Genomic DNA, 57671 nt, shown 5'->3' with positions numbered 1-57671 from the left:
GTTGCCGTTGCTGTTGGTACCATGCTTATCGCTTTCGTGAGTGTTATCGCGATGGTGAACACGGGGCTAGAAAACTTGGGTGAGATACTTGGTTTCTCTGGCGTAACGCTACAAGCGATTTTTGGTTATTTGTTTGCACCTCTAGCGTGGTTGATTGGTGTGCCAAGCCACGAAATTCTAGCTGCGGGTTCATACATTGGTCAGAAAGTGGTGATGAATGAGTTTGTTGCGTTTATCGATTTTGTGCAGCACAAAGCGACACTGTCTGAGCATACTCAAATTATTATCACTTTTGCGTTGTGTGGTTTTGCGAACATTGGCTCAATTGCGATTCAGTTGGGTTCTATCGGCGTGATGGCACCTGAGCGCCGCAAAGATGTTGCAAGTCTAGGCCTAAAAGCGGTTGCTGCTGGTACACTCGCTAACCTGATGAGTGCGTGCTTAGCGGGCATTTTTATCTCTCTCTAATTTAGATTGAAGATCCACACTCAAAACCCGCCTAAATGGCGGGTTTTGTTATTTCTAAGGCTTGGGCATTAAGCCGTAAGGTATCGATTTAAAAGCCTCTGGGTGCTCTTGATAAGTTGGCGCCTTATGTACCCCTTTCCAATCGAGCAGCATGATGGCTAGCACGTTACGGTGTTCGCCGTACTTGAGATCAAAGCTACCGTCGACCGACGGAATCATCCCTTTTTCTGCGTTGATTGCGTGACGAATGGCTTGGCGGGTTTTCTTTACGACCGGATCATGGTCCAAGCCTGCTAACAAAAACGAAATGCCGACTTCGGCAATCACGTCTTCTTTGGCGCGCAGTAGGATAGTGTCGATGTTGTTGCGAAAGTAATCATAAATCCATTGGTGTTTCTTTTCGCTTACTCGCTCCTGATAATACTGTGAATCGGCAAAGATGATGTGCGTCATACCATAGAGTTTGTTCCAATACTGCTGAGCTGAAAGCATCTTATCTTTATCGTCGGGGTAGGTGTTACGGAAGGTTTGAGTGAATTCCTCGACCACATCTTGCTCTCCTAGCTGACGAAGCCAGTAGACTTGGTTTGCAAGCTGCGCTGCCCATGCCTCTATCATCTCTTTGTCCGTAACGTAACGCGAGAAATCGTAGCGCCTAATAATTTTTCTCAGCGTTTTGTCTTGTTTATGTTGTAGGCCATATTCGTTTGCTCTTGCCATTGCGCCAAGCAAATCCACACCAAGATAAAGGTACTCAGGATGGTGTTTAGTCACGGTATAGCGTCGCTGACCTCGTTCGGTTTCTTTCTCTTGATACGTGGTCAGCCTTTGAGATGAATAGAGAATGATGTCTTCTGGTTCAACGACTTCATTAGCAAATTGGTTTAACCGGCTGGCTACTTGTGCCATGTCGGTCCAAATGGCAGCGTGATATTTCTCATCTAATGTTTGGCGGTACATGCGTAAGCCAAAATGGCCCTCTTTAAACGCCGGGAAAGTGAACAGTTCCTGTTCGTAGGTACTACGAATCAACTGCGCTGATTGAGTATTATCGAGAAGCGGTACCTCTTCCTGTGATGCCTGAGCTGCAAAGGTAAGTGAGCAAGAGAGTAAGACCGCTAAGCTAAGAGGTTTAATACGCATAAATCCATTCCCTATGAAGTCCTGAACCTAAACCTACCATCAATATTAATTGAGAATGTAAAAGCTGAGTCAATAGTTAAAAATTTGCCTAAAAGTCAGGTTGATACGTTCATCTTTGGTTTTCGCGGTTTTTGGTATGCAGTGCTTCCAGTGATGCTGTAGCTCGCCAGCCATAATCAGTAAGGAGCCGTGAGAAAGCTCATATTCAATCTCAGTTTTACAATGTAAATTTCTAAGCAAAAATCGACGTGTTTCACCTAAGTTCAAAGATGCGATAACAGGGTTTCTACCTAACTCTGGTTCATTATCTTGGTGCCAGCCCATTGAGTCTTGACCGTGTCGATATAAGTTAGCGAGAACAGAATTAAAAGTGACATCAGCAACTGATTCACAACGCACTTTGAGCTGAGTTAACTCAGGAGTCCAAGGGTGAGGCTGCATGGTTAAGCCTGAGTAAGTATATGCTGCATCACCGTGCCACGCTTGTAAGCGAGGTTGAAGTACTGACTTGCCGAACATAGTAATGTGTTCTTGGTGCCATGGCAGTGTCTTTCGAAGTTGGTCAAAGTAATTATCCGCCTCAAGATGGCTAAGAAAATGAGGATCATAATAAAGTTTTCCTCTTTCTACTTCTTGCCATAGATCGCCGCCAAATAAATCGCCTTGTTGATGCATCATCTCACACCTAAAACATAAAAGTTGTCAATCACTGTTACCTTTCTGATTATGATTGGTTATTCTTGTGATAATAAGAATTTTAACAATAAATAAAAAATCTCGTAGTTGTATACGAGTTGTGGGGAGAAAATGCGTTATTTACCCAGAAAGCGATGCTATTTTGCATTGTTCTTCCTCACCTTTTTCGCTTTGTGTATTGGGGTTATTGAGCTGTTAAATCGAAACCAGCAAGAGCTTCACAAAGAGCGAGTTCAAGTTGAGGCCAAAGAACAACTTTCCATTCTCCGTTCCAATTTGGAAGCGGTACTTATGGCGGATATCTACAAAGCCAGTACTTTAGCGACACTCATTACGTTACTTCCTAAAAATCAAGAAGAAGAATTGAGTATCGCCGCTCACCGAATCCTAAATAAAAGTAAACATATTACAATCATCGGTATCGCGAAAAATGATGTAATTAGTCATGTATTTCCACGCCAAGGTAATGAGCGCCTAATCGGCCTTGATTACCGCGCAGTGCCACAGCAGTGGGTACAGGTGCAAAAAGCCAAGGATGTACAAGAAATTTTCATCGCAGGGCCCGTTACATTGATCCAAGGTGGCCGAGGTTTGATCGTGCGTGTGCCTGTTTTTCTTGATCCTCCAATGAATCAGGACTACTGGGGAGTGATCAGTGCGGTGATTGATTTCGATGCTCTGATGAGAGAAACCGGCGTAATTGATTTCTCGTATCGTTACCCTTTAATGATCCGTGGTTACGATAGCGGTGGCTCATTTGGTGATGCTTTCTTTGGCGCGCAAAGTGTAAATAGCATGGTATATGCAAAAGAGATGGTTCATTTTCCTTATGGTGGGTGGAGTATGGTGGTTTTCTCTGGAGGCAAAGCTGATCGCCAAATCTCTTGGCATCAGTTGCATTTAGCTAGAGTAATCGGCTATCCCATTATATTCGCACTTAGCCTCGCGCTGTTCGCCATTTATCGACTGTATACCATTGCAGATGACAGAGCTTTACACGATGAACTCACGAATTTACCAAACCGTCGCTATTTTATGAAGTTTTACAAGCAGCAGTTCGAAATAGCGAAACGTTATAAAAAGCGTTATAGCTTCGCCTTAATTAATATTGACCTAGATAGGTTTAAACACATTAACGACACCTATGGTCACGACGCAGGTGACAAAGTTTTAATCGCTACGGCTGAAAGGGTAAAAAGCTCTCTGCGTAAATCAGACATCGTGGCCAGAATGGGCGGTGATGAGTTCTTAGTTGTAGTTCATCACCCAGGAACGGAAGAAAATGTTCAGTCCCTTCTACAAAAACTTCGATTAGCGCTATGCTCGACGCCCGTCATTTACGATGAAACGCTTATCTATTTGAAAGCCAGTATTGGGTACGCGATATTTGACCCGAAAATGTCATCTCCTGAGCAAATGATGAAAATAGCCGATGAGAGAATGTATCAACAAAAGCATGGCGGATGAGCCTGAACCCAGTTTCAATAAGGGGTTAGAGGAATGGTAAAGTTGGGAGCCCGAAATCTCATCATCATTGAGGTGCAAGAATATGTGACTTCATATGTTCACAGACACTTTGCTGAGAGAGTCGTTATTAGTAGTGCATTCAGTGGCATATTTGCATGATGTTGCATTTTGCAAATGCAGTTTGCGAAATTAATGGTTAATAAAGCAACGATATGCATCTGGATCTACTAAAAAACGGCTTTTTTAAAGTTGGCACGCATCGTGCTTTACTTAGAGTGACCCTTATTAAGCCGAGGGTCACCTAGCCAACTGACGTTGTTAGTGAATACAAATTGTTCACAAGTATATACCGCCAATCACGTTTATTGTGATTGGCGTTTTTTCTTTCTAAAGCCCGATGATATTCACGTAGCTGCCCGTCTCATCAGCTTCTCCGCACTTGCTGTAACAACTAGGTTGTCTTGGACAAACCGCCCCTCTGGAGCAGATCAACCTTGCTTGGGTTTGAATCCCGCGCTCTATCCAGTTGATGTTTAATATCTTAGCGATAGTCGTTAAGTCTTTTTTGATGTGGGGAGGAATAACACTACTTCCGCCGGAAGCGACACAAAGGGACTTAAGTTCTTCCGCTATGGAAACGGCATCGCCACCTTGTGCAGAAATAGCAGGGTTAAGATCAATACCGGCACATAGCACGCGATTATTTCCCGCAGGGTCAAATACGTTGACCGATTCGCAGCAGTAGATACGTGGCTCGTCGCCAACATTTAAAATCGAAATTTGCGCTGAACTGGTATCCAAAGGCTGGGAAAGGCGTCGGAATACCGCCCAGTGCTGGCAAGGGTCGTTTACTTTGCGCATGTTGCCCCAAGGCAATGGAATACCATTTCCTCGATACACTGCTTTTAACTTGCCGGGGCCATAGGCATCAAAATAGTGCCAATGAGGGTAAGGCGAGACCACCGTCATGCGACGCATTGCAACGGAAGGAGAAACGCCGGCCTTTTTGTGAACATCAATTTCGTAACCGGAGCGGTCAAGCAACTGACGAAATGGTACTTTGGGGCAAAGCAAGGCACCAGCAAAAAAGCTGGACTCAAAATCACGCCAAGCTTGCAGGATATCTTGCGAATTGAGTTCAGAGTTCGACACAGGGCTGTCCATTTGCTCCCAATTGTTTTGATGCCCGATAGATAAAACGTTATTCATTGCATCGCTGCTATGGAGCACTCGATGGCCGATATATACCGCCAAGTCATACTTCAATCGGGTTGGATAGTCACGCATTCGTTTATTGAGATAAATAGTCCCAGGTGGCTCCATGAAAGACGTAATCAACTGTTTGGCGCTGACGCCCAGTTCATCAATCACATCTTGTGGCGCTCGATCTACCCAGCGGATATCCAATCCCATACTCTTTGCAATGTCTACGAGATCTTCTACAGATAGATTCAGCCGCTTCAAGCCGACCTCTTCGGCGGCGCGCTCTAAATCAGGAAAATGGTTTTGATGGTTTTCTTGGTGTGCGCGGATCAGTAAGTGGGCAAACTGACGCCCCGTGATACCTGTTTGGGAGAGCATTTCTGGTATCGCGATTTGAAGAATATCATTGGAGAACAGAAAGCTCGGCTCCAACGCCATGCCACTAATCCCGCCACGATTTCCTTTGTTGGGTGTGATGGCTTCTAATTCGGGTTCATCATCTAAAAACCAAGCAGGATCTTTTTGAAAAACTTCCGCGATCACTTCGAGCATATCGATACTCGGTACGCGTTTTCCGCGCTCAATCATTGAAAGGTAAGAAACCGAAGGAGCGTACTCTGGATTAATTCTTACACAACGGGCAGACAAATCTTCCATCGTTAAATGGTTGTTTTTTCTTAGGTTACGAATTTTCGTACCAAGAAAATGAGACTGACGAATAAGGCTTTTTGACACAGACATTTTGTAAAATTCACATTGTAAAATTTTTGTTGTGAAATTGTAGTCAATATTTCGCTAGTCTACATAATGAGCAGGCAAGGAAATTAACCATCCACTTCACAGAATTGCCTGAAACTTAAATAAAGGATTTAAGTTTTTACTCTAGGACGAGTTTTTAAGTGCGAGGATATGACGATGAATATGCTGAACTTCGATAAAAAAGAGATGCAACAACAACAACGCCCATTTATCGCTGAAGCCGTATTTGCCGTCGAAGCGGTAAGTGCTGAGCAGCAGAGTGAGAAACAAGTAAAAGCGAAGCAACTGCTTGACCGCATGTTCCCATTGGAGAACGGGTCGCACCAAGACGTATCAAGTTACGTAATTGATTATCGCCATGTATTGGCTTACTTCAAAGACGGTACGCATAGCGGCCTGAAAAGCCCGAAACATTTTGTTGCGTACACTGGTGAAAAGGAAGATCCAAAGTCGATTTTGTTTAAAGATGATTCGGGCAATCATGTAGAAGTGCTGTTTGGCTGTCACAAAGGCACTGGTTGCGTGGAATTAGTGGACATTGACGATATTCAATTAGAAACTCGCACGACGTTTCATCCTGAACTAACTGGCAATGCACCAACCGCGATGCGCCATTGGATAAGTCTAATCAAAGGCGACAAAAAAGGTAAGCCGATGGCATGCAGTGAAGATAAAGAATATACCGCAAAAAATGGTGACGACTACATTCTAAGTTACTGTTACAGCGTCGATTAAGATACTCATGATTGGATACAAAAACCCCGCACTTTACAGCGCGGGGTTTTCTTTTTCATCGTAAAAGTCGTTTTCGCTTAGCCAGTTTATTTAAATTGGCATCACGCGGTTACGACCGAGTTGTTTTGCTTCATAAAGCTGTTTATCGGCTTTATTGATTAAGGCTTCAGGCGTATCACCCGGCTCAAATTCTGCTACCCCAAAAGAAGCGGTAATGCTGTGAACTTGTGTGCCTGAGCGCTTATCTCTGATACGTAGTTTTTCTATCATCCGGCGTAGTGTGTCTGCATATTGGCGAGCAATTCGCAGAGATTTGTTAGGTACAATTAACGCGAATTCTTCACCACCAAAACGGTACGCACATATCCCATCTCGACAGCTTTGTTGTAGCCGGCGGGCAATGGCTTTTAATACTGTATCGCCAAAAAGGTGCCCGTAATTATCGTTAAATGATTTGAAATGATCGATATCAAGCATGATTAAGGTCATTGCCTGATTTGATGCAATAAGTGAAGAGAGATCTTTGTCAAATGCTCGGCGGTTGTATAGGTTTGACAAACCATCGAACAACGCATCTTGCTGTACTTCAGCCAGTTGGTTTTTGAGGCGAGAAATTTCTTCACTCGCGTTGGTCAATTGGCTATTCAAAAACTTTGTTGAGTGACGAATTTCGTGTGACTCTGCGACAAGTTGACGAATCACCACCATCACTTCTTCAATGCTTAGGCTATTGTCCTCAACTTTTTCCAGTTTATTAAAGCTTTTGTCTACCATCTCAGAAAAGGAGGAAGTATCTGAAATCGTATCGCTCATTGAACTGGATACTTCATGTAGCAGAACTTCTACATTGGTTCTAAGATCTTCAAGGCTGGTTTCTGCTTTGCTGGCCACATAGTTGTTGTAAAGCTGTTTATTGGTTGCTGGCGGGCAAATACCGTAGTTTTCTAACACCGTGTCTAGCTCAAAGTTGAGTTCTGGAATGGTCTTGTCAACGTAGGTATACCAAAGCGCGTAGTTGGCTGGCGTGGCAGCAACATGGTTTTTGATCATCAGTGGGACCGCTTTTTTTAAATTAGCGGTTGATTTCTTAAACTCGTCGGTCATTTCTGCGATGGTACTAGCAAAATGGGATTGGGCTTAGATTAACGGATATTAACTAATGTCGCTTTAATTTTTATCACTTTTGCATGGTTTATATAGAAAATGAGTGATTAAGATCGTGATCAATACCGGTGGATTCAAATTTTATAAAATATCAGTATGAAACATGTACAGGCGTTTGGTGGTATTGCGTGTTTTGAGATATCCAGCAAATGGATTCCGTGTGAACGTTAGTAACCTAATGATCGTCAAACTCTCGTTTTCGTATAAAAGCAAGTAAATCAAAAGGCTTAACGTCAGGGTCTCCGTGAAAAGAACTCGTAGACGAAGAATTAACATCTGAGGGTGCGAATTGAAAAAGAAAATAGGACTTTATTGGTTCACGAACGACTTGCGATTGCACGACAACCCACTGTTGAAAAGCGCCAGTGTAGAAATGGACGAGTTAATTTGCTTGTATTGCTACCCTTCAATGACGCCTTACTTGCATCACTTTGCGCAGGAAGCCTCTTTCGGGCGCGCGAAATTGCAGTTTCTCGATTCATCGCTTAGTGAACTCAATCAATCTTTGAATCACCTTGGTCAGCGATTGTGGGCAGTTGAACTGACGCCCGATCAAGCAATCAAGTATGCTGTTAATCGCTTCGGCGTCACACATATATATGCTGACGCCTTTCCCGGTTCGGATGAGCAACAAGCGTTAGATCGCGCAGTTGAAGGCGCGTCTCATGTAAAAATAAAACAGCACGCAATCCGGACCCTGTTAAGGGAAGAGCAACTGCCATTTGACTTGAGCAAACTGCCTACGACTTTCACGCAGTTTAGAAAGCAAGTTGAAGGTTTAGACATCTCTCGGCCCCACGAGAGTATACGTTCGTTACCTCCAATTCCTTTAGGTGTGAATCTTCCTTCCGTTACTGCATATTACTTTGACACAAAAGCTGCGTTTCATGGTGGAGAAAGCCGCGGGCTTGAACATTGTCGCCAGTATTTTGCTTCCACACTAGCCAGTGAATACAAACAAACACGCAATGGTTTAGATGGCATGGATTACTCCACCAAGTTCTCTCCTTGGCTAGCTCATGGGTGCGTTTCTCCGAAAACTATTTATGCCATGTTGAAACGTTATGAAGCGGAGAATGGTGCAAATGATTCAACCTACTGGATTTACTTCGAACTGCTTTGGCGTGAATACTTTTATTGGTATGCCCGTCGACACAAGCGACAGCTCTTCCGATTCGGTGGCATCCAAAATCGAGCACCACTCACCAGCTTTTACGCGCACCGTTTTCAACAATGGAAGAAAGGTGAAACGCCATTTCCTATCGTGAATGCATGCATGCACCAACTTAATGAAACGGGTTATATGTCGAATCGTGGCAGGCAGTTAGTTGCCAGTTGTTTGGTGCATGAGCTTGGCCTCGATTGGCGTTATGGCGCGGCGTACTTTGAGTCACAACTGGTCGATTACGATGTGGCATCAAACTGGGGAAATTGGCAATACTTAGCAGGCGTTGGTGCTGATCCGCGTGGTTCACGACAATTCAACCTCGAAAAGCAAACCGAAATGTACGACCCGCACATGGAGTTCATTGATAGGTGGCAAGGTCGTTGTCCTGGCGCGCATTTGGATAGTGTAGACATGGTCGATTGGCCGATTGTGATGGGCAGCAGTGACAAAGCTTCGTCATCGGAGAAACCGTAATGCAATTTGAAACCGTACGATTGATCTTGGGCGATCAACTTAACAGTGAGCACTCTTGGTTTCAGCAACCGGATGAGCAAGTGCTTTACCTGATTGCGGAGCTCAAGCAAGAGAATACTTACGTCACGCATCATATTCAGAAAGTGTGTGCGTTCTTTTCTGCAATGGAACAGTTTGCGAAAGAGCGTCAGAGTGAAGGTCATCAAGTTCTGCATCTCACGTTGGATGACACACAATCCTTCGACGATCTTGAGCAAGTCTTGCAACACTACGCGAGTGAAGTTGGTGCAAGTAAGTTTGAATATCAACGCCCGGATGAATACCGTCTTCTGGAGCAGTTAGCCAAACTAAAGCTTGATGGGGTCGTGACGCGTTGTGTCGACTCGGAACATTTTTTGTTGCCGTTTGAGGAAATAGAATCGCAGTTTCCTCAAGGTAAACACATCATGATGGAGCACTTTTACCGCCGTATGCGCAAGCGCTTCGACATCTTGATGCAAGACGGAAAGCCCGTCGGCGGAAAATGGAATTACGATGCCAATAATCGTAACAAGCTCAAAGCCAAAGACATTGAACAACTGCCACAACCTTTGATGTTCAGTACTGACATCCACGGCATTATTGAGCGGCTGGCACGACATGACATCAAAACCATCGGAAATCTCGAAGGGGACTTGTTGTGGCCGATTAATCGCGCGCAAAGCCTCTCTTTACTCGCGCATTTCTGCCAAGTCTGTCTGCCGTTATTCGGACGTTTTCAAGATGCCATGACAGGCCAGCACGACGCTAAGTGGAGCTTGTATCACAGCCGAATTTCATTCTCGCTTAACAGCAAATTACTGCACCCGAGAGAAGTCATTGATGCTTCACTCAAGGCATTTCATTCCAACGCAGACATCGACATTTCTCAAGTCGAAGGGTTTATTCGCCAAATCTTAGGATGGCGAGAGTACATTCGAGGCGTCTATTGGGCGAACATGCCTAATTACCCGAAAAAGAACGAGCTGGGCGCAGAAAGAAAGCTGCCAAACTTCTTTTGGAGTGGCGAAACCAAAATGGCCTGTATGCGCAATGCGATTGAGCAGTCCCTCGATTATGCCTACGCACACCACATCCAACGTTTGATGGTCACTGGTAACTTTTGCTTGCTAACCGAGATCGACCCAGATCAAGTGGATGAGTGGTATCTCGGTATCTATGTTGATGCGATTGAATGGGTCGAAATGCCGAACACACGTGGCATGGCATTGTTTGCGGATGGCGGCATTGTTGGCACCAAACCTTACGCGGCGAGTGGTTCTTACATCAACAAAATGAGCGACTACTGTAAGGGTTGCCATTACGACAATAAGGCGAGGAGTGGGGAAGGATCGTGTCCGTTTAACAGCCTTTATTGGCGCTTTATGAACAAGCACGACAAGCGCCTCGCAGCCAATCCACGAATCGGGATGATTTTCCGCTCTTGGGACAACATGGAAGAACAGCAACGCCAAGCGATTATTGATACCGCAGAGCACTACATAGAAAACGTGGAGAACTTGTGATGGAAATACTCATCGTCGGTGGCAATGGTGGAATTGGTTTGGCAGTGGTGAGAGAAGCCGCAGCTCGGTTCCCTCAAGCGCGCGTGCATGCCACTTATCGTAAGCAGCAACCAGATTGGCAACACCCAAATGTCGTTTGGCATCAAGTGGATGTATCGCAAGACGAGCAGGTAAAAGCGTTCAGTGAGCAGATTGAACACGTCGATTGGTTGGTGAACTGTGTTGGTATGTTGCACACCCAAGAGAAAGGTCCTGAGAAGAATCTTAGCTCGCTCGACGCAGACTTCTTTCAGCAAACCATCACGGTCAATACTTTGCCAAGTTTACTGTTGGCAAAATACTTCACTCCCAAGCTAAAATGCAGTACTGCACCTAAGTTTGCGACCATTTCAGCCAAAGTTGGCAGCATTAGCGATAATCAGTTAGGTGGTTGGTACAGCTATCGAGCATCGAAAGCCGCATTAAACATGTTCCTCAAAACCATGTCGATCGAATGGCAAAGAATGGTCAAACATGGCACGGTGCTGTCACTTCACCCAGGTACTACAGACACCGCTTTGTCGGCACCTTTTCAAACCAATGTGCCAGAGGGAAAGCTGTTCACACCAGAGCGAGTCGCAAAGGATTTATTAGGCTTGTTAGAAAAAGCAACTCCGCAAGATAGCGGGGCGTTTTGGGCTTATGATGGGACGTTATTACCTTGGTAAGAGAACGCGTACAAACGTTAATACAAAGGGAATAACATACTCCAGAGAGGGTCGGAGTGACCTACGTTTTCGTTGATTTATTTCTTCGGCAACGCTCAGAACAGTAAACGATTTCCTCCCAATTTCGCGCCCACTTCTTTCTCCAAGAAAATGGGCGCTGACAGACCGGACAGACTTTCATGGGAAGGTTGGATTTAAAACCTTTCATCGCGCTGAATGTTCACTCCTAATTTGGTTAAAACTACTTATCAAATAGGTACAGGTAATCGCCGTAGCCTAAACTCGCCATCTTGTTCACAGGTACAAATTTCATCGCAGCAGAGTTCATACAATAGCGTAATCCCGTCGGCTTCGGACCATCTTTAAACACATGACCTAGGTGTGAATCACCAAACTTACTGCGGATCTCCGTTCTAGGGTAGAGCAGTTTATAATCGGTTTTCTCCACGATGTAACCCGGGTTAATTGGTCGAGTAAAGCTTGGCCAACCTGTGCCAGATTTGTATTTATCAGTAGAAGAAAATAGCGGTTCACCGGTCACAATATCCACATAAATTCCCGCTTCTTTGTTGTCCCAGTATTCATTATCAAACGGACGCTCCGTGCCTTCTTCTTGCGTCACGTAATACTGTAGCTCTGTTAAGTTTGATTTGATTTCAGACTGAGCAGGTTTACTGTACGCTTTCACTTTCGAAAGCAGCTTTTTTTCTTCAATCAACTGTCGAAGTGTTTTAGGACTTTCTTTTCGATCTTCACCAAATACTTCGTCGAGATATTTATCGCGACCTGATGCGTAGCGGTAGTATTTGTACTTCAAGCTACTCTTCTTGTAGTAATCCTGATGGTACGACTCCGCAGGGTAAAACTTTTCAAACTCGATCAGCTCTGTTTTCAACGGTTTTGGATAGATCATCGCCTTGTCGATTTCCATCATAAACTGCTTAGCAATCTGCTTTTGCTCCGCATTATGGTAGAAGATCGCTGGACGGTATTGAGGACCACGGTCAACAAATGAACCTTTATCGTCGGTAGGGTCGATATGACGGAAGAAGTAGTCCAGCACTTGCTCGTAGTTCACGACAGCAGGATCGTACTTCACCTCAATCACTTCAATATGACCAGATTTACCAGAAGAGACTTGGCGGTAAGTCGGGTTTTCAATATGACCACCTGAATAACCTGATACAACATCGATTACGCCGGGCAGTTGCTCTAAATCCGATTCTGTACACCAGAAACAACCGCCAGCTAGCGTTGCGATTCTTGTATTCTCTGAAGCCTTCAGCTTATCCATCGTATCGGCGGTACCTGTTTTACTCAATAGTAGAAACAAGACTGGAAGTGCGAAGGAGAAACCGGCCAATAACTTAGACATATTCTTCATAGCTACCTCATCGTTATTTTTGTAGAAAGTGTTACTTAAATAAAAAGTGTTACGTATAGAGAAAGGTAACCGAGCGAAAAAATTACAGTAATGTTGAAAATTCCGTTGCCCTTTTATGCGATAGAGCTAAAGTATCGACAAGAAACACACCGCTAGTAAGGGCAACGATGCCTTGAATAAGCGATGCTAAATGAGGTAAATCATGCAAGCTGAAGTTAAATGGATAGAAGATTTTAAATTCCTTGGGCAATCTCAGTCGGGCCACTCCGTAGTGATGGATGGCAATGGTGGTGCAACCGCACCAAGCCCAATGGAAATGGTACTAATGGCTGCTGGTGGCTGTAGCTCTGTCGATGTTGTTGATGGTTTGAAAACAGCAGGCCAAAAGGTTTCGTCAGTTAATGCCAAGCTAACCACAGAGCGTCGTGAAACCGCGCCGCGTATCTTTACGCAAGTGAATATCCACTTTGAAGTGTCAGGTGACGAGCTTGACCCAGAAGTCGTAGCAAAAGTGGCGGCTGACTCGCTAGAAAAATACTGCTCGGTTTGCTTAATGCTAGGTGAAGGTGTTGAGATGACCCACAGCTGGGAAATTGTGTAAGCCGACAGACTCCACAAAATATAAAAACAGGAAAGAGAAAAGTCCGGGCTTTTCTCTTTTTTTATTTCGCAGTTCACGTACCTTGTGAAGAATCTGAAAGCAGTAATTGCAGGTTGTAGGAGTCTTCCAGTGACAGAACTAGAAAAAATGATGTCTGGCCAGGTCTTTGATGGCATGGACAAAGAAATTGACGCCATTAGAAGCCATGCTCTTCAAGCACTTAGAGCGCTCAATAATAACACCGACGAAAGTCAGCGCGACGAATTGCAAAAGCAGCTATTTGGCAAGGTAGGCCGTTGTATTGTCCAGGCCCCTTTTCATTGTGAATTTGGTAAGACCATCGAAATAGGTGAAGAAACCTTTATCAACATGAACGTGGTCATGCTCGATGGTGCCAAAATTACCATCGGGAACCACGTGCTCATTGGACCGAGCGTGCAATTTTATACCGCTTCTCATTCTGTTGATTACCGAAGTCGTCGACGTTGGGAAACGTTTTGTAAACCTATCACGATTGAAGATGATGTGTGGATTGGCGGAAATTCCGTCATCAACCAAGGTGTAACAGTTGGCGCTCGCTCGGTGATTGCGGCGAACTCGGTCGTTAACCATGATGTGCAGCCAGATTGTCTATACGGAGGCACGCCAGCTAAGTTGATTCGCCGTCTCAACGAAGAATAGTAGAGGTTAGTATGCAATAACTCTGGCGATTAGAGAGTTCAGACTGAGCTCTCTTCGTCGAGTACATCGTTATATTTTAATGTTAATTCCTCACTCAATTGCTAAAAGAACGGCACCAATTGATAAAGTCAGGGCAACGACAACAGAGTTAACAATGATAATACCTAGTAATAGAATCGACAAATAACGATACCATTTTGGTACTTCTCTAGAAATATTAGGTAATTTTCGCTTTTCACCTGAGCTAGGTTGAACGATTAAACGAACAAACATCAATGTTCGGAAAAATGCGTAAGGCCACCCTGTGAATAAAGAAAGCTCAAATTCATTAAAATATGGTTTTTTAAAATAGTTTCCAACAATCTCCTTCGGCATCAGAAAGTGCATGACACCGATAAAAATGGTTTGTAAGAAAATAATAATCACACCCGTCATTAAAGTGTAAAAAAGAAATGTGATTACTTGCTGCATATAGACTCTATTCCAGTACTAGCGACTAAGTTTGGCTTGCTTTCAATTGAATTATAAAAGCTTTTTGCCACTTTACCGGATGCATAACCTACAGCCGTTGAACCGGCAGCGAGTACAATGGCAGTCCCCCAGCCAATAGGGTTTGATACTAAAAATAGACCGACTAACGCGCTGGTACCCATTCCTACAGCTGTGCTAGTTATTGACTCAACAAAAATTTCATTCTTCTCATGTTGGTCTTGTGTATTCGCAATCTGAATGCAGGAAGCCGTCAGACCAACACCGACTAAAACATGTCCGCCCACTTTAGATGCTTGAGCTATTTTATTCAGTTTTTCGGCTTGTTTAACTATATGAGCATTCGCAGGTAACCCTCCACTTCGAGCTATGCGAATAGACTGGTGAGTCGTTTTGTTGCCAAATAACAGCTTTTCCATAGGGCCAACATTTTTCTTTAGTAGGTCTAAATGTTTTTTACGTCGACCATCATATTGTCCTTTACTTATTACTCCGTTTTTATAGTTTGCGTAAAGGTCGTTGATGTTCTCAATGAGCTTAATATTTCCTTTACTCATCAAGTTCCCTGTAGCACCCATCAAGGTACCTCCTGGAATAGTAATCATATTGGCGTTGTTTTCTAACCATGCCAACGCCCAAAACATGTCAGCATGTTGCGGTGGAACTTGATTTGAGATTGATTTTGGAGGTTGATTGTAGCTGAGAAGATTGGGAGGCAAAACTTTATGGGGAGGAGAGCTGGGCATTTGAGGTTTAGACGCTGGGTAGGTCCCTAGCTTCGCGATACTTTTAGGAGGTAACGCATTGTTACTTTGAGTTTTAAGTTGAGAGCTTGATTTGGGTAGAGCTGATAACCAAATGATATCGCCAGCTCTAATGCGGTTAGGATCTGAAATATGCTTGTTTAATGTCATTATATGAGTCAGTACTATCTGATAGTCCTTGCTACCATATGGAGCACCATACATGTTTAATATAATAGATGATAAGCTATCATGATTTTTATTTTATACTTAAAAGATCCCGACACAGAGCACCTCTAGCTAATAATTTATTTGTATAGATATTAACAAGAAACTATATTTAAAAATTTTATTTTTTTTTGCATTCTAGACTTTCATTTTAAAAAGCCATAAATTAGCTGATGTATTTATTATTTGTGTGAAATTCTTAATGTTATTTGCATTTAAAGTGTGACATTAGACTTAATTGGATAGGTTAAGGTCATACATGATTTGCTAATGATAAAAAACCTGCGATAAAAAATACAAGTGCTAACATTGTAGAGTTTATGATAATTACCCATATTAAAATGAAGGATAATAGACGGTACCACCTAGGCACCTCTTGGGATACATCGGGTAACTTTCGTTTTTCACCTGAGTTAGGTTGAACGATTAAACGAACAAACATCAATGTTCGGAAAAATGCGTAAGGCCAACCTGTAAATAGAGCTAGTTCGAAAGTGTTGAAATAAGGTTCTTTAAAGTAGCTATTGACAATGTCTTTTGGCATTAAAAGGTGCATGATACCTATAAAGAATGTCTGGAAAAAAATAACTAATACACCAGAGAACATTAAGTATCCAATAATGTTCCAGATCAATTGCATATTGCACCTATCCCTATAATAAACCGATGCTTTTTCAAAGGTTTTATCCTAATTCTTATCTGAAGAAATAAAGAGACTAACAGATAACCTATATCTTATCTATGAATGTAAGGGCGTTTTGGAGGAGTGTCGAGAACGAAAATAAGATCTATTTTATTGATTTTTATGTAAATATAGTTAGCCGTGTATAAAATTGATAACGTGTAATGGCGAGATGTAAGCCTTGCACAACTAACAAAGGTTGGTTAAACAAGGCTAATAGTCGGTTATGGATGAATAACGATTTGTTGCTCCTCTGTCATCACAAGTATCGCTTTGCTTTGTTCGATAAGTTGGGCAGCATAAGAAGGGGTAACGGCCTGCATATCACCTTTAGATCGAAGAGTTAAAGACTCCCACGCTTGATCTCTATATTTCCCTGCTTGGGTGTATTGAATCAGTACTTTCATAGCTTCACACTCCGGTGTGGTTGACGTGCTACTTAAGTTAACGATCTTAGATTGGTTGCGCATCTGTTAAAAATGAAACATTAGTTTAACCAAATGTACCTTTCCAAATATCGCGCATTGAGCAGAGCAATTTAGAATCCTTGTGATGGAAGGATGAAGAACACTCAATCTTTCGATTCATACTGCGCAATATAATGTTTGAGAGATTTGGTTTCCGCACTCTGAAACTCTTCATCGTGCATACGCAGTGCTTGGATACGGTCGAGGCGAAACTGACGGTAGTCATCGCGCAATTCGCACCAGGCGACCAGCGTCCAGACTTTGCCCCAAAAGAACTGGCCTAACGGTTGGATTTTTCTTTCGGTCACCTGTCCGCTTTCATCTTGGTAATCCAAACTGACCTTAAACTGATGATCAATCGCGTGGCGCAGAAGCTGCCCTCGTTTGGCAGTCTCGGATTGGGTGTGATAATCGGGCACAATCAGCGGACAATCTTCCACTTGTTGTTTGAGCTTATCGGGCAATACCGAAAGTATTTTGGTGGACGCAGAGTGAGACGCTTCGGCGAGTTCGGCATCCGACCAGGCTCGAACCATCCGCATACCCAGTTCAAGCGCCATCATCTCTTTTTCTGAGAACATCAAAGGCGGCAGGTGAGAGCCAGCTTGCAACAGGTAGCCAACACCTGCTTCACCTTGAATAGGAACACCAGAACTGAGCAACGACTGAATATCGCGATAAATCGTACGTTCGCTAACTTCCATTCTTTCTGCGAGCTCTTTCGCTGTCACGGCGTAACGCTTTGCGCGCAGAAGCGTCAGTAGCTCAAACAGTCGTTCTGATTTGCTCATGATGTTCCTTATCTAGACCTACTGGTTGTTAGTGGTAGTGTGGCTGATTACTTCTCTAGCTCACTGCACATTTTTAAGTTGTGATGTTTAAGCTCGAAGCTTTCGCAGTCAATCATCGATAACAGAGGCTGAAATTCAACGGCTTGCTTAATCTGTTTTCCCGCCTGTTTTGCATCGTCCATTGAACGCCAGTAAATGATGTCTGTCCACACATCGTCCGTCGCTTCGTGACTGAGCGATCGGTACAAAAAGCCCGGCAGATTCTTCACAAACGTTTGTGACTGTTTGGCAGCAGCGATCACGTCTTGCTCTGTTGTGCCTGCGGTTAGACGAAATTGCACAGTTTCGATAACGGTTTCCATATTGTGATTCCTTATTGGTTTTGGCGGATTGCCTGTTGAGTTCCAAATAAGGTTACGCGGATGGAATGTCAGAACGTGTCAGTAGTGAAATCTCACTCACTTATCATCAATATGGTTATTTTTCTGGGCTATTGTAACGATCCCAGTAAGGTAAATCTGTGCCGAGCTTTTCGCTGATAAAATCGATAAAGGCTCTTACTTTCAACGGCATGTGCTTGCGCTCAGGGAACACCGCATAAATGGCGTGTTCTGGTAGAGAGTACTCTTCCATCACCGGTTTTAGATTTCCTGCGGCAAAGTCTCTTCCTGCAATAAATGTTGGCAGTTGCGCAATGCCCGAACCTCTTAACAGCAACTGGCGAATGGCTTCGCTGTTATTGACGATAAAGTTTCCTTTTGGAAGTACCTTGTATTCGCTGCCGTTGTTGATGAACATCCATTCGACGCCGCCACGGAAATAGGAGTAGCGCAGGCAGTTGTGACCGACTAAATCACTTGGTTTTTGTGGTGTTCCAAACTCCTCTAAGTAATCTGGTGAGGCACAAAGCACACTTTTACAAGGGGCGAGACGTTTTGCGATTAGATTGGAAGAGGTGAGTTCACCAATACGGATCCCCAAATCAAAACCGTCTTTAACCAAATCGACCATTTTGTCTTCGAGGTTTAAATCCACTTCAATTTTCGGGTAACGAGCGAGAAACTCGCTGATCAAAGGTGCGATATGCAGTACACCGAAAGACATCGGCACGGTAATTTTGAGTCGACCTTGTGGAGAGCCTTGCAGTTCCGATACCGCGTCTACGCCTTGCTGGGCTAGGTTGAGCGCTTGAGAGGCGTACTCAAAATAGCGTTCTCCTGCTTCGGTCAGGCTCAGCTTACGCGTAGTTCGGTTAAGGAGACGAATGCCCAAATCGTCTTCTAGTTGGTTGATGCGTTTGCTGATCGCCGATTTCGTCAGATTCAGCTGTTTGGCCGCAAGGGAAAAGCTGCCGCATTCGACAACAGCAACAAAAACGGGCAGGGAGGCAATCGCGTTCACTTCAATCTCCTATTATCGTGAAGCATTTATTGTTGAGCACAAGGATACAATTAATTTCCAATTATAGAGATTATCTTCAAGAAGAAAACAATCTAGACTATGCACCAGTATTACGACCTTGATTTTGGGAAGAAGAAAATGAAGTACGATTGGATCCTGTTTGACGCTGACGAAACCTTATTCCACTTTGATGCTTTCAAAGGTTTGCAGCTTATGTTTTCTCGCAAAGGCGTAGATTTTACTGAACAAGATTTTGCTCATTACCAAACCGTAAACAAACCGCTTTGGGTGGATTACCAAGACGGCAAAGTAACGGCAGATGAGCTAAAACATAAGCGTTTTACCGAGTGGGCTGAGAAGTTGAATACCACAACAGCAGACCTCAATAGCGCATTTTTAGAAGCAATGGCCGATATTTGCAGCTTGTTGCCAGGTGCAAAAGAGCTGATGGAAGCGCTGCAAGGCAAAGCTAAAATGGGCATCATCACCAACGGTTTTACAGAGTTGCAAGCAATTCGCCTTGAGCGCACAGGGATGACTGAGTACTTCGATAAAGTGGTGATCTCTGAACAAGTGGGCGTAGCAAAACCGGACTTCGGTATTTTTGAATACGCGATGCAGCAAATGGGCAACCCATGCAAAACGCGCGTACTTATGGTGGGTGACAACCTGCATTCCGATATTCTGGGTGGTAATAACTTTGGTATTGAAACTTGCTGGTTAAATACCACAGGCGCAAGCGTCGATGAGCGTATCGCACCAAATTACACCGTTGAGTCTTTGAGTGAACTAAAGAACATTTTGGTGGCGTAACCGAATCGGGTATTATTCCGCAGTAACCCTCAGAAAAATCAAGGAATAACCATGTCAGACATCAAACAGCTAGACAGCAAAGTCGTTTACCAGAATAAGTGGATGACGGTGCGTGAGGACAAAATTTTACGTCCGAGCGGCGCAGAGGGCATCTATGGTGTGGTCGACAAACCTGATTGTGCTGCGATTCTGGCTATCGATAACGGGATGATTCACTTGGTTCAGCAGTACCGTTACACCGTAGGTCAACGTTGTTGGGAGATCCCACAAGGGGCGTGGGAATCAAACCCAAATGCGGATCATCTTGAGCTTGCCAAAGGCGAGCTGCGTGAAGAAACGGGCATGCAGGCGAGCGCCATGGCGTATGTCGGCGCGCAGTTTATCGCATACGGCTTTTTGAATCAGACATGTCACGTCTATTTCGCCACTGATTTAACGGACGTGGGCAATCAACTCGACAGTGAAGAAGAGGATTTGATCGCTCGTGCTTTTTCGGTTGAGGAGTTCGAACAGATGATGATCGACGGTACGATCAAAGATTGTGTCACCATCGCTGCTTATGGTTTGGCGAAGCTGAAGAAATTCATTTAGTTATTCATTACGATTTTTTAATGAAAACAGCGGCCTAGTGCCGCTGTTTTTAGTTTGGGTGAGCTCGTTGAGCCATCGCTTACTCGTCGATTTTCTTACCTAAGATTTCCACTTGCGCTTTTTTGGTCACCCCCGCGACTTGCAGCGCAGTGCTGCCAACCGATTCATAGTTCAACTCGATTTTGTCTAACTTCGCGTTATCTTTTGTTGGTAGGCTTAAGCTTCTTGATGACATGCCTTTAGTCAGAACCCCTAAACTGTCGAACGTCTTTTCCTGACCATCTTTCATGATTACTTTAACGCTTTTCAGATCGACCGTACCTTGCGTACATTTGATTTTTATGTGGCTGAAACGAGCGTTAGCAAATGGTGACAGTGGATTGACTGTGTCGGTTTCCGATTTAAAACTGACGGTCTTATCTGCAATCTTATCCCAATCGTTGTCTCCTGCAACCGATTGGAAAGAGGCTACAGCCGCTAAAAGACAGAGTGCGATGGTGTTGAACAGTTTCATAGCTTTTCCTTACCTTAGGTTTAGATATTCTGTTTAATCAGTTCGATGACGTGTGTGACTTCGTCTTGAGTTAAAGCCCCTTCTTTCACGAATAAAATTTCGCCTTGTTTATTTTGTACGATAATCGCAGAACTTTCTTGCTGTAGATCCCAAGTTGTTGCTAATACGCCATTTTTGTCTAACACCATGGAAGACCAAGAGAATGTCTTTTTGCTGTCCTCTGCCGACGATTTAACAAATGTACCGGTTCCCCATATGGCGTCTTCTTGGTTGATCACGGTTGTGGTCTGATACTGATCTTCAGGAAAGTGAGCGGCAGTGATTGCTGACATCAGCGGCGCGTTCATCTCTTTGGCTTTACTACGACCTGCAATGGCTTGTATCACACGGACTTTGCCTAACATCTGCTGAGTTGCCCAAGGTTGATAAGCCACATCGTCTCCTTGCAGCGTCATTTCGCCATAGGTATCAATGCTGACGGAAGGGGTGGTTTGACCGACAGAAAGGTTATGAGAGAAGGCGAATGTCGGGGCGAGTGCGAGTAAGAGTGACAGAACAGATGGAGTTTTCATTGGGGGTTCCTGTAACGAAGTGAGGTTAGAGCGAATCAAAATAAGGGGCAAATACGATGCCCCTTATCGGATGTGGCGTTTAGTTAGAAAGTACAACGCGCGCATTTAGCGGTTGCAGCGGACGATTGTTTTGTCCCATGACTTCCATCAGTTTCGCGGCTTGATCTTTGGATAAGGTTTGAGTGTCTTTAAGCACAAACCAGCGCACGCCTTCTGAACATGGTGGTGTGGTTAAAGAGCCGTTAAATCGATAGTAGTTTGCAGTTTTTGGCAGTAAGTCGTTAATCTCAAACGTATCTTTAAAGAAGGTGGTTTGATTCTCTTGTGGGATTGCGTTGATCAGTTTAGACAGCGCTGCGTTTTGATCGCCAGCATCAAACATCACCGAAATTACCGCCAACTCGCCGTCTGCGTTGGCGTGTACAAAGTGCGCTTCAAGTGGATATTGGCGGCCTTTGATTTGGTTTTCTGAAGGTGTGTGGAAATGGAACTGTTGCAGCTCGAACGTCTCGCCATCGATGGTGAAGCTGTTACGTCCATTCACTTGCGCTTGCAGCGTATGACCATTGTTGGTTAAACCAATGACCTGACCAGTGTACGAAAGGTTCAGTGCTTCCAGTTTTGCATCGGCTGGGTTGTCGATGTTGATTGGGCTTTGGTTTTTCGTGGTTGCGCAGTCTTTGGCGATTTCTCCCCAGTGTTCTGGCCCGTGTTTGTCATTGCCATAGCCCCATTCCGAAGCCTGAGCCGCGCTTAGAGTGAGAAGTGAGAGTGAAAAAGCAAGTAGTGTTTTGTTCATAATAATGTCTCTGTTCGGTCGCTTTGATAAGCGTTGTTACAAGGCAATGACCTAGAGGTTTGATCACTGCCTGACGAATTAGAAACGGTGGCTGAGTTGGGCACCAATTAGGAACGCATTTGAATGGGTAACGCCCGTCACCATCGGTGCAGGAACACCTTCATACGCGTACTCTTCTACGTTGACATCTTCACCAATCAAGTACGTCATGCCGATGTCAACCGTGGTATCTGATGACCATTGGTAAGAGGCCCCCGCAGATAACCAGTGACGGTTCGAATCTGGGATAGAAAGCGAAGTCAGCTCATCGACAGGTGTTTTGTCGAACATGTAACCCGTGCGTAGTGTCCAACGTTCATTGGCGTACCAAGTCGCACCGATGGAGTAGTGCGCGGAGTCTTGCCACTGAAAATCTTTTAGCAACTGATCATCAGCTTTCAAGCTGTCAAATGCTGACCAACCAATCCACTGCACAGAATAGTGCAGGGCAAATTTAGGTAAGACGCGGTGATAACCGGAAAACTCCGCAATATCCGGTAGCGGCATAGCAAGCGAGTCGTACGATTCGCCAGCAAAGTGGATGTCACCCTTGGCATCAATGTTAGGGCTGTGCTTGTAGCTTAAACCTAAGCGATGACGTTCGTTAAACTCGTACATCATGCCAATGTTCGCGCCAAGCCCAATGCCGCCAGCTTCCACATCAAGTGCGTTGCCTTTTACGGATCCACAGCGTTGTTCTAGTTCGTTTCCAAGTATGTTCCCACCAACGCAAACACCCACGTCCATATCGCGGTACAGCTCACCAGAGCCGTAAATCACATCAATACCACCACCGATACTAAAACGATCGTTCACCTTGTATGCCAAGCTTGCGCCAAGGTTGACACTCGCTACGCTGGTGACACCGCCAAAAACAGGTGCGCCATAGTTTGGTTTAAACTCCATGTCGGTTCCGAAGTTGGAATATGCCGATAAGCCTAGATACCAGTCGTCGTTGATAGGGTGAATAAAGTAAAAATTGGGTACAACGGCTGGTTGACCAACGCCATCGACGTCATCAATGTCGGTCACGGTTTGAGAGAAGGACGGGGTAATGTCAGCTTGAGGGGACGGAGGAAAACCACCCATACCAACATTGACATCCGCATTAATGTTAGCTCGATGATATTGCGCATTTTTAACGGTAACGTCAGGTTTGACGTAAGTGACACCGAACGATAAGGCATTTTGTTTAAACAGCGTCATCGCTGCGGCGTTACGGCTGACTACAGACGCATTATCACCAATGACGGCATCACCAGCAAAAGCACGACCAAGACCCGTCGCCGAATGTTCGTTAATTTGAAAACCACCGGCATACGCCGTCGAGGAGGCTAACCCGATTAATAAATAAATCGGTGAAAGAGTTAATTGTCGCTGCATGTTTTTCTCATGAATTAATTAGAAGTTGTATTGCAACGAAAATCAGTAAAATAAACAAATCTGACCAGTGCATTTAAGAGTAAAACTAACAGTGTGCTGACAATAAGTAAATTTAACTTAATAAATATTTATTGTTGAATTTATTAATGCTTCATGGCGTGAATATAGTGGTTATTTTACGTGTAAATTAAATCCTGAACCTCTATTTTTATTTTTGCGGTATTACTTCTCTATTTTTATTGTACTGACTGTTCCCTAACAAATAGAGGGAAATCCAGCGATAAAGTGTCCGTGATGGAAACTCTGAGTCATTTGTATTTCCATTGCATCCCAACGTTGGTAGTTCGAATCAGCAAGAGAACTATCGTTTAAACCCACATGACACACTCCTCTCGGTCTTACCTGTGTTATGTGGGTATTTTTTATTTAACTTGCCACTTAACTCCTCTTGAAATTCAATAATTAAAAATGGCCATAATGAAATTTTGATGGATTGCATATTGAATAAGTTAAGATTTTTACTGGTTTGTTGGTATTTAAAAGTTTTGTTTATAATACTTATAACTTGAATTTCTATATTAAAAATGGTCTTTGCTATACGTATTGAATAATAAAGTTTTGAAGTGACTATAATATCTCTGATTTTTCACGTTAGTGAAGTTATTCATTCAGTTTCTTGACGTTAATTTACCTATCTTTACGTCTCGTACCCTGTACGGCTAAGACAAATAGCAGTATAAAATCAAAACGATTATTTACTTCACTCCTGCTATGAAACTCAATAAAAAATGGCTCGTTTTGTGTGGCCTACTTGCTATTGGTGCTGGTGGTTATCATTATCTGCAACGTCCAGAACCCATTTCTCCTTACGCGACAGAAGTCGTTCGCAAAGGCAATATCGAAAAGGCGGTATTAGCCAACGGCATGTTGCAAGCGTCCAAATTGGTGAATGTAGGTGCGCAAGTATCTGGGCAAATTCAACGCCTCGCTGTGAACTTAGGGGATGAGATAAAACAGGGGGACTTGATTGCACAGATTGACAGCCTGACTCAGCAAAACAGCCTCAAAGAAGCCCAAGCGTCTCTTAATAGTCTCAACGCTCAGTACCAGGCTAAGCAAGCGCAGATTAAACAAGCAAACTATGAATACGTGCGCCAAAAAGGCATGTTGGCAGCGAAAGCGAGCTCACGAGCTGATTACGAGAATGCCGAAGCGACGCTCGCCATCTACAAAGCCGAGTTAGCGCAACTGGATGCCGAAATCGAGAAAGCCAAAATCAACGTCGACAATGCGCAGTTAGATCTCGGTTACACCACCATCAACGCACCGATGGATGGCACGGTGGTCTACACCGCGGTGGAAGAAGGACAAACCGTAAACGCCAATCAAACCACGCCAACTATTATCGAGTTAGCCAAGCTAGATACGATGACGGTGAAAGCCGAAATTTCGGAAGCCGATGTGATTTTTGTTCACCCAGGCCAAATGGCGCTGTTCACCATTTTAGGCAAACCGAATCAGCAGTTTAAAGGCACACTGCGCGCCATTGAGCCGGGGCCAACCATCATGGATGGCGATGATAGCGATCTGAGCATTTCAGATAGCGACGCCATTTACTACAACGCTGTATTTGATGTGAAGAACCCGCAAGGTATTTTGCGTATTGGCATGACTGCGCAAGTTTCGATTGTCCTTGAGCAATCGGAAAATACCTTGATTGTCCCTTCACAAGTGCTGCAAAAATCTGGCGGCAAAGGCAACTATACCGTGCCAGTGCTTGAACAGGGCCAAGTGGTGGAAAAGCCCGTGACAGTGGGTATTAACAACAAAGTGAACGCAGAAATTCTCTCAGGTTTGAAGGAGGGTGATCAGGTTGTTCTTGGCAATGCTATGGATGGAGAATCATCAAGCCGAAGTGATCGTCGTCGATCTCCAATGAGGTTCTAAGATGAGTGACGTGCTTTTAAAAGTTGAGGATTTAACTCGACGATTTGTCTCTGGCGACGAGTCGCTTACTGTGTTGAACCACATTAATTTAGAGATAAAACGCGGTGAAATGGTCGCGATCGTGGGTGCATCAGGCTCTGGTAAATCGACGCTGATGAATGTGCTCGGCTGCTTGGATAAACCGTCCAGCGGTCGATACTTCATTAATGGGCAAGATGTCTCGACGTTGGAATCCGACCAACTGGCGGAACTGCGCCGCGAGTATTTTGGCTTTATATTCCAGCGTTACCATCTGCTGGGGGATTTAACCGCGGTGGCAAACGTGGAAGTACCTGCGGTTTACGCGGGAGTGCCTCATCGTCAAAGAACGGAGCGAGCGCAGTCACTATTGGCTCGCTTGGGGCTGGAAGATCGTTTGAACCACAATCCCAGCCAACTGAGTGGTGGCCAGCAACAGCGCGTGAGTGTTGCTCGTGCACTGATGAACGGTGGTGAGGTGATTCTCGCTGATGAGCCCACTGGCGCATTAGACAGTCACAGTGGGCAAGAGATGATGGCACTGCTTAAAGAGTTGCATCAACTTGGGCATACTATCATCTTAGTGACTCATGATATGAACGTGGCGAACTTTGCGGATCGCATCATTGAAATCAAAGATGGTGAAATCATTGCAGATACGCCAAATGCACAAGTTGTAATCAATGAGCAAGCAGCAAAGACACCGAGCGCGTCTTTTCATCGCCCAGCGCAAGCCGCCAGTAAGTGGTGGAAGTGGGACAGTTTTATTGACGCGCTAAAAATGGCGCTGCTAGCGATGTCTAGCCACAGAATGCGCACGTTTTTGACCATGCTCGGCATCATTATTGGTATAGCCTCGGTGGTTTCCGTGGTGGCACTAGGTAATGGTTCACAACAGCAAATTTTGTCGAATATTTCATCCATGGGAACAAACACCATTGATGTCAGGCCGGGCAAAGGGTTTGGTGACCGCCGCTCCGGACGAGTGAAAACGCTAACCGCCGACGATGCTAAATCGTTGGAGAGTCTACCTTTTGTCGACAGTGTCACGCCGTCGTTATCTAACAGCTTAACCGTGCGGTACGCCAATCAGGATGCAACCGCGTCTGTGGAAGGGGTTGGGGAAGATTATTTCCGTGTGCGCGGTTATGAGATCGCCAAAGGTCAGTTTTGGGATGAAGAGAGCGTGAACTCACTCGCGCAAGAAGCAGTGATTGATGACAACACTAGAAAGGAAATGTTTGCGGATAGAAATCCGATTGGTGAAGTGATTTTTCTAGGTTCATTGCCAGTGCGTATTGTGGGTGTCACGCAGAAAAAAGAAGACGCGTTTGGCAACAGCGACGCGCTGAAAATTTGGGTGCCATACACCACCATGTCGGGACGAATGATGGGACAACGCTACCTCAACGGCATTACTGTACGGATTGATGAGAACGCCCCAAGCGCAGCGGTAGAACAGAGCATCATCAACTTGTTAAAAATGCGTCACGGTACAGAAGATTTCTTCACGATTAACACTGACACCATTCGTCAGAGCATCGAGAAAACCACCGCCACCATGACGTTACTGATCTCAGCGATTGCGGTGATCTCCCTAATTGTCGGCGGAATTGGCGTAATGAACATCATGTTGGTGTCGGTGACAGAGCGCACGAAAGAGATCGGTGTGCGAATGGCTGTGGGTGCGCGGCAAGCGGATATTTTGCGTCAGTTTTTGATTGAAGCGGTATTAGTGTGTTTGTGTGGTGGCATTGCTGGTATTGGCTTGGCGTTTTTGATTGGTTTTGCATTCAGTACATCTGGTAGCGGCTTCCAAATGATTTACTCGATGAACTCGATCATCTGGGCGTTTATTTGCTCAACGTTGATTGGCATCGCCTTCGGCTTTTTACCCGCTCGCAATGCCGCCAAACTCGATCCGATAGAAGCGCTAGCGAGAGACTAAAAATGAGTAACACAATGAAATTCAAAACTCGATTGGTCGCGGCTGCCTTAAGCGCAGTGTGGTTGTCAGGTTGTGGTTCGCTTATGCGTAGCGACTATCAAGCTCCTGAGGTGCAAGTGCCTGCAAATTGGCAACAGATGCATGTTGCGGGTGATGTCAGTATGGATCCTTGGTGGTTGGCGTTTAACGACCCAACGCTTAATCAATACATTACTCAGGTGTTGGCTCAAAACAACGATTTGACGCTGGCAACGCTAACGCTAAAGAAAGCGCGTTTACAGCTGGGTTTAGCGCAAGATGACCTTTTCCCTACGTTGAGTTCTTCCACATCAGGACAAGTTCAAAAATCTCTTGATAGCGGGGAATCGGCAGATAGCTACAGCACTAACTTGTCCGTCAATTACGAGTTGGATTTGTGGGGAAAAATCTCGGCAGACGTTGACCAAGCCAAGTGGTCGGCGATGGCAAGTCAACAAGATCGCGAGGCGACCGCACAAAGTTTGGTCGCAACGACGGCATCGCTATATTGGCAAATCGGCTATCTGCAACAGCGCTTAAACCTCAGCCAGCGTAATGTGGTAGACGCAGCTCAAACGCTACAATTGATTGAAAAACAGTACCAACTTGGCGCTGTGGATCAGTTAGATGTGCTTGAAGCCAAACGTACGTTGGCAAGCTTACAAGCGCAGCAAAGTGAGTTTGAACAGAGTTTACTTGAGGCAAACAACGCCTTTGCGATTTTGTTCAATCAACCGCCGAAGAGCATCAGTGCAAACATCCAAATGCTGCCTGAAGGCGATATGCCATCGTTGAGTGTTGGTGCTCCGTCTGATTTATTGATCCGCAGACCCGACATTAAAGCCGCGATTTATGAAGTCAAAGCGGCGTTAGCAAATAAAGACGCAGCAGATTTGGACTACTTGCCCAAGCTGACGCTCACTGGGGCTTTGGGGGGATCGTCACAAGCGCTCAAAGACCTGCTTTCCAACCCGATCGGCAGTTTAGGTGCGGATATGACGCTACCGTTTTTGCAGTGGAATGAGATGAAAAACAGCCAAGCCATTGCCGATTTAGACTATCAATCGGCCATTGTGAGCTATCGCCAAGTGTTGTACGCCGCATTCCAAGATGTCGAAAATGCCTTGTCAGCACGCGAAAAATTGAAGTATCAGGCGGCGCGTTTACAAGAGCAATATGATGCCGCAAGTGCCGCTGAGTCCATTTATGCTGCGCGGTATCAGTATGGCTCGACGTCGATCATGGACTATTTGAATGCACAAGAAGACACCAGAAACGCGCAAGCTTCTTTGTTGGAAAACCGCTACAACCAGTTTCTCACTCAGGTTACGCTTTACCAGTCTTTAGGGGGAACCGACGTTGCGCCGTTGTAATTAGGGGTCAGCACACACTAGCGAAGCGCCATGCAACAAAGCTTTTTTTGAAGGTATTACTGGTCCCATGAATGGGACCAGTAATAAAAGCTTAAGTTACTTGGCGAACTTCTTGAAAGGTGCATCAACCGGGGTGTCAGCTAGGTGATTGGTGTAGTTACTCATCACTTTTTGCGCTAGACCAAGAACAATTTCAAGCAGTTGCTGCTGTCCGTAACCCGCCGCAAAGAATTTCTCTATCTGAGACTCTTCAACTACACCACGTTGGCGCACCATTTGAAGCGTTGTCTCTCGTAGTGTTTCAAGTTTTTCGTCTGCCAATGGTGTTTGGTTGACGAGAGCATCGACAATCTCCTGATCCACTTTCATTGACGCCGCGATCGCACTATGAGCAGGAACGCAGTAGTGACAACCATGTTCAACGTTGATGGTTTGCCATACGACGGTCAATTCTTCTGCGTTAAATGATGTTTGTTGAAAGAGCTCATGCACAACTTGATAACCCTCAAGCAAGGTTGGCGCTTCAGCCATAACAGCATGAAGATTTGGTAGCATGCCAAACGCTTTGACTGAATTTTCAATCAGGTGCTTTGATCCTTCGGGTGCGTTTTCTGCGGTATACAGTTTAAATTCTGCCATGTTTAAATCTCCTGTAATTGGATATGAGCGGATTAGGCAAGAACAGGATAGTTGATTTTGAGCGGTCGCTCAATATAAAATTGAGCATATGTTCAAAATTGATAATTGCTCATGGCGAATACAAAGAAATTCCAACGTGATGAAGTGGTGAAAGCCGCCTCGGATCTATTCTGGAAGAAAGGTTTTCATGCAACATCTACACGTGATTTACAAGATAGCGTGAATCTGCGTCCTGGAAGTATTTATGCGACGTTTGGGTCAAAAGAGGGGCTATATTGTGAAGCGCTAAAAATGTACGTTGCGAACTTACAAGCCCTGTTTGAGTTGCATTTAGCTCAGAACACAACGGTTCTAGATGCAATAGAAGCTTTCGCGATTGATGTGGTTATCAATCAGCGAGACTCCAATCCCAGTGAAGTGTGCATGTTAGTCAAATCAGCAAGTGAATTTGCTGAGGATTTTAATGCGCTGCGCAATCAAACAAACAGCTTAGCAAACCAATTTGAATCTTTTCTTGCAAAGCTGTTTGAGCGAGCAATCGAGAATGGCGAAATTGAAGCTCAGGATACATTGCTTCTTGCTCAGTTGTTCCAGGTTCAGTTTACGGGTATACGAGCCTACTCATACCGTAGTGATGATGTAACCTTAAAGACGTTGATCTCTATTATGGTGGACAGCTTCCGCGGTAACGTACCAAAAACAGAAAGCTGAATGAGGCTGCTCAAAGTCAACGTCTCTAAATCAACGGCTTGAACTAAGCGAGCTCAAATAAACCCGTTATCGGGGTTCGATATCGATAAAAAATGACCACGAAGCATCGTGGTCATTTTTATGCAGATTAACTTGCAATGAACAACAACGGCTTATTAAAAGCGAAACTCTTCTAAGTTATTGCTGCTTTCTAACATTTTTTCAGCCACATAACGATGCGTTGCTGTGGTTGGGTGAGTCACATCCCAGAACACGAACTTATCTGCGCCAGATGCTGCACATTCAGAACGTAATGAGTGAGTGTACATGTAGTCAACAGAAGATGAACGGTTGATGTCTAAGCAAGGGTCGCTTGCATTTACGAAACCGTGTTCTTCTGGTGCCGAGGTTAACTTCTCAAACAGTGCGTGTGTATCAAACAATGCGATGTTGTAGCCTTGGGCTTTGTAGTACATCGCTTGTGCTTTGATGAACTCGTTCATTTTCAATACTTTCGCACGAATCGTTTCAATTTCTTCCTGTGTTGAGTATTTGAACTGTGGTGCTTTGGTTGCATCTGGCAGTGTCATCAACATGAAGTTCTTCGCGCCAGCGTCTGTTAAACGAATCAGAGCTTCAGCGTAATCCGCTTTTACTTCCGGCACGCTACGGTTGTAGTTCATGAAATCATTTAAACCAAACTCTAACGTAAACAATGTGTTAGCAGGGTTGTAGTTCTTCGCCAGCTTTGTGTAGGTTAAGTAAGAAGAAACTTGTTCGCCGACACCAGTTAGCGCGATGTATTGGTTTTCACCTGCTGCGCCACCAACTGCCCAGTTGTATAGCGGTAAGTTTTTGGCTTTAGCAACGTATTCCGTCCAAACAAAACCGTTTGAGAAGTGACCCAAGAACCAGCTATTCGGGTTAGGGAAGCGCCATTGGGACGCGTTAAAGATGTTGCCTGTATCAGACAAGCTATCGCCCAAAGCCACTACTTTGTTTATTTGATCTGGTTGCATTGCAGCATCATTGCTCCAGATCGTGTGGTTATAAGAATAACGATTGTCAGCAGCAAAAAATGTAATGTCTGCGTTCTCGTTCGCTAGATCTAGTGTTTCTTCACAACGCTGACGAATTACGTCTTGTGAGGTATTGGTGTAGAACATGTTTTTAAATGAAACAGAGCTCCACCAATAGCCATCGATAGTGAAGTCACTACCATCTTGGTTTTTTGCCCATTTCCAATCGGTAGCCGCATCGTCCTTAGAGTGGCTCGTACGATACCAGCATCGAACGTACGTATAAGTTTGATTTTCTTGCGCGCTAACCACTTCAGCCGCAGAAACCATTGCTGGTGATAAAGTTGGCTCCTCTGCAATGGCGGAGGCAAGCGGAAGTAATGCAGTTAATAGTGTGATTGTTTTTTTCATCATTCACTCTTCTTGTAATGGTTATTGTTCCGAATGCGTGAATACGCTCGGCTATAACAGTATTTAGATGAGAATTTTTCTCACTAAACCTTCTAATTCTGAGTAAATGCTCAAGACAGTCAACAACTAAATATTCAATATTTCAGTTTTGGCACCACGGTCAAAAAATCCATTCAGCATAGCAATCGATTAAATGGGTGATATTTAGAATAATTACTCACTAACATTAATTTAACATTCATTTTTTATTAATTAAGTAATTGCTTTATAAGGTTTTGTCGATGATTTTTAATGTTAACTTAAAGTGTTTATTGAATGATCTTTTGTACAAATTTGTATATTCATGAAACAAATTGTTTGGCATTTTTGCTCTGTAAACTATAGCTGAAGCTCTCATGCAAACATCATGATGATGACTTTTCATGAGAATATAGTGAATAAAAATTAGCTCAAATAAGGAATAGGGCAAATGCACTACACAACAAGTAAAAAACAAGGCTTATTTTCGTTGTCTGCCGTAGCAATAGCACTGACCACTTCGATGTCAGCGTTTGCGGCTCCACCAATGGGATTTGATGAATCTAAGTTACCGACGAAGTACATCGTCAAATTCAAAGAAGATGCAGTCAGCCGTTCTTCAATGGGGGGTAACTCATTCTGGGGGCCACGAATCGCGCAGGAGTCTGTTCTAGAACAGGTGAAGGCACGTAAGGTGGAAAAACTGGGTAATCGCGCCATTTACAGCGTTGAATTGGATGGCGATGACTTAGAGCCGCTTCGCAACCGTAGTGATGTGGAATACGTGGAAGTCGATCCACCTCGCTATTTGCTCAGCGAAACGACCCCATGGGGATATGAAGCGGTTAATGCTCAACTGCTAGCTGACTTCAATGCGGGTAATCGCACTGTATGTATTATCGATTCAGGGTACGACATTTCGCACAACGACCTAAGCGGTAACCGCGTTGCTGGTACTAACGATAGTGGTACGGGATCATGGAGTGATCCGGGTAACAACAATGCCCACGGTACTCACGTCGCGGGTACGATTGCTGCGATTGCCAACACCGAAGGTGTAAAGGGTGTGATGCCAAACCAGAATGTGAATTTGCACATCGTGAAAGTATTTAACGAATCGGGTTGGGGTTACTCATCTGGGCTTGTTAAAGCAATCCAGACCTGTGCCGATAATGGTGCTAACGTTGTGAACATGAGCCTCGGTGGTAGTCAATCAAGCCGAACTGAGCAAAATGCACTGCAAAATATTTACGATCAAGGCGTTCTATTGATCGCCGCTGCGGGTAATGATGGCAATACAGCGCACAGCTATCCAGCTTCTTATGACTCAGTGATGTCTGTTGCGGCCGTTGATAATCAAAATGATCATGCAGCGTTCTCACAATCTACTAATCAAGTTGAGATCTCAGGCCCGGGTGTGGCGATCTTATCAACGGTTACGGTAGGTGAAGGTAAACTTTCTGATATTACCTTGAATGGTGTCAGTCAGTTTGATCGTGGGATTGTTCCTCACAATCGTTTGATCAATAACGGTTCTTCGTATGTTCCGGATCCAATCGCGGGTTCAGTAACGGCAACGCTAGATAGCTGTGATGTATCTGGCGGTAACTTTAACTGTGGTGATATGTCGGGCAAAATTTGTTTGACTGAGCGTATTGGCAACCAGTCTTCAGGAAACTACCCTGAAGTGGATGCGGTTCAGGCTTGTTACAATGCGGGTGCGCGAGCTGCAATCGTATACAGCAACTCTGAACTACCTGGTTTACAAAACCCATTCTTGGTAGACACAAACAACGCTTATCGTATGGTTTCGGTAACGGTTGATCGTGCATTTGGTCAAGAGCTGTTGGGGTATGTTGGTCAGGAAATTACTGTTGCAACAACCTCTGGTGAAGATTACGAATACTACAATGGTACATCAATGGCGACACCGCACGTAACGGGCGTAGCTGGCTTGGTGTGGAGTTACCACCCAACCTGTACAGCAGCGCAAGTGCGTAATGCCCTAGTGAAAACTGCAACAGATATTGATGTTGCTGGTCGAGACAACCGTACTGGCCACGGCCTAGTTAATGCTGAAGCGGCGAAGCTGTTCTTGGACGCTGGCTGTAATGGACCTGATGGTGGTAGCTCTTCGGATTCTAGCTTCTCAAATACCAGCCCTGTTGCGATTCCAGATAATAAATCTTCTGGCGCAATCAGTGCAGTAGAAGTCGATCGCTCTGGTGATTCAGGCACAGTAAGTATTGACGTTGATATTAGCCACACTTACATCGGTGATCTACGAGTGACTTTAACGTCACCGACTGGTGGAGAAGTTGTACTTCACAATAATACTGGCGGCAGCGCTAACGATATAAAAAACACGTTCCAAGCGGATTTTTCTGGTTTTGAATCGCAAGGTACATGGGAACTAAAAGCGGTAGACAGTGCCAGAAGAGACACAGGCACCATCAACAGTTGGACTCTGACCTTTCAATAAGGAGTGACTATGAAGAAGTTGACCTTACTTTCTTTGTCTGCGGTAGGCGCTACCGCACTATTGGCAATCGGACTGAGCTCAAGCAGCTTGGCAAACAGTCAAGGATTTCCTCTCGTGGATGAACGCCAAGATCAAGCCGAGCAGCAACCTGAACGTTACTTTATTAAGTATCATGAAGGAAAAGAGAGCGAAGTGAGAGCGCTTCTTCGTCAGCACAACATTGAAGTAGTCGACGCTCTGGTGAAACAACATGTGTTGATTGTGGTGGGTGAACAGGCGGAAGTCGATAAGCTCGCGGATCACGATGCGGTCGAATACACTGAGCAAGAGCCGACAAGAAAGCTGCTATCTAACGGAACTACGCTTCAATAAGCCAAACTTCCTTGAGATAGTGCCAAAAAGAAACACGCCCCTCACGTGAGGGGCGTTTGTTTCATTTGTTAGTGGAAGATGAAGATTACGGACGTTCACCTGCTGCTAGACGACGTTCGATATCTGCAACCACTTCTGGGAAGTCAGCGATCGTATCGATAAGGTAGTGCGGCGAGCTCTTGAGCAATTTTGCACGCGCTTTTTCACGAGCGGCATCAAGCGTTGCTTCGTCCGCAGCTTGGTATTCTTCAAACGTTAGACCTGCTTCGTTACCAGAAAGCAGCAAGCCAACGGTCCACATACCAGCGTTGTGACCTTCGTCGATGCCCGGTGCGGCGTCATCCACTTTGATACACGCATTAACGTCGGTTACATTCAGCTCAATCACGTTCTTCAGTGCCATAAATGGCGCAGGGCGACCACCTTGTGGCAGGTCATCCGTGGCTACTACGTAATCTGGTTTGTAGCCGTAATCCGCAGCCACTGGAATCAGCACGTCCATCACTTCGCGAGGGTAACCAGAACAAGAACCGATCTTGATGCCTTTGTCTTTCAGAGCGTTCACAACTTCAATCGCATTAAGGATTGGCTCTGCGTGCTCAGCCACTTTTGCTTTTTGCAGCGGCATGAATGCTGCGTAGATAGCGTCGATGTCTTCGCTGGTCATTGAGCGACCAAACTTCTCATTCCAACGTTTATCAACTGCAGGGATACGACCCACAGCTTGGATGTGATCCCACTTACCAAGCCCCATTGGTTCGCGCGCTTCCTCAAGATCGATATCGAAATCAAAGCCTTGTTTGAACGCTTCCACAAAGATACTGGTCGGTGCAAAAGAGCCGAAATCGACGATAGTGCCAGCCCAGTCAAAGATCACTGCTTGAATTGGTGAGTTGCTCATGTTCAATCCTTTTTCTTGCTTGCTAGAGCGCTTGCCTATACGTTGGAACCGCGCTCTGGATAATTGGTTTTGTTGAGGTCTATTGACCCTAAAAGTAGTTAAAGTCTTTGCACACTTTGGCGATGGCTTCTTCGAAAATTGCCAACGCTTCTGTCAGCTGTTCGTGAGTGATGATCAGCGGTGGGCTGAGTTGAATCACATTGCCTTGTGATACCTTGAAGCTCACGCCATTGTTGAGGCATTGGTACAACACAGCTTCCGCTTCGTCATACGCGCGCGATTTGCTCTCGTGGTCGGTGACCAGCTCAATGCCCCATAACATGCCGATGCCACGCACATCACCAATTACTGGGTACTTGGCTTTCATCTCTAGCAGCTTTTCACGCATGAACTGGCTGTCGGCTTTGGTTTTATCTAGCAAGCCGTCTTGCTCAATGGCTTCCATGGTTGCCAGTGCTGCAGCACAACCGATAGGGCTCTTCTCGTGAGTGTAGTGACCCATGGAGATTTGCTCGGCGGTGTTGTATTTGTCTTTGGTTACCATGGCTGCGATAGGCACTAAGCCTCCGCCCAAACCTTTACCGACGCAGAGCATATCTGGCTCGATGTCGTAGGCTTGGTAGGTAAACCATTCACCGCTGCGACCCATGCCGTTAGGGATGTCGTCGATGATCAACATGACATTGTGTTTGTCACAGATTTCACGGATACGTTTCCAGTAGGCTTTACTTGGCACTTGTACGTCGGTATTACGAACCGCTTCTGCGATAAATGCGCCCACGCCGCCTTCTTTCTCAATCACGTATTCAAGGTAGTCGGCGTAATGTACGTCGCTGCCGTTCGCGACTGGGAAAGCACCACGATAAGATACGGCTGGTGGAATGCGCTCAACACCTGCCATTAATGGTCCCATGCCTTGGCGGAAACACGCTTCACCGCCCACTGAGATGGCATCCAACGATGCGCCGTGGAAGGAATCCCACAGAGACACCACCTTGTAGTTGCCCGTGATGTGGCGTGCTAATTTAAGAGCCATGCCCACTGCAGATGTGCCACCTGGAGCAAACAGCACACGGTTCAATTCACCGCCACAGATTTGGGTGAGCTTTTCGGCACATTCAATCGCGGTCTCGTTGGTAAAGCGACGTGGTGAAAACGGCAGTTTGGCAATTTGCTCTTGTACTCGTTTAATCACATGCGGGTGACCGTAGCCCAGTTGATGGACGTTATTGCCATGGAAATCCATGTACTTTTTACCGGTAGCATCTTGGATGTAGATGCCTTCTGCTGCTTCCAAGGTATCTAAGCAAGGCGTCGACATGGCTTGATGAAGAAAGACCTGCGAATCACGCTTCAACAAGGCTTGCGTGCGTTCATCGTCCATCGATGCATTCCAAGCTTGGCGCGCTGGTGTCGTGTTGACATCGCCTTCGCTGCGGAAGTGGGTCGGTTTGATATTCTGAGTCATAACGCTCTCTCAATCAGAAGGCTGCTTTACGCAACTTGCCAGTACATTGCTTTTTCAATCGCACCGATTAAGCGCTCGATATCTGCTGGGTAAACTTCACCAATGTTGCCGATGCGGAAGCAATCTGCGTTCGATACCTTACCCGGATAGATCACGAAGCCCTGCTCTTTCAAACGTGTGTAGAACGCTTTGAACTGGTAATCACTGTGCGTCGGAGAGTAGAAAGAAGTGATGATTGGCGAGTGAAGGTCATCACTCAGTAGTGGCTCAAACCCCAAAGAACGCATACCTGCAACCAGTGTTTTCTGGTTAGTTTGGTAACGGTGATGACGAGCTTCAATGCCGCCTTCTTGTTCCAGCTCTAACAATGCTTGATAGAAAGCGCGAACCGTGTGCGTTGGAGACGTAAAACGCCATTTGCCGTGGTTCACTTCCATGCAGTGCCACTGGTCGTAAAGATCAAGGCTTAAAGAACGAGCCTGACCTTGGCACTTTTCGAGCTCAGTTTGTTTCGCAATCACAAAGCCAAAGCCCGGCACGCCTTGAATACATTTGTTTGCAGAGCTGATCATAAAATCGATGCCTAGCTCAGCAATATCGATAGGAATGCCACCAAAGCTCGACATGGCATCGAGAATCACCACTTTACCGTGTGCTTTCGCTGCAGAAGCAAATGCCTCAATTGGGTTAAGCATGCCAGTGGTTGTCTCGCAGTGAACAATCGCCACGTGTGTGATCGCAGGATCCGATGCCAATGCAGTTTCCACCTCGTTCAAGTGTGGCTGTGATGTTTCGCCTGGGGAAACTACATGGCATGGAATATTTAGGTAATCAGCGATCTGAGCGATACGTGCACCGTACGCACCGTTGTCGACAACCAACAATTTTCCATCTTTGCCAATGACGCTGCCAATCGTCGCTTCTACTGATGCGGTGCCGCTACCTTGCATTAGTACGCTGGTGTAGCCGTCTTGTTGAGTTGCCAGTTTTACAAGCTTAGTGCGGATCACTTCTACAATGTCTTTGTTGTATTCATCATCCCAAGTACACCAGTCTTTTAGCATGGCTTCACGTACTGTTTCAGAAGTAGATAGAGGACCTGGAGTCAGTAGTAGGTATTCGTTTTTCATCTCGATTTCCATCAGAATAGGCTAATTGGTCTACACCAAATTTCAAGTTCACTCTAGCGAGGAAGAAAAGGGCAGTAAATAGGCGAATCTCCAATTTCATAAAACTTTAATATCCAGAAAATGGCGGATCAATTGAACGATTATTCATCGATAATTTTCGTAAAACTGCCATTTAATGGTCATGAATTCGTCACAAAGGCTCAGTAGGGTGTATATCGCCAACTGGTACAGACCAAATGAAAACTTAGCCAAATTAACTGGAGAAAATGATGAAAAACCGTTTGATGAAAGGATCGCTGGCTGCACTTGTCTCTCTGCTAGCTACGAATGCAATGGCAGCACAGGAAGTCACGGTTTACACCGCTTTCGAAACTGACATTCTTGCGAAATACAAGTCTGCGTTTGAGAAAGATAACCCAGATATCAAGATTAAGTGGGTTCGCGATTCCACCGGTATCATGACGGCGAAATTGCTGGCAGAAAAGAACAACCCTCAAGCGGAAGTGGTTTGGGGTCTGGCTGGCTCGTCAATGGCACTGCTTAAAGATGAAGGTCTTCTTAAGCCTTACACACCAAAAGGTTTGGAAGAGCTGCACGCGAACCTAAACGACCCTCAATCAAACCAAGCTTGGTTCGGTAACGATGCGTTCTTTAACGCAGTTTGTTTTAACGAAGCGGTAGCGAAACAACTTAACCTACCGAAACCAACGTCTTGGGAAGACCTAACAAAGCCGGTTTACAAAGGTCACATTGCAATGCCAAACCCAGCGTCTTCAGGCACTGGTTACATGCAGGTTTCTGCTTGGCTACAAAACATGGGTGAAGATCAGGCATGGAACTACATGCGTGACCTAGACAAGAACATTGCACACTACACGCACTCGGGCTCTAAGCCATGTGTTCAAGCGGGTATGGGTGAAGTGGCTATCGGTATCTCGATGGCGAGCCGCGGCGCGAAGCTGAAAACACAAGGTGCACCACTAGCGGTGATCACACCAAAAGGCATCGGCTGGGAATCAGAAGCCGTTGGTCTAGTAAAAGAGTCTGATGCAGCGAAACGTGTTGTCGACTGGTCAATCTCTAAAGCGGCAAACGAGCTTTACGTAGAAATGTACCCAGTGGTTGCACATAAAGAAGTGAAAGCGACTGTGTCTAACTTCCCTAATGTTCAAGAGAACATGGCGAAGATGGACTTCGCGCAAATGGGCAGTAAGCGTGCAGAGATTCTAGCGGCATGGTCTGAGAAGTTTGACGCGAAATCAGAGCCAAAGTCTTAATTGAATTTGCTTTGAGTTGAATACTGAAATCCACCTCGGTTGAGGTGGATTTTTTGTTTCTGTGAGAGGCGAAAGTCAAAAGCCTAAAAGCAGCAACCCCACCTAACCTCCCCTTGGCTTTAACTTTTGGGGACTACAACAGTCATGCCGGTAAAGGGGAGGGACTGGTTCTGCATTTGTGGATTATTTTATTCACGTTGCAACATCCAACGCGCTTCGAGTAGATTCTGAATACTCGCCTAGGCTCCTTCAGAATGACGTCGGGAAAGCACCGAACTCACTGCAGCAAAGAAAACTCACCCCTTGATAACCGCATTCAAATGCTTGGCACACCATGCTGAGAAAAGGGGGAGTTGGAGGGGGTTGGAAGCACTTAACTCAACGTTAAACCATCAACCCCACCTAACCTCCCCTTGGCTTTAAGTTCTGGGGACTACAACAGTCATGCTGGTAAAGGGGAGGGACTGGTTCTGCGTTCACAGATAGTTTAATTCACAATGCAACATCTAACGCGCTTCGAGTAGATTCTAAATACTCGCCTAGGCTCCTTCAGAATGACATCAGTGAAAGCACTGAGCTAACCGCATTCAAATGCTTGGCAAACCATGCTGATAAAAGGGGGAGTTGGAGGGGGTTGCAAGCGTAGAAACAAACCTCATCGCCCTTCATCTATTTGTCATCTTCTGGCTATAAATTTGTCATTGGAACGTAACACTCCAAAACTAAAGTTGGTATATACCATTTGGAGCGTGTGTTATGTCAACTAACCAACATTACCTAAATATCGAAAATGTAGTGAAGCAATTCGGACAGTTCACTGCATTAAAGAAAATCTCGCTAGCGATTGAAAAGGGCGAGTTCGTTTGTTTTCTTGGTCCTTCTGGCTGCGGTAAAACCACTCTACTACGTGCCATTGCAGGTTTAGATTTGCCAACGTCTGGTGCGATTTTTCAAAACGGTCAAGAGACCACATTCCTACCACCAGAGAAGCGCGATTTCGGCATCGTATTCCAATCTTACGCGCTGTTTCCGAACCTTACTGTGCAAGAGAACATTGCGGTGGGTTTGAAGAATCAAGGAATGTCGACCAAAGAAGCGCTAGAGAAAGTGGATTACTGGCTAGAAACCATTGGTCTTCCAACCTCTGGCGAGAAATTCCCGAACCAACTTTCTGGTGGTCAGCAGCAGCGTGTTGCTTTGGCTCGTGCATTGGCGCTATCTCCGGGTCTACTGCTACTTGATGAGCCATTGTCGGCGCTGGATGCAAAAGTACGTGTTCACTTACGTGACGAGATTTGTAAGCTGCAACGTAAGCTTGGCATCACCACCATCATGGTTACACACGATCAGGATGAAGCGTTGTCGATGGCGGATCGTATCGTGGTAATGAACCATGGTGTGATAGAGCAAGTCGGCACACCTCAAGAGATCTACCAACAACCAGCCACGCGCTTTGTCGCTGAGTTTGTCGGTAGCATGAACTTTATTGAAACCTCAGTAGCAACGGACTCCCAAGTACGCATTGCAGAAACCCTAATGCCAGCGCCCAGCTTGACTAATCGTAAGATCCAACGTGGTGATCGCTTCGACCTTGCGGTGCGTCCTGAAAGCATCAAGTTCGTTGAAAACTACACCAACTCTTTACCAGTGCGAGTAACGGCTACCGAGTTTTTGGGGGCGTTTTTCCGCATTGATTGCGTATTGCAAAACGACAGCTCAACGAAAACCATCGTCGTGGATGTGCCTGTGGAAACGGTTCAAAAACTCAATATCAAGGCGGGCGATGTACGTTACATCCAGTTTGCTGAAGAAGGGCTGCATGGTTACGCCGTGCCCTCGGTTGATAAAGCGCTAGCGGCGTAGGTGTAAACATGGATGCGAAGACAATGACGATGAATAGCCTGACCACACAAGACAAAGCAAAATCCCTACTCGGACGTGTTAGCCGCGACAACCTTGTGTTGTTTGGTTTGCTCGCTGGCTTGTCGACCATGATGGTGCTGTTCATCTTAATGCCGCTTTGGGCAATGTTGACCAAGAGTGTGCAAAATGCCAATGGCGAATTTGTCGGATTGGCAAACTTTGCGACGTACTTTTCTTCTTCAAGCTTGTGGGTGTCGGTGGGAAACACCTTCACTTTGGGCGTGATTGTAACCTCGGTGGTGGGTGTACTTGCGTTTGGTTATGCCTACGCGCTGACTCGTTCATGCATGCCGTTTAAAGGTTTGTTCCAAATCTTAGGTACTGCGCCAATCCTTGCGCCTTCGTTGTTGCCGGCGATCAGTTTAATCTTTCTTTTCGGTAATCAAGGCATTGCGAAAGAGATGCTGTTAGGAAACTCGATTTATGGCGTGATTGGTATCTCGATGGGTTTGATCTTCTGGACCTTTCCTCATGCATTGATGATCTTAACCACTTCGCTGCGCACTTCTGATGCTCGCTTGTATGAAGCAGCCCGCGCACTGAAAACTTCACCCATCAAAACCTTCTTTATGGTGACGTTACCTGCGGCGAAATACGGTTTGATCAGTACGCTTATCGTGGTCTTCACACTGGTTATCACGGACTTTGGTGTACCGAAAGTGATTGGGGGCAGCTACAACGTTTTGGCGACTGACATCTTCAAACAAGTTGTCGGACAGCAAAACTTTGCCATGGGTGCGGTGACAAGCATTATGCTTCTATTCCCTGCGGTAATGGCGTTCGGCGCAGACCGCTGGGTTCAGAAAAAGCAAAAGAGCTTATTTGACACTCGCTCGGTGCCTTATCAGCCAGAACCTAACAAAGCGCGCGACAGCATTTGTTTGGTTTACTGCAGCATCATTTCTATTGCAGTGTTGGCAGTACTTGGCATGGCGGTGTATGGCTCGTTAGTGACGTTCTGGCCTTGGAATAAAGCGCTGACGCTAAACAACTACAACTTTGCTGAAATGAGCACCTACGGTTGGAGCCCATTCTTCAACTCACTAACACTGGCTGGTTGGACGGCAGTTATTGGCACAGCCATCATCTTTGTCGGTGCTTACTGCATTGAGAAAGGGCGTGCGTTCGGTCCAATTCGTCAGGTGATGCAAATGCTCAGCGTGGTGCCAATGGCAGTTCCGGGTATGGTGCTTGGCTTGGGTTACATCTTTTACTTCAACGATGCGAACAATCCTTTGAATGTGCTTTATGGCACCATGGCATTCTTGGTGATTAACACGGTAGTGCATTACTACACCGTGGGTCACATGACCGCCCTGACAGCGCTAAAGCAGTTGCCATCGGAGATTGAAGCCACGGCGGCATCGGTGAAGCTTCCTCAATACAAGTTGTTCTTTAAAGTGACATTACCTGTGTGTTTACCTGCGATTTTGGACATTGCGACTTACTTGTTTGTTAATGCATTGACCACCACTTCTGCGGTAGTATTCCTTTACTCAACTGATACGATTCCGGCTTCGGTCTCGATTCTGAACATGGACGATGCAGGTCAAACTGGCGCTGCAGCGGCAATGGCTGTGATGATCATGATTGCTGCCGCAATTGCGAAGATTGTTCAGATGACTTTGGGTAAATTGTTAGAGAATCGCACACAAGCTTGGCGCAAAAGATAAGGACACTTCGTGCAATACGTAAAAATTAAAGATTCGATTGTTGAACAGATTGAAGCGGGCATGCTATCGCCGCGTCAAAAACTGCCAGCAGAGCGTAAGTTGGCGGAGTCGTTCGATACTACACGCGTCACTCTGCGTGAAGCTTTATCACTGCTGGAAGCAGAAGGTCGAATCTATCGCGAAGATCGCCGAGGTTGGTTTATCTCACCCGAGCCATTGCGTTACGACCCAACCCAAACGCTGAACTTCCCGAACATGGCGAAAGCGCAAAATCGTGTGCCAAAAACGGAGTTGGTTGCAGCAAAAGGGACGTTGGCAAACAAACAAGCGGCGCGCTTGCTGGACTTGCAGCCTTTCTCGGATGTGTATCGAGTCGACCGTGTGCGATACCTTGAAAATAGGCCAGTGGTATTCGTAACAAACTACATTCGCCCAGAGCTGTTTCCGAATCTGCTGGACTATGATTTGTCAAACTCACTGACGGATATTTACCGTGAGCATTATGGCGTGACGTATCAAAAGATTCGCTACCGCATTTCAACCAGCACTTTGTTGGGTGAAATGGCTCAAGCATTGCGTGCGACAGCCGGCACGCCAGCGATGGTAGTGGAGCGCATCAACTACAACCAACACGGTGAGTTGATTGATTGCGATATCGAATATTGGCGACACGATGCCATTAGCATTGAATCTCTGGCGGAACTCAATCGTTAAGTGGATTTTCTCATTATCTAAGGCTCCATCTCGGGGCCTTTCTTTTATTCAGACAGGAACGTTGAAATGGATTTGTTGGCGATTAGTCTCGTCGTTTTCTCTGCTGTTCTCCATGCGGGCTGGAATATCCTTGGCAAAAGCAACTCAGGCTCTGGACTCGCGTTTACCATGGCCGCCAGCTTTTCTGCATGTTTCATTCTTACCCCTTATTTGATTTGGTATTTGGCAACCATTGGCTGGACATCATTACCGAGTGAGTTTTGGGGATTGCTGTTCATTAGCGGCATTTCACAAATGGTTTATCTGGTTGGTTTGATTGTCGCTTATAAGCACGCTGATGTGGGTGTGGTTTATCCGATTGCTCGGGCGCTGCCAGTGATGATGGTCGGCGCAATCAGTGTGGCATTGGGACATGAATTATCTAGTCAGCAGTGGCTTGGATTCTTACTAATTACTCTCGGTTGTATGCTGGTACCACTGACGAATTTTCGTCAGATGACATTGGGCTCTTATTTGAACGTTGGTGTGTTCTGGGCATTGATTGCCGCAATAGGCACAACGGGTTACTCGGTAGTCGATAAAGAAGCGCTGAGTTTACTCACAGGACAAGCATCAGAAATCTTGAATGATCAGTACAGTGCAATCTTCTACTTGGGCGTGCAGTTTTGGGCGATTGGTATTCCAGCCCTTGTATGGTGCTTAGTTATGGGCAAGCCAGATGAGATTAAGACAGCGTGGCAGATCCGCAAAACAGCCAGCATGGCAGGGGTAATGATGGCATCCACCTACGGCTTGGTGCTGTTTGCGATGACCATGACCGACAACGTGAGTTTGGTCGTAGCACTAAGGCAAATCAGCATTGTGTTTGGATTGTTTATGGGGATTTGGTTTCTGTCTGAGAAATGGTATCTCACCCGAGGGCTTGGCGTTACTTCTATCGTGGCGGGGATCATTCTCGCGCTTGCGTATTGACCTATATTCACGAAAAAAGGCAGCGAATGAGCCTCTCGCTGCCTTTTGTATTAACTTGTAAGCCTTGTTTAAAAACGCAGTTGCGCACCAAACATCACGCCGCTAGAGTCAAAATCGCTGTTTTTTGAGTACACATATTCTGCATTCAAACCAAAGTGTTTATAGCTCCAGCCGATACCGCCAGCCGCTTCACCTCCGACACTTGAGTGTTCGATGTTCTTGCTCTGACCGTTCACTTTATAAGTGTATTCGAGAGTGTAGAGAGTGACACCTGCCTTGCCGTACAGTTCGAAACCTGAACCCAGAGGATAGCTAGCATAGCCACTCAAGCGAGGTCCGGAGAAGCTCGTATCGGTGACTTCTGAAATCGGACTCACGAGTATCGAGCCGATACCGTCAAACGCGCCTTTATAACCTGCTTCAATACCAAAGTTATGTGTTGGCATGTAGCGGTAATATATTTCACCTAAGAACATGTCGCCTGATTCTTTGCTTGTCGGAGCATCGTAGTTCACATCGCCATAGCCAATGTTTGTACCTATGATGTGCTCACTGGTTTCTGCATTGGCTGACAAAGAAAAAGCCGACAACACTAAAGCAGTAATGAATGAATAACGCATGAACGCTTCTCCTTAGCTTTTAGCTTGCTCGCCTTTTAATATTTGTTCGAAAGTGATCTTGGTGTTGTCTAGCCATTCATAACGGCGACGATACATCGAACGCTTAGAGCGCGACATGCCTTCGATATCTCGACGGGGTGCATTTACATCAATTGAGTAAAAATGACGATTGTATTCGGTGCCGCCCAATTCTTGCCAGAGTGCATCGTAATCCGTTTTGATTCGCCCTTTGCTGTAGCGCTTAGCTGCGTAAGTATGGGACTGCGTTTTCACTGCTAGAATCGTGTTCACTTCCCAAATTTGTGCGAGCAAAGTGAGCAAGCTCACCATCAAGCTTTTTGGTCTCTGTCCGTAAAGCTTACGAGTTAGCTTTTTAATTTTCGCGTTGTTTTCTTCACTGCTTCGCGGTCCTTGTAAGCCGCCAATCATAATGCTGCGTCCAGATTCGATGTGACCGAGCGTAAAAGAGAGCGTGTAGAAGTTGCCATCTTCAGCGCTGTGCAGCACTAGGCTCATATCGCCTTCTTTTTGATAACGTGCTTCGTATACTAATCTCACCGAGTACAGTATTTCGTCAATTTCAAAAGAGGCTAATGTTAGGCCTTTCGAGTCTGTGTAGATTTCTTCGATTGTTTGTTTAGAAAACAGTTCTGAAATCGTTTTGTAGTGATCAACCACCAAGTTAGAACGATCGAACGCTGAGTTGTTTTTGATGATATACGGACGAAACGGCTTCTCTAAAAATCGATGCGTACGTGTACAAAGCAACTCTAACAATGACGATTCAATATTGTCTGAAAGGTGCTTAAACGCACGTTTGTAATAAAGCGCACGAAAGATGAACTTAGCTCTGTAGGTCCAAATTGGCTTGTAGACATCAGCATAATCATCTGAGTAAATGGTTTTGCTATGGTAAAAAATGGATTTGTTCGCGGTCATTTTCACTCCAGATTAACTTGTGCTCAATAGCGACAATTAAGAACCGACGGACGAGCAGCGAAGAACCCGAAAAAGGAGGAATGCAAAGCACGACTGAAAAGAGGTGGTTTTTGCTGTGTCCGACATTTGTGTGAGGTTTTGAACACTGTTCTTTTGCTGGAATTCTAAGAGAAAATTGACCTTAGGTATTGTATGGTTTGGTAAGGAAGTGTCAGGTTGAAACCCATTGTTCAAAAGGAAGAAAATGCGAATGTCGGCTGAATATGACGTTGAGTTGCTAAGTTATTGTGAAATAAGTTGAACGAAAATTGAACATTATTTGAAATTGTTTTGACGTGTTTTAGGTCTTTATACGTACCTTATAAGTATCGAGCCAATTTTGGCCCGATGTAAAGGTAAGTAAGGAGAGGTTTATGAAACGCTTAACAACTTTAGCAAGTACGATTGCTCTGATTGCTGCACCTTCTATGGCTCTTGCTGGTGGTTATCAGTGGACAAACGATACCGAAATTATCCATGGCGACGTAATGGATAGCAAACAAGCGGCTTATGAAATGGGCCGAGACATGATCCAAAGCTACCAAAATAAATCATCTGGACAACTCCGTGATGAGTTTACGAGCCTTACAACGTATGTTGATCGCCAATCGTTTTCTATCACTGACTCAAAAGTCATGGTAAATGAGTTCTTGCAAAGTGACGGGCAAGTTGTTTACCAGCCTATTCTCAATGTTCAATACGAGTACCGCATGCGTGATACCGGTAAATACTAACCAGTAAGACGGACTCGAATAGTTTACCACTAATATTTTTTGCTGTTTGTTTTGGGGAGCCACGAGCTCCCCATTTTGTTTTTGTCGAAAGCGAAAATTTTCACACTCTCAGTGCAACATTTTCTATCGCTCAGGGTTAGATTTTCTTGCTCGTTGATTGTCATCATCGTTTGTAAAGTGTTTGCGGAAATGGATGTAACGCACTAACGAGGATACCCGATGACACATCATTCATATTGGTTCAAGCAGGCAATTGAAGCTGAGCAACCAGAAACGCCACAACCGTTACAGCAGAACATTAATACTGACGTTGCGATTGTTGGTGGCGGATACACCGGACTTTGGACCGCGATTATGATTAAGCAGCAATCTCCGGAAAAACAGGTGGTTGTTATCGAAAAGGGCTTATGTGGTAGTGGTGCATCGGGCGCAAACGGCGGTTGTATGCTGACTTGGTCTACCAAGTTTCCGACATTGAAACGGTTATTCGGTGAAGAACATGCTGCTTGGTTAGTAAAAGAGTCGGAACAAGCAGTGCTAGAGATTGACGACTTTTGTCAGCAGCACAACATCGATGCGCACTTATCGTTGAAAGGGGTTTATTACACTGCAACCAATCAGGCTCAAACTGGGGGAATGCAGCCAGTTGTGGACGAGTTAAAGCGATTAGAAGTGAACAGTTGGCGTCGTTGCTCGGTGGAGGAACTGCGTGCCAATGCGGGTTCACCTCGACATATAGAAGGCTATCACTCTCCGGTTGCTGCTAACGTGCAACCCGCCTTACTCGCGCGAGGGTTACGCCGTGTTGCTATTGATCTGGGTGTAGAAGTTTATGAGAACACGCCAATGACGCGTCTAGATTATGGAAAACCTGCCACCGTCTGTACACCTAAAGGAAATATTCAAGCGCAGCAGGTGGTGTTGGCATTAAATGCATGGATGGTGGAGCAGTTTAAACAGTTCAAAAACAGTATCGTGGTGGTCTCTTCCGACATGGTGATCACCAAGCCGCTTGGTGACGCACTACCTCTATCTGGTTGGCAGGCAGGTTCTAGTGTGTTGGATTCTCGTATTTTTGTGCACTATTACCGAGATACGCCAGATGGCCGTTTGATGTTGGGGAAAGGCGGCAATCAGTTTTCTTTCAATAACCAAGTTGACGCAATGTTTAACAAGCCAACACGCTACCAAGGTCTACTGCGCAAGTCGTTCGATAAGTTGTTTCCTCATTTGAGAGGGGAGGAGTTTGCTTATTCATGGACGGGGGGCTCTGATCGTTCTGCTACTGGTTTCCCTTTTTTCGGCGAGCTAGATAAACAGAGCAATATCTTTTACGGATTTGGTTATTCAGGCAATGGTGTAGCGCAGACTCGAATGGGCGGAAAGATCCTATCTTCATTGATATTGGGAATCGATAACGAGTGGACGAACAGTGGTTTAGCCAAAGGACCGTTGGGGTGTTTCCCACCAGAACCGCTTCGCTGGACCGGGGCTATGATAGTGCGCAACGCGGTACGTCGCAAAGAGGAAGCAGAAGATAACGAGCAGACGCCATTCATCTGGGATAAGTGGCTAGCAAAACTCGCGGGACCAGCAGGCAAAGCGGATAAGCTTGACTAAACTGAAGACTTTAGCCACAAACGAGACAGTTTGCAGTGAAAGTCATTGGGGCGCGATGAAGCCTTGTGTTAGCCTCTGTCTTTCAAGCTCAGATTTAAAAGGTGAGTCATAAAATGAAAGTATTCAGCAACTTCGATAGCGGCAGCATTCACGTAGTGAAAGCGGACGACAAAAACGACATCCAACTCAAAATTCCTAACGACAATATGTCGGAATTCTACCAGTGGTTCCACTTCCGTCTTGAGACAGAAGCCGAGCAATCACACACCATCAAATTGCTTGATTTGGCTAAATCGGCTTATCCAGAAGGATGGCAAGGTTACGATGTGGTTGCGTCTTACGATCGTGAAGAATGGTTCCGAGTACCGGCAGAGTTCGATGGCGACACGCTGACTTTCACTGTAATCCCTGAGCGCAGCTCAATTTACTTCGCGTACTTTGCGCCATACACGTACGATCGCCATTTAGACTTGTTACACATGGCACAAAGCGCGCACCACTGCCAACTTGAAACACTAGGCCACACATTAGACGGCAATGATATGAGCCTGCTTACTTTCGGTGAGCCAGAAGAAGGTAAAAAGAAAATCTGGATGATTGCACGTCAGCACCCAGGTGAGACAATGGCGGAATGGTTCATGGAAGGTATGATCCAACGTCTGTTAGATGAAAACGACACGGTTGCGCGTGCATTGCTTGAAAAAGCGGTGCTTTACGTCGTACCAAATATGAACCCAGACGGTGGTATTCGCGGTCACTTGCGTACCAACGCAGTAGGCGTAAACCTAAATCGTGAATGGCAAACGCCATCAATGGAAAAGAGCCCAGAAGTCTACCTTGTGCGTCAGCGCATGCTGGAAACGGGTGTTGACATGTTTTTAGATATCCATGGCGATGAAGCGATTCCTTATAACTTCGTCGCTGGCTCAGAAGGTATTCCTTCTTACGATGAAAATCTTGCCGCTTTAGAGACATCATTTAAGCAAGCGTTATTGACTATTACGCCAGAGTTCCAAGATGAGATTGGTTACGATAAAGATGAGCCTGGTAAAGCGAATTTGACTGTGGGTTCAAATTGGGTTGCAGAGCAGTTCAAATGCTTGTCTTACACAATCGAAATGCCATTTAAAGATAACAACAATCACCCAGATCCACTTTACGGTTGGTCTCCTGAGCGTAGTGTCTTGTTTGGGCAAGATGTATTAGCTGCAACGTTAACCGTAGCGGATAAAATTTAGCGCGACGAGTTAACGCTTTTTCATTATTTCGAAAACAGCTCATTTTAAATGAGCTGTTTTTTTGTGCTCTCCATATCCACGCTCCCCTGTAAAAATTTGTTGCCATTCACAAGCTTAAATGATGATTCTTAAATTTGAGAAAGTGGCTTTTTATGGTGATTTGCGTCACAGAAAGTTGGCTTCTTTGTGATATTCTCCGCAACGAATTGACTATGGCTAAACCAACGCAACGAACTTTATTTTTCGGTTGGGTATGCGGATGAAGCTCATGAATAGATGGTCTTGAGGTTACCTTTTTCCGTTTTACGTCATTGGCGTTTGAATATCATTTTTGATTCTTTCCTACGCTATTTAGCTATTTCTATTCGAAGAAAAGAGAAAGTTACGGCTTCATATTTTACGGCAGTATGCTGCCGCGATGTGTTGCTTTGTGTACAAGAAAAAGGAAAAGAATAATGAAAAAAATCGCTATAGCAGTGGCTACTGTACTTGCTGGTGGTGTGATCTCAAACGTTGCACTTGCTGACACTTACATGGGCGGTAAAATAGGTTACAACTCTCTAAACGATGCGTGTTACCTAAACGAACCTTGTGACGACGACAGTTTTGCAGCATCTATGCACTTAGGCTACAGCTTCAACAAGTACGTTGCAGCAGAGTATGGTGTTGATTACCTTGGTGACTTCACTGCAAACTTCAAAAAGCCAGGCCTAAACACCGTTGATGGTGATCTTTGGGCGTTGACGCTTGCTCCTAAATTTAACCTACCGCTAACGGATTCTTGGAATCTATTCGCGAAAGTTGGTGCTGCATACATGATGGCTGGTGACGAGAAAGATTTCGTACCAACTGGCTCTCTGGGTGCTGAATACCAAATCAACTACAATTGGAGCCTACGTGCTGAATACCAACGCTACCAAGATATGTCTGATGATGTAATTGAAGACATGGATTCAGATTTCTTCGGTATCGGTTTCAACTACAAGTTTGGTTCTGAGCCAGTCGTTCAAGAAAAAGCCGTTGAAGAGGTGGTAGAAGCACGTCCTGCAACACGCATTGTAGATCACGTTTACCCTGCTCAAACAACAGCGACAGTACAATTCGACTTAGAAAGTGCAGAAGTGAAAGACACGTCGAACCTTTCTGGTACCGTTGATTTGATGAATACTTACCCACAAGCTCAAGTTGAGATCACGGGTTACAGCGATACGACAGGTTCTGCTGCTTACAACAAACAACTCACAGAAAAACGTGCGAAAGCCGTTGCTGACGAGTTCCAAGCAAAAGGTATTGCGGCTGAGCGTATGACAGTGAAAGGCAGGGGTGAAGCTAACCCAGTGGCAAGCAACGAGACACGTCAAGGTCGTCAAATGAACCGTCGTGTTGAAGTGGTTGTTCCTGCGTTTGAATACCAAACAACTGAAAAAGCAGAATAATTCCTGCTTAAGATAAAGTTCCAAAAGCCAGCGTGTATCACGCTGGCTTTTTTGATCCCGCTTAACAAACTAAGTAGTTGTGTAGAAACATAGTTATATCGGGACGCTTTGACATATGCTCAACATACGTAAACTCAGCACCTTCATCAATTTGTCATCACCAGTTCATAGCATGACAGCTAAATGTCTGGGAGAATGATATGCAAAGTTTACCGCCGCTCAATTTGCTCCGAGCTTTTGAAGCCACGGCGCGACTACAGAGTTTTACAAAAGCCGCAGAGGAGCTAAATGTGACTCGTGCGGCCGTAAGCCAACAGGTGAAATCGCTAGAGTCACAGCTCAATGCGACGTTATTCGAGCGCAAGGGCACGCACCTTACGCTGACCTGCTCAGCACAAGAATACTGGCCTGTGGTTAATCATGTGCTTCAAACATTGTCGACCACGACGCAGCATTTATTTACTCGTCCCAAGAATACGCAAGTTAACTTACATGTCGCTCACAGCTTTTGCTCTCAGTGGTTAATGCCAAGGTTGGCTGATTTTCAGCGACAATTCCCAGACATTTCCTTTAAAATCTCGACCACTGCTAATACGGTTCCAAACGCCAGTGCGATTGCGGATATCGAAATTATTAACGGAGATGGAGATTGGCAAGAGCAAGAAGCCATACGATTAACCCAAGAAAACTGGATTGTTGTCGCAAGCCCCGGCTTTATGCATTTAAACCCGATAAATGACCTCTCGCAGTTAGCTAAAGCGCCTAAAATCTGTACTAGCGGTTATCATGAATCTTGGCAAGAGTGGCTTTCACACCAAGGTTACCAAGGGAAGGTGAGCAAAGTCGTCGCCGAGTTTGAACACTCATTGCTTGCTATTCATGCTGCGATTAATCAACTTGGCGTGTTGCTGGTAAGAGACTTTCTTGTTGAGGATGAGCTGCAACAGGGCGTATTAGTCCAGGCTGGAAATTGGCATATGCCAAGTTCTGGTGCACATTATATGATGGTTCGAGCATCCGAAAAATCACACGTAAACACCTTTGCTCAATGGTTAATACAGAGTCTTTAATGTTCGTTCAGCGAGTGAGTAGAGCGCATGTGTGGTTTAGCTATTATTAGCAGTAGCAAGTCATCAGTCTAGGACTGAGCGACATGCTTAATGACATCTAATAACCACTGATTTACCGGAGCTTGCTGTTGAGAGCGACGACAGCTCATCACGTAGCGAACATCAAGCTCTAGCCCAGCAGGAAGCGCGATACTCCGGCAACCCTTAGGAACATGTCCACTCATCGTTATGCCAAAATGATTCGTTTGCAGAAGCACTTTTTGAATCATCGCTGGATGCTCAATTTCCACTTTAGGTGTGGTTCTAAAACCCATATGTTTGAGCCTTTCCAACACTGGGTATCGGTAGTCATTCCATCCCGGCGTTTTAAAAAGTATAAAAGGGTATTCTTCTAGTTCTTGGGAGTTTTGAGCGGGATGATCTTGTCGAACAAAAAATACCGCTTTTCCTCGCCCTAGTTCGGTCTGAACAATTGACTGTGGCAGCTCTTCATCAAAGTAATGAATCGCAATGGCGTTTTCACCGTCAATTAATCGTTTTTTTGCTTCGCTACCCCAGCGCAAACATGAGAATTTTGCGTTTGGGGCGTGCTTTAGTAACTCCAAGTAAAACTTGTCACCAAAGTACTCCCAAAACAATGTGTTGGCATAAATAGTGATTGAACCGTCAAAATGAGCTGGTGAAAAATGCTGTGGTTTGATGGAATCAATACTGTTGATTATTTGCTCAAAATGCGCAATGTTCGCTTCCACAAAAGCTGTTGGTTCAAAGCCATTTTTGGTCTGAACGAATAGCGGATCATTGAGCTGAGTTTTCATCTTAGTCAGATTTTTGCTGATTGCTCCTGACGTTTTACCGAGTGATTCTGCGACTAACCGGACGTTACGTAGCTCATACATCCGTTTTAATACCAAAATGTTTTGAATATCCAGATTAACGCTCATACATTCTCTCGCTTGGCTTTTGTCGACAAATCATATCGCTGAATTTCTTAAGAAAAGACAACGCTCGGTCAATTTAAGTTGCTGCCTTATCCCTGATTTATTGAAGGTAACGATAAGTTATTCTTGGTTACATCAGTTTATTAGCATGGATTTCCATTTGGTAAATAATGGCTTTCCTCGTATGAGCGCGTTTCTGTTGTTACAGTTTTTCCACCGACAGAAAGTAAGAACGATAATAGAGGTGATGTATGAAAAAACTAATCGCACTTGTTTTGATGGTTTGCTCAACAAACGTAGCATTTGCTGGCGATGGGTCATACACGGGCACGATTGATATGACGATGGCAACGAAAAATCAGGTTGACGTAGAGCGTGCAGATTCTCAATTGACGCTGAAGGGTCGCAATGAAATGGCCTATGGCGGTGTAACAATCCATTCGGATGCTGCAACTCAAAAAATTGAACTTCGTGGTCGACGTGATTAATCGAATGGTTTCTTGTTAAGAAAATGCCGCGAAGAACGCGGCATTTCTATATGTAATATCATCAGATCATAATTACCAGATAAGCGTATGGTGAGAAGCTAAGCGCAATGACCACCTGCCATTATTCGCATGGCGGTGCCATATGAATGACAGCTAAGCCCCCCAAAGAGGTTTCACGGTATTTTTTATTCATATCTTTACCAGTCTGATACATGGTTTCGATAACTTTATCTAACGAAATTAAACATTTACTTGTGCGCTTTAATGCCATACGCGATGCATTAATCGCTTTCATTGCTCCCATGGCATTTCTTTCAATACAAGGTACTTGAACCAAGCCGCCAATCGGGTCACAAGTCATACCCAATGAATGCTCCATCGCAATTTCCGCAGCAATACAAATCTGCTCGTTACTGCCCCCTCTTAGCGCTGTTAAGCCAGCGGCAGCCATGGATGAAGAAACCCCAACTTCTCCCTGACACCCCACTTCTGCACCAGAAATTGACGCGTTAGTTTTATATAAGATGCCGATAGCGCCGGCGACTGCGAGAAAGTCTTTTAGCTGTTTAACATCGAGCTCTTTGATGAAGCGATGGTAGTACATCAATACCGCCGGAATCACCCCTGCTGCACCATTCGTTGGAGAAGTGACGACTTGCCCTCCTGCTGCATTTTCTTCACTAACCGCAAAGGCGAAGAGATTGATCCAATCCATGATCTCCATCGGATCGTTTTCAACTGCAGCGTTGGCTTCGAGCTTTTTCAAAAGGTTTGGTGCTCGACGAGTGACATTTAGACCACCTTCCAAAATCCCTTCCGTATCGAAGCCACGTTGCATGCAGAGCGACATCACTTTCCAAATTTGCTCTGCTCTTTGGTTAATTTCTTCGTCTGAGCGAAATGCGAGTTCGTTTTGGAGGATCATGCCTCCCAAGCTGAAACCGTTCGTCTCGGCTTTTTCCAGCATCTCATCTGCGGATGTAAACGGAAATGGTACTGCGACCTCATCTTGTTGCGTGCCGTTCTCTAGTTCGTCGGCGGTGGCGATGAATCCGCCCCCAATGGAGTAATAAATTTCAAACGCTACTTGATCTCCAGCAGCGTCTAATGCCGTAATCGTCATGCCATTTTCATGCAAGGGAAGGTTGTCGCTATGAAAGACGATGTCATGGTCGTAGCTAAACTCAATTTGGTGTGTACCGGCGAGCATGAGCGTATTATTGTCTATGGTATTTTGTAGCGCACTTTTGGCACTGCTCATTTTGATGGTATCAGGTTTATTTCCCATCAAACCAAGGACCGTGGCTCGGTCTGTATGGTGCCCTCGACCTGTCAGTGACAATGAGCCATAAAGGTCCACTTGCACCCGATGCACTTTCGCCATAGAGTCGCTAACTAGCTGAGTGAAATGGAATCCGGCAAGCATAGGACCATTAGTATGGGAGCTGGATGGCCCGACACCAATTTTAAATATATCGAAAATCGACAGCATAATTGACTTCCTTTAGCAGTGAACCTTTATAAAGGTCTCTAGAACAGTGTTGTTAACTAGATGTTAAAGCTTGTGGGTCGGGAGTGAAAGAAGATTTTTGTAACACTGCCAACTAAGCGCGAGATTTTAAAATGAAGTTAGACAACATCGTCATCGTTTTAGGTAAACGTCTCGTCAATAACAGGTTGACCTCTGAGGGCATAACAAGAGTCGAAGCTTTGTCTTGTAGGACTGCATCACTACCGACAGAGCGAACGGCGATTATTTTTTGTGGCGGAGTAACGCAAGGACAAAGTGTTTCTGAAGCAGAGGCGATGTACGCGTATTTTAGAACCCTAAACGCAGACTCTGTGAATCCGTTCCCTGAACGTCATATACTCTTAGAAACGGAGTCGTTGAACACGTTTCAAAACATGCGTTATGTTTCCCAAGTTTTGTGCAAAAGTGGGTTGTTCGAGTTATGGTCGGGGCATCCGGTTGAGGTTATCTTGCTATCTAATGACTACCACCTCGAACGAATCATTGATATCCAGAATTTGATGGATGAGCAAGGCTTATTACGAGTACTTAAATCCGATTGCGAATCCATGGGGGTGACTCTCAATATTCCACTGGATATCAGCAAACATATTAGCGTGCCATACCCACATAAGGGGCTTATGGCGGAGACATTCTTGCTACTCGATGAACTCACAACCTACCGAGTTTATTTAGAAGGGGTCAAGCATGGCGTATTTTTCCGAGATTTATCAATTGTCCGAAAAAAGCCACTTATGATCGCAAGAGATGCTATTCACAAATTGCTCTCTTTCCCGCTTGATAAAGAGGCTTTGCAAGATATTGAAGAAATGAAAAAGGCCGTCGAAATGACGGCCTTGGATGAATCTGTAGGTGCTGCGGAAAAGGCATTAAGTATCTTCCATCCGATACTGACTGCATTGAACCGTCGCTTTGATCCTGAGTCTATTCATTAAGCTCGCGTTTTGTACGGACGGCGCTTAATGCGATCAAACAGTAGCAAAGCAGTTCTATACCTTCTTCTGAGATATTTTTAACATCACGGATGTAATTTTCATCCATCACTTGTTGCCAAAAACTGCCCATACCATACAAACGAGAGAAGACTAATAATAGCATTACAGCACCAACTAATAGCTTCATATGTGGCACCGTTAAAATGGTCGCCATTTCGTTCATGGTACCTTTACCACCTTGGTAAGCTTTGGCGCAAGCCAGTGCGGTGACAGCAAGTGCTGGGAAAACCCAAGAGCCATGATGAATCATGTCTGTCCAATAGTCCGTTTCGCGAATAATCAGTACTGCAAAAAATCCTGCAATCAAAATAGCCGCATGCTTTAGCTGAGGCTGTTGTTTCGATAAGCTGAAAAACGACCATGATGCAATAGCAAGCATCACAAGCTGGAGCGTTTCTGTAACGGAAAGCTCGCCAAGGCTTGATCCCAACACGACATAATCAAGACGAAGACTAAGGTTAACGAGAATACTTATAGCGACAATCATCAAGGCGTTTAAACTCGATTTATAAATAATGCGCTTTGATTTTTCAGTAACAACGTTGCTTGGGGCTGACTCGGCTTCTTTTACTATTTGTGTTTTCATCTTGCTCACCTGTCCCAGAAAATGTGGAAGAAATGTGAATTAGTGTGATCTGTGTTTGGAATTTTATTGTCCAAGTGGAAAGTTATGTCAGGGAAATGTCAAGAATAGAACACTGTTCGATATAGGGTCGATGTGCGGTAAAGTCAGAGATATGTAAAAACAACGTAAGAACACTTTGATAAATCAAATAAAAAAGGAGCCCAAAGGCTCCTAAGTGATAGAGGGAAGGTGACGTATCGATAAAAATAATTAGTAGTTGTCACCCTCATTTTCTTTGTGATTCTCGCGATAGTATTCCCATTGCTCGACGCGTTCATTGTCCGACAGCACACAGTAAGTGACACGTTCGCCGTTTTCCGACACGGTATCCAGCTCACCACCTTGCTGAACACAGTATACGGCTGCGGGATTTGCAACGGAGGTATACTCAGTTGATCGGGTCGCTCCCTCGTAAGTTGAACAACCAGCCAGTACCAATGTTGCAGCCATAGCCATCATTAAATTTGTCTTTTTCATTCTTTATCTCCGCATGGGGTGGGCGAGTATTGTATTGATTATAGGCAACTTTAAGAGATTATTGTCTTATCGATGTTAAAAGTAAGAGGGACGTATAAGAATTTAGATATTCTCATTTATTGCTGATTAGCACGTCACACTTCTGTTCTTGGCGTATTGTTGTGAAGGTCATATCAATCACTTCCTGACAAGCGCTCGAACGTACTTGGCCTACAACAA

55 protein-coding genes (1 of these 55 running past the window's edge) are annotated in these 57671 nt (G+C 45.1%); 28 read left to right on the top strand and 27 right to left on the bottom strand.

Annotated features, from left to right (window positions below):
* Positions 1-468, top strand: partial view of a NupC/NupG family nucleoside CNT transporter gene (locus tag R7O03_RS01755; protein ID WP_017635515.1) — the end only. The gene continues 741 nt to the left of window position 1, outside the view; 468 of the gene's 1209 nt are visible here — the last part of the coding sequence; its start codon lies beyond the left edge, outside the window; its stop codon occupies positions 466-468.
* Between the two features lie 54 nt (positions 469-522).
* Here the strand turns inward: R7O03_RS01755 and R7O03_RS01750 are convergent, their stop codons facing one another.
* Positions 523-1611 carry a DUF3541 domain-containing protein gene (locus R7O03_RS01750; protein ID WP_151515829.1) on the bottom strand — a complete coding sequence of 363 codons (1089 nt, stop codon included), beginning with the start codon at positions 1609-1611 and terminating at the stop codon, positions 523-525.
* Between the two features lie 69 nt (positions 1612-1680).
* The gene (locus R7O03_RS01745) at positions 1681-2286 is read right to left on the bottom strand and encodes an alpha-ketoglutarate-dependent dioxygenase AlkB family protein (protein ID WP_151515876.1); all 606 of its coding nucleotides are present in this window, start codon (positions 2284-2286) and stop codon (positions 1681-1683) included.
* A 132-nt stretch (positions 2287-2418) separates the two neighbouring features.
* Between R7O03_RS01745 and R7O03_RS01740 the strand changes: the two genes are divergently transcribed.
* Positions 2419-3774 carry a diguanylate cyclase gene (locus R7O03_RS01740; protein ID WP_021035911.1) on the top strand — a complete coding sequence of 452 codons (1356 nt, stop codon included), beginning with the start codon at positions 2419-2421 and terminating at the stop codon, positions 3772-3774.
* A gap of 387 nt (positions 3775-4161) precedes the next feature.
* On the opposite strand, the gene R7O03_RS01735 is transcribed toward R7O03_RS01740, so the two are convergent.
* Positions 4162-5718: a DUF3612 domain-containing protein gene (locus tag R7O03_RS01735; RefSeq protein ID WP_085569243.1), complete on the bottom strand. Its 1557-nt coding sequence runs from the start codon at positions 5716-5718 to the stop codon at positions 4162-4164.
* Positions 5719-5892: 174 nt separating this feature from the next.
* Here R7O03_RS01735 and R7O03_RS01730 point away from each other — a divergent pair, with 174 nt between their 5' ends.
* Entirely contained in the window at positions 5893-6471 is a 579-nt protein-coding gene (locus R7O03_RS01730) for a malate synthase (RefSeq protein ID WP_005374156.1), read from the top strand.
* A gap of 90 nt (positions 6472-6561) precedes the next feature.
* Here the strand turns inward: R7O03_RS01730 and R7O03_RS01725 are convergent, their stop codons facing one another.
* Positions 6562-7575 (bottom strand): GGDEF domain-containing protein, encoded by a 1014-nt coding sequence (locus R7O03_RS01725; RefSeq protein ID WP_005374150.1) that lies wholly within the window; start codon positions 7573-7575, stop codon positions 6562-6564.
* A gap of 349 nt (positions 7576-7924) precedes the next feature.
* On the opposite strand from R7O03_RS01725, the gene R7O03_RS01720 reads away from it, so the two are divergent.
* From R7O03_RS01720 to R7O03_RS01710, 3 genes are read left to right on the top strand one after another with little or no spacing between them, the layout of a single operon-like run.
* Complete coding sequence (locus tag R7O03_RS01720) at positions 7925-9277, top strand: DASH family cryptochrome (protein WP_318104192.1); 1353 nt, start codon at positions 7925-7927, stop codon at positions 9275-9277.
* Entirely contained in the window at positions 9277-10821 is a 1545-nt protein-coding gene (locus tag R7O03_RS01715) for a cryptochrome/photolyase family protein (RefSeq protein ID WP_318131357.1), read from the top strand. The genes R7O03_RS01720 and R7O03_RS01715 overlap by 1 nt, the downstream gene beginning before the upstream one ends.
* On the top strand, positions 10821-11528 hold the full coding sequence (locus R7O03_RS01710; protein WP_064354492.1) for an SDR family oxidoreductase: 708 nt from the start codon (positions 10821-10823) through the stop codon (positions 11526-11528). Before R7O03_RS01715 ends, R7O03_RS01710 begins: the two co-directional genes overlap by 1 nt.
* A 61-nt stretch (positions 11529-11589) precedes the next feature.
* On the opposite strand, the gene R7O03_RS01705 is transcribed toward R7O03_RS01710, so the two are convergent.
* A complete protein-coding gene (locus R7O03_RS01705) occupies positions 11590-11736 on the bottom strand; it encodes a DUF2256 domain-containing protein (protein ID WP_005374142.1) in 147 nt (48 codons plus the stop codon).
* Positions 11737-11769: 33 nt separating this feature from the next.
* Positions 11770-12912: a peptide-methionine (R)-S-oxide reductase MsrB gene (msrB, locus tag R7O03_RS01700; protein WP_005374134.1), complete on the bottom strand. Its 1143-nt coding sequence runs from the start codon at positions 12910-12912 to the stop codon at positions 11770-11772.
* A 202-nt stretch (positions 12913-13114) separates the two neighbouring features.
* Here msrB and R7O03_RS01695 point away from each other — a divergent pair, with 202 nt between their 5' ends.
* On the top strand, positions 13115-13513 hold the full coding sequence (locus R7O03_RS01695; RefSeq protein WP_005374132.1) for an OsmC family protein: 399 nt from the start codon (positions 13115-13117) through the stop codon (positions 13511-13513).
* A 129-nt stretch (positions 13514-13642) separates the two neighbouring features.
* Complete coding sequence (locus tag R7O03_RS01690; protein ID WP_193838039.1) at positions 13643-14194, top strand: sugar O-acetyltransferase; 552 nt, start codon at positions 13643-13645, stop codon at positions 14192-14194.
* Between the two features lie 90 nt (positions 14195-14284).
* On the opposite strand, the gene R7O03_RS01685 is transcribed toward R7O03_RS01690, so the two are convergent.
* The 6 genes from R7O03_RS01685 to R7O03_RS01660 all read right to left on the bottom strand — a co-directional run bounded on the left by R7O03_RS01685 (position 14285) and on the right by R7O03_RS01660 (position 18995).
* Complete coding sequence (locus R7O03_RS01685; protein ID WP_005374128.1) at positions 14285-14665, bottom strand: hypothetical protein; 381 nt, start codon at positions 14663-14665, stop codon at positions 14285-14287.
* Positions 14653-15597, bottom strand: coding sequence for a glycine zipper family protein (locus R7O03_RS01680; protein WP_244906255.1), 945 nt, complete (start codon positions 15595-15597; stop codon positions 14653-14655). The genes R7O03_RS01685 and R7O03_RS01680 overlap by 13 nt, the downstream gene beginning before the upstream one ends.
* 963 nt (positions 15598-16560) lie before the next feature.
* Positions 16561-16743 carry a hypothetical protein gene (locus R7O03_RS01675; protein WP_064369688.1) on the bottom strand — a complete coding sequence of 61 codons (183 nt, stop codon included), beginning with the start codon at positions 16741-16743 and terminating at the stop codon, positions 16561-16563.
* A 164-nt stretch (positions 16744-16907) separates the two neighbouring features.
* A complete protein-coding gene (locus R7O03_RS01670; protein WP_005497912.1) occupies positions 16908-17594 on the bottom strand; it encodes a helix-turn-helix transcriptional regulator in 687 nt (228 codons plus the stop codon).
* 47 nt (positions 17595-17641) lie between these two features.
* On the bottom strand, positions 17642-17956 hold the full coding sequence (locus tag R7O03_RS01665) for a hypothetical protein (protein WP_005497913.1): 315 nt from the start codon (positions 17954-17956) through the stop codon (positions 17642-17644).
* A gap of 115 nt (positions 17957-18071) precedes the next feature.
* A complete protein-coding gene (locus R7O03_RS01660) occupies positions 18072-18995 on the bottom strand; it encodes a LysR family transcriptional regulator (RefSeq protein ID WP_005374110.1) in 924 nt (307 codons plus the stop codon).
* 138 nt (positions 18996-19133) lie between these two features.
* Between R7O03_RS01660 and yjjG the strand changes: the two genes are divergently transcribed.
* Positions 19134-19808: a pyrimidine 5'-nucleotidase gene (yjjG, locus tag R7O03_RS01655; protein ID WP_132936964.1), complete on the top strand. Its 675-nt coding sequence runs from the start codon at positions 19134-19136 to the stop codon at positions 19806-19808.
* 51 nt (positions 19809-19859) lie between these two features.
* Positions 19860-20399: an NUDIX domain-containing protein gene (locus tag R7O03_RS01650; RefSeq protein ID WP_172563700.1), complete on the top strand. Its 540-nt coding sequence runs from the start codon at positions 19860-19862 to the stop codon at positions 20397-20399.
* Positions 20400-20478: 79 nt separating this feature from the next.
* On the opposite strand, the gene R7O03_RS01645 is transcribed toward R7O03_RS01650, so the two are convergent.
* The 4 genes from R7O03_RS01645 to R7O03_RS01630 all read right to left on the bottom strand — a co-directional run bounded on the left by R7O03_RS01645 (position 20479) and on the right by R7O03_RS01630 (position 23706).
* Entirely contained in the window at positions 20479-20913 is a 435-nt protein-coding gene (locus tag R7O03_RS01645) for a hypothetical protein (protein ID WP_005480927.1), read from the bottom strand.
* A gap of 20 nt (positions 20914-20933) precedes the next feature.
* Complete coding sequence (locus R7O03_RS01640) at positions 20934-21485, bottom strand: YtfJ family protein (RefSeq protein ID WP_005480925.1); 552 nt, start codon at positions 21483-21485, stop codon at positions 20934-20936.
* 79 nt (positions 21486-21564) lie between these two features.
* Positions 21565-22284 carry a carbonic anhydrase gene (locus R7O03_RS01635; RefSeq protein WP_020841751.1) on the bottom strand — a complete coding sequence of 240 codons (720 nt, stop codon included), beginning with the start codon at positions 22282-22284 and terminating at the stop codon, positions 21565-21567.
* A 78-nt stretch (positions 22285-22362) separates the two neighbouring features.
* Positions 22363-23706, bottom strand: a complete 1344-nt coding sequence (locus R7O03_RS01630) for an OmpP1/FadL family transporter (RefSeq protein WP_054701482.1) — start codon at positions 23704-23706, stop codon at positions 22363-22365.
* Between the two features lie 771 nt (positions 23707-24477).
* On the opposite strand from R7O03_RS01630, the gene R7O03_RS01625 reads away from it, so the two are divergent.
* From R7O03_RS01625 to R7O03_RS01615, 3 genes are read left to right on the top strand one after another with little or no spacing between them, the layout of a single operon-like run.
* Positions 24478-25653 carry an efflux RND transporter periplasmic adaptor subunit gene (locus tag R7O03_RS01625; protein ID WP_318131354.1) on the top strand — a complete coding sequence of 392 codons (1176 nt, stop codon included), beginning with the start codon at positions 24478-24480 and terminating at the stop codon, positions 25651-25653.
* Between the two features lies 1 nt (position 25654).
* A complete protein-coding gene (locus R7O03_RS01620; protein ID WP_318131352.1) occupies positions 25655-27619 on the top strand; it encodes a MacB family efflux pump subunit in 1965 nt (654 codons plus the stop codon).
* Positions 27620-27633: 14 nt separating this feature from the next.
* Positions 27634-29010, top strand: coding sequence for an efflux transporter outer membrane subunit (locus tag R7O03_RS01615; protein WP_318131350.1), 1377 nt, complete (start codon positions 27634-27636; stop codon positions 29008-29010).
* Positions 29011-29106: 96 nt separating this feature from the next.
* Here the strand turns inward: R7O03_RS01615 and R7O03_RS01610 are convergent, their stop codons facing one another.
* Entirely contained in the window at positions 29107-29649 is a 543-nt protein-coding gene (locus R7O03_RS01610) for a carboxymuconolactone decarboxylase family protein (protein WP_005374097.1), read from the bottom strand.
* A gap of 111 nt (positions 29650-29760) precedes the next feature.
* On the opposite strand from R7O03_RS01610, the gene R7O03_RS01605 reads away from it, so the two are divergent.
* Entirely contained in the window at positions 29761-30360 is a 600-nt protein-coding gene (locus R7O03_RS01605; RefSeq protein ID WP_005374096.1) for a TetR/AcrR family transcriptional regulator, read from the top strand.
* A gap of 155 nt (positions 30361-30515) precedes the next feature.
* On the opposite strand, the gene R7O03_RS01600 is transcribed toward R7O03_RS01605, so the two are convergent.
* Positions 30516-31772, bottom strand: coding sequence for an SGNH/GDSL hydrolase family protein (locus R7O03_RS01600; RefSeq protein ID WP_318131348.1), 1257 nt, complete (start codon positions 31770-31772; stop codon positions 30516-30518).
* Positions 31773-32238: 466 nt separating this feature from the next.
* Here R7O03_RS01600 and R7O03_RS01595 point away from each other — a divergent pair, with 466 nt between their 5' ends.
* The gene (locus tag R7O03_RS01595) at positions 32239-34269 is read left to right on the top strand and encodes a S8 family serine peptidase (protein ID WP_025768035.1); all 2031 of its coding nucleotides are present in this window, start codon (positions 32239-32241) and stop codon (positions 34267-34269) included.
* A 9-nt stretch (positions 34270-34278) separates the two neighbouring features.
* Positions 34279-34641, top strand: a complete 363-nt coding sequence (locus tag R7O03_RS01590; protein WP_318131346.1) for an ATPase — start codon at positions 34279-34281, stop codon at positions 34639-34641.
* An 85-nt stretch (positions 34642-34726) separates the two neighbouring features.
* On the opposite strand, the gene phnX is transcribed toward R7O03_RS01590, so the two are convergent.
* The 3 genes from phnX to phnW all read right to left on the bottom strand — a co-directional run bounded on the left by phnX (position 34727) and on the right by phnW (position 38140).
* Positions 34727-35542, bottom strand: a complete 816-nt coding sequence (phnX, locus tag R7O03_RS01585) for a phosphonoacetaldehyde hydrolase (RefSeq protein WP_318131345.1) — start codon at positions 35540-35542, stop codon at positions 34727-34729.
* An 88-nt stretch (positions 35543-35630) separates the two neighbouring features.
* On the bottom strand, positions 35631-37010 hold the full coding sequence (locus R7O03_RS01580) for an aspartate aminotransferase family protein (protein ID WP_318131343.1): 1380 nt from the start codon (positions 37008-37010) through the stop codon (positions 35631-35633).
* A 26-nt stretch (positions 37011-37036) separates the two neighbouring features.
* Positions 37037-38140, bottom strand: coding sequence for a 2-aminoethylphosphonate--pyruvate transaminase (phnW, locus tag R7O03_RS01575; protein ID WP_318131341.1), 1104 nt, complete (start codon positions 38138-38140; stop codon positions 37037-37039).
* A 266-nt stretch (positions 38141-38406) separates the two neighbouring features.
* On the opposite strand from phnW, the gene R7O03_RS01570 reads away from it, so the two are divergent.
* From R7O03_RS01570 to R7O03_RS01550, 5 genes are all read left to right on the top strand, one after another.
* The gene (locus R7O03_RS01570; RefSeq protein WP_005384363.1) at positions 38407-39417 is read left to right on the top strand and encodes a putative 2-aminoethylphosphonate ABC transporter substrate-binding protein; all 1011 of its coding nucleotides are present in this window, start codon (positions 38407-38409) and stop codon (positions 39415-39417) included.
* 756 nt (positions 39418-40173) lie between these two features.
* Complete coding sequence (locus tag R7O03_RS01565; RefSeq protein ID WP_005432488.1) at positions 40174-41280, top strand: putative 2-aminoethylphosphonate ABC transporter ATP-binding protein; 1107 nt, start codon at positions 40174-40176, stop codon at positions 41278-41280.
* An 8-nt stretch (positions 41281-41288) separates the two neighbouring features.
* Positions 41289-43013, top strand: a complete 1725-nt coding sequence (locus R7O03_RS01560) for a putative 2-aminoethylphosphonate ABC transporter permease subunit (protein ID WP_005445406.1) — start codon at positions 41289-41291, stop codon at positions 43011-43013.
* A 9-nt stretch (positions 43014-43022) separates the two neighbouring features.
* Positions 43023-43727, top strand: a complete 705-nt coding sequence (gene phnR, locus R7O03_RS01555; RefSeq protein WP_318131339.1) for a phosphonate utilization transcriptional regulator PhnR — start codon at positions 43023-43025, stop codon at positions 43725-43727.
* Between the two features lie 66 nt (positions 43728-43793).
* Complete coding sequence (locus R7O03_RS01550; RefSeq protein ID WP_318131337.1) at positions 43794-44699, top strand: EamA family transporter; 906 nt, start codon at positions 43794-43796, stop codon at positions 44697-44699.
* A gap of 68 nt (positions 44700-44767) precedes the next feature.
* Here the strand turns inward: R7O03_RS01550 and R7O03_RS01545 are convergent, their stop codons facing one another.
* Complete coding sequence (locus tag R7O03_RS01545) at positions 44768-45319, bottom strand: outer membrane beta-barrel protein (protein ID WP_005374044.1); 552 nt, start codon at positions 45317-45319, stop codon at positions 44768-44770.
* Positions 45320-45331: 12 nt separating this feature from the next.
* Positions 45332-46258, bottom strand: a complete 927-nt coding sequence (locus tag R7O03_RS01540) for a VirK/YbjX family protein (RefSeq protein ID WP_213866867.1) — start codon at positions 46256-46258, stop codon at positions 45332-45334.
* Positions 46259-46671: 413 nt separating this feature from the next.
* Between R7O03_RS01540 and R7O03_RS01535 the strand changes: the two genes are divergently transcribed.
* The 5 genes from R7O03_RS01535 to R7O03_RS01515 all read left to right on the top strand — a co-directional run bounded on the left by R7O03_RS01535 (position 46672) and on the right by R7O03_RS01515 (position 52395).
* A complete protein-coding gene (locus R7O03_RS01535; RefSeq protein ID WP_256955534.1) occupies positions 46672-47031 on the top strand; it encodes a DUF3316 domain-containing protein in 360 nt (119 codons plus the stop codon).
* Positions 47032-47250: 219 nt separating this feature from the next.
* Positions 47251-48651: an FAD-dependent oxidoreductase gene (locus R7O03_RS01530; RefSeq protein WP_318131333.1), complete on the top strand. Its 1401-nt coding sequence runs from the start codon at positions 47251-47253 to the stop codon at positions 48649-48651.
* A gap of 113 nt (positions 48652-48764) precedes the next feature.
* Positions 48765-49889, top strand: coding sequence for a M14-type cytosolic carboxypeptidase (locus tag R7O03_RS01525; RefSeq protein ID WP_017819760.1), 1125 nt, complete (start codon positions 48765-48767; stop codon positions 49887-49889).
* Between the two features lie 455 nt (positions 49890-50344).
* Positions 50345-51325, top strand: a complete 981-nt coding sequence (locus R7O03_RS01520) for an outer membrane beta-barrel protein (RefSeq protein ID WP_318131331.1) — start codon at positions 50345-50347, stop codon at positions 51323-51325.
* A 200-nt stretch (positions 51326-51525) separates the two neighbouring features.
* On the top strand, positions 51526-52395 hold the full coding sequence (locus R7O03_RS01515) for a LysR substrate-binding domain-containing protein (protein ID WP_064369425.1): 870 nt from the start codon (positions 51526-51528) through the stop codon (positions 52393-52395).
* Between the two features lie 68 nt (positions 52396-52463).
* Here R7O03_RS01515 and R7O03_RS01510 read toward each other — a convergent pair whose 3' ends face one another.
* Positions 52464-53339 (bottom strand): LysR family transcriptional regulator, encoded by an 876-nt coding sequence (locus R7O03_RS01510; protein WP_213987142.1) that lies wholly within the window; start codon positions 53337-53339, stop codon positions 52464-52466.
* 248 nt (positions 53340-53587) lie between these two features.
* Between R7O03_RS01510 and R7O03_RS01505 the strand changes: the two genes are divergently transcribed.
* Positions 53588-53824, top strand: a complete 237-nt coding sequence (locus R7O03_RS01505; RefSeq protein ID WP_005374030.1) for a hypothetical protein — start codon at positions 53588-53590, stop codon at positions 53822-53824.
* Between the two features lie 121 nt (positions 53825-53945).
* On the opposite strand, the gene R7O03_RS01500 is transcribed toward R7O03_RS01505, so the two are convergent.
* Positions 53946-55316, bottom strand: a complete 1371-nt coding sequence (locus R7O03_RS01500; RefSeq protein WP_017819764.1) for an L-serine ammonia-lyase — start codon at positions 55314-55316, stop codon at positions 53946-53948.
* A 131-nt stretch (positions 55317-55447) separates the two neighbouring features.
* On the opposite strand from R7O03_RS01500, the gene R7O03_RS01495 reads away from it, so the two are divergent.
* Positions 55448-56290 (top strand): YdcF family protein, encoded by an 843-nt coding sequence (locus R7O03_RS01495; RefSeq protein ID WP_171342658.1) that lies wholly within the window; start codon positions 55448-55450, stop codon positions 56288-56290.
* Here the strand turns inward: R7O03_RS01495 and R7O03_RS01490 are convergent.
* Both R7O03_RS01490 and R7O03_RS01485 read right to left on the bottom strand, forming a co-directional pair.
* Complete coding sequence (locus R7O03_RS01490; protein ID WP_005374025.1) at positions 56280-56936, bottom strand: hypothetical protein; 657 nt, start codon at positions 56934-56936, stop codon at positions 56280-56282. The two genes, R7O03_RS01495 and R7O03_RS01490, sit on opposite strands and share 11 nt — an antisense overlap.
* 249 nt (positions 56937-57185) lie before the next feature.
* Positions 57186-57452 (bottom strand): DUF333 domain-containing protein, encoded by a 267-nt coding sequence (locus R7O03_RS01485; protein ID WP_005374023.1) that lies wholly within the window; start codon positions 57450-57452, stop codon positions 57186-57188.
* Positions 57453-57671: the final 219 nt, after the last annotated feature.

It is taken from the genome of Vibrio sp. Vb2960 (assembly GCF_033337665.1).
Classification (GTDB): Bacteria; Pseudomonadota; Gammaproteobacteria; order Enterobacterales; family Vibrionaceae; genus Vibrio; species Vibrio alginolyticus.
The sequence above is the reverse complement of the archived record's forward strand: the minus strand, read 5'-3'. Positions and strand labels throughout refer to the sequence as shown.

What these genes read in the sequence shown, in the direction of transcription:
- R7O03_RS01670 (WP_005497912.1), bottom strand. Translation starts at nt 17,594, where the DNA reads ATGAGCAAATCAGAACGACTGTTTGAGCTACTGACGCTTCTGCGCGCA.
- R7O03_RS01545 (WP_005374044.1), bottom strand. Translation starts at nt 45,319, where the DNA reads ATGCGTTATTCATTCATTACTGCTTTAGTGTTGTCGGCTTTTTCTTTG.
- R7O03_RS01630 (WP_054701482.1), bottom strand. Translation starts at nt 23,706, where the DNA reads ATGCAGCGACAATTAACTCTTTCACCGATTTATTTATTAATCGGGTTA.
- phnX (WP_318131345.1), bottom strand. Translation starts at nt 35,542, where the DNA reads ATGAGCAACTCACCAATTCAAGCAGTGATCTTTGACTGGGCTGGCACT.
- yjjG (WP_132936964.1), top strand. Translation starts at nt 19,134, where the DNA reads ATGAAGTACGATTGGATCCTGTTTGACGCTGACGAAACCTTATTCCAC.
- R7O03_RS01740 (WP_021035911.1), top strand. Translation starts at nt 2,419, where the DNA reads ATGCGTTATTTACCCAGAAAGCGATGCTATTTTGCATTGTTCTTCCTC.
- R7O03_RS01750 (WP_151515829.1), bottom strand. Translation starts at nt 1,611, where the DNA reads ATGCGTATTAAACCTCTTAGCTTAGCGGTCTTACTCTCTTGCTCACTT.
- R7O03_RS01650 (WP_172563700.1), top strand. Translation starts at nt 19,860, where the DNA reads ATGTCAGACATCAAACAGCTAGACAGCAAAGTCGTTTACCAGAATAAG.
- R7O03_RS01745 (WP_151515876.1), bottom strand. Translation starts at nt 2,286, where the DNA reads ATGCATCAACAAGGCGATTTATTTGGCGGCGATCTATGGCAAGAAGTA.
- R7O03_RS01620 (WP_318131352.1), top strand. Translation starts at nt 25,655, where the DNA reads ATGAGTGACGTGCTTTTAAAAGTTGAGGATTTAACTCGACGATTTGTC.
- R7O03_RS01695 (WP_005374132.1), top strand. Translation starts at nt 13,115, where the DNA reads ATGCAAGCTGAAGTTAAATGGATAGAAGATTTTAAATTCCTTGGGCAA.
- R7O03_RS01635 (WP_020841751.1), bottom strand. Translation starts at nt 22,284, where the DNA reads ATGAACAAAACACTACTTGCTTTTTCACTCTCACTTCTCACTCTAAGC.
- R7O03_RS01550 (WP_318131337.1), top strand. Translation starts at nt 43,794, where the DNA reads ATGGATTTGTTGGCGATTAGTCTCGTCGTTTTCTCTGCTGTTCTCCAT.
- R7O03_RS01610 (WP_005374097.1), bottom strand. Translation starts at nt 29,649, where the DNA reads ATGGCAGAATTTAAACTGTATACCGCAGAAAACGCACCCGAAGGATCA.
- R7O03_RS01485 (WP_005374023.1), bottom strand. Translation starts at nt 57,452, where the DNA reads ATGAAAAAGACAAATTTAATGATGGCTATGGCTGCAACATTGGTACTG.
- R7O03_RS01515 (WP_064369425.1), top strand. Translation starts at nt 51,526, where the DNA reads ATGCAAAGTTTACCGCCGCTCAATTTGCTCCGAGCTTTTGAAGCCACG.
- R7O03_RS01580 (WP_318131343.1), bottom strand. Translation starts at nt 37,010, where the DNA reads ATGACTCAGAATATCAAACCGACCCACTTCCGCAGCGAAGGCGATGTC.
- R7O03_RS01705 (WP_005374142.1), bottom strand. Translation starts at nt 11,736, where the DNA reads ATGAAAGGTTTTAAATCCAACCTTCCCATGAAAGTCTGTCCGGTCTGT.
- R7O03_RS01675 (WP_064369688.1), bottom strand. Translation starts at nt 16,743, where the DNA reads ATGAAAGTACTGATTCAATACACCCAAGCAGGGAAATATAGAGATCAA.
- R7O03_RS01595 (WP_025768035.1), top strand. Translation starts at nt 32,239, where the DNA reads ATGCACTACACAACAAGTAAAAAACAAGGCTTATTTTCGTTGTCTGCC.
- R7O03_RS01510 (WP_213987142.1), bottom strand. Translation starts at nt 53,339, where the DNA reads ATGAGCGTTAATCTGGATATTCAAAACATTTTGGTATTAAAACGGATG.
- R7O03_RS01565 (WP_005432488.1), top strand. Translation starts at nt 40,174, where the DNA reads ATGTCAACTAACCAACATTACCTAAATATCGAAAATGTAGTGAAGCAA.
- R7O03_RS01685 (WP_005374128.1), bottom strand. Translation starts at nt 14,665, where the DNA reads ATGCAGCAAGTAATCACATTTCTTTTTTACACTTTAATGACGGGTGTG.
- R7O03_RS01535 (WP_256955534.1), top strand. Translation starts at nt 46,672, where the DNA reads ATGAAACGCTTAACAACTTTAGCAAGTACGATTGCTCTGATTGCTGCA.
- R7O03_RS01530 (WP_318131333.1), top strand. Translation starts at nt 47,251, where the DNA reads ATGACACATCATTCATATTGGTTCAAGCAGGCAATTGAAGCTGAGCAA.
- R7O03_RS01560 (WP_005445406.1), top strand. Translation starts at nt 41,289, where the DNA reads ATGGATGCGAAGACAATGACGATGAATAGCCTGACCACACAAGACAAA.
- phnW (WP_318131341.1), bottom strand. Translation starts at nt 38,140, where the DNA reads ATGAAAAACGAATACCTACTACTGACTCCAGGTCCTCTATCTACTTCT.
- R7O03_RS01605 (WP_005374096.1), top strand. Translation starts at nt 29,761, where the DNA reads ATGGCGAATACAAAGAAATTCCAACGTGATGAAGTGGTGAAAGCCGCC.
- R7O03_RS01735 (WP_085569243.1), bottom strand. Translation starts at nt 5,718, where the DNA reads ATGTCTGTGTCAAAAAGCCTTATTCGTCAGTCTCATTTTCTTGGTACG.
- R7O03_RS01680 (WP_244906255.1), bottom strand. Translation starts at nt 15,597, where the DNA reads ATGACATTAAACAAGCATATTTCAGATCCTAACCGCATTAGAGCTGGC.
- R7O03_RS01715 (WP_318131357.1), top strand. Translation starts at nt 9,277, where the DNA reads ATGCAATTTGAAACCGTACGATTGATCTTGGGCGATCAACTTAACAGT.
- R7O03_RS01570 (WP_005384363.1), top strand. Translation starts at nt 38,407, where the DNA reads ATGATGAAAAACCGTTTGATGAAAGGATCGCTGGCTGCACTTGTCTCT.
- R7O03_RS01600 (WP_318131348.1), bottom strand. Translation starts at nt 31,772, where the DNA reads ATGATGAAAAAAACAATCACACTATTAACTGCATTACTTCCGCTTGCC.
- R7O03_RS01500 (WP_017819764.1), bottom strand. Translation starts at nt 55,316, where the DNA reads ATGCTGTCGATTTTCGATATATTTAAAATTGGTGTCGGGCCATCCAGC.
- R7O03_RS01710 (WP_064354492.1), top strand. Translation starts at nt 10,821, where the DNA reads ATGGAAATACTCATCGTCGGTGGCAATGGTGGAATTGGTTTGGCAGTG.
- R7O03_RS01625 (WP_318131354.1), top strand. Translation starts at nt 24,478, where the DNA reads ATGAAACTCAATAAAAAATGGCTCGTTTTGTGTGGCCTACTTGCTATT.
- R7O03_RS01540 (WP_213866867.1), bottom strand. Translation starts at nt 46,258, where the DNA reads ATGACCGCGAACAAATCCATTTTTTACCATAGCAAAACCATTTACTCA.
- R7O03_RS01640 (WP_005480925.1), bottom strand. Translation starts at nt 21,485, where the DNA reads ATGAAAACTCCATCTGTTCTGTCACTCTTACTCGCACTCGCCCCGACA.
- R7O03_RS01520 (WP_318131331.1), top strand. Translation starts at nt 50,345, where the DNA reads ATGAAAAAAATCGCTATAGCAGTGGCTACTGTACTTGCTGGTGGTGTG.
- R7O03_RS01505 (WP_005374030.1), top strand. Translation starts at nt 53,588, where the DNA reads ATGAAAAAACTAATCGCACTTGTTTTGATGGTTTGCTCAACAAACGTA.
- R7O03_RS01645 (WP_005480927.1), bottom strand. Translation starts at nt 20,913, where the DNA reads ATGAAACTGTTCAACACCATCGCACTCTGTCTTTTAGCGGCTGTAGCC.
- R7O03_RS01665 (WP_005497913.1), bottom strand. Translation starts at nt 17,956, where the DNA reads ATGGAAACCGTTATCGAAACTGTGCAATTTCGTCTAACCGCAGGCACA.
- R7O03_RS01525 (WP_017819760.1), top strand. Translation starts at nt 48,765, where the DNA reads ATGAAAGTATTCAGCAACTTCGATAGCGGCAGCATTCACGTAGTGAAA.
- R7O03_RS01730 (WP_005374156.1), top strand. Translation starts at nt 5,893, where the DNA reads ATGAATATGCTGAACTTCGATAAAAAAGAGATGCAACAACAACAACGC.
- R7O03_RS01590 (WP_318131346.1), top strand. Translation starts at nt 34,279, where the DNA reads ATGAAGAAGTTGACCTTACTTTCTTTGTCTGCGGTAGGCGCTACCGCA.
- R7O03_RS01615 (WP_318131350.1), top strand. Translation starts at nt 27,634, where the DNA reads ATGAAATTCAAAACTCGATTGGTCGCGGCTGCCTTAAGCGCAGTGTGG.
- msrB (WP_005374134.1), bottom strand. Translation starts at nt 12,912, where the DNA reads ATGAAGAATATGTCTAAGTTATTGGCCGGTTTCTCCTTCGCACTTCCA.
- R7O03_RS01725 (WP_005374150.1), bottom strand. Translation starts at nt 7,575, where the DNA reads ATGACCGACGAGTTTAAGAAATCAACCGCTAATTTAAAAAAAGCGGTC.
- R7O03_RS01490 (WP_005374025.1), bottom strand. Translation starts at nt 56,936, where the DNA reads ATGAAAACACAAATAGTAAAAGAAGCCGAGTCAGCCCCAAGCAACGTT.
- R7O03_RS01495 (WP_171342658.1), top strand. Translation starts at nt 55,448, where the DNA reads ATGAAGTTAGACAACATCGTCATCGTTTTAGGTAAACGTCTCGTCAAT.